This is a genomic window from Vannielia litorea (assembly GCF_900142295.1).
Classification (GTDB): Bacteria; Pseudomonadota; Alphaproteobacteria; order Rhodobacterales; family Rhodobacteraceae; genus Vannielia; species Vannielia litorea.
The window spans coordinates 3155836-3211054 of record NZ_FSRL01000001.1; the positions used below are offsets into that span (position 1 = coordinate 3155836).

Annotated in this window: 56 protein-coding genes (2 of these 56 running past the window's edge); 20 read left to right on the plus strand and 36 right to left on the minus strand. The window is 66.5% G+C overall.

Annotation, left to right across the window (positions count from 1 at the left end; translation table 11 throughout):
- Positions 1–774 carry the 5' portion of a Rossmann-fold NAD(P)-binding domain-containing protein gene (locus BUR94_RS15395; protein ID WP_074257062.1) on the minus strand. Its footprint begins 147 nt before the window's first position, so the window shows 774 of its 921 coding nt (coding positions 1–774); the start codon lies at positions 772–774; its stop codon lies off the left edge, out of view.
- Between the two features lie 95 nt (positions 775–869).
- On the opposite strand from BUR94_RS15395, the gene BUR94_RS15400 reads away from it, so the two are divergent.
- On the plus strand, positions 870–1784 hold the full coding sequence (locus BUR94_RS15400; protein ID WP_074257063.1) for a LysR family transcriptional regulator: 915 nt from the start codon (positions 870–872) through the stop codon (positions 1782–1784).
- Positions 1785–1829: 45 nt separating this feature from the next.
- Entirely contained in the window at positions 1830–2936 is a 1107-nt protein-coding gene (leuB, locus tag BUR94_RS15405) for a 3-isopropylmalate dehydrogenase (RefSeq protein ID WP_074257064.1), read from the plus strand.
- Between the two features lie 128 nt (positions 2937–3064).
- On the opposite strand, the gene dapD is transcribed toward leuB, so the two are convergent.
- On the minus strand, positions 3065–3892 hold the full coding sequence (gene dapD / locus BUR94_RS15410; RefSeq protein WP_074257065.1) for a 2,3,4,5-tetrahydropyridine-2,6-dicarboxylate N-succinyltransferase: 828 nt from the start codon (positions 3890–3892) through the stop codon (positions 3065–3067).
- Between the two features lie 133 nt (positions 3893–4025).
- Between dapD and BUR94_RS15415 the strand changes: the two genes are divergently transcribed.
- Complete coding sequence (locus tag BUR94_RS15415) at positions 4026–4865, plus strand: LOG family protein (RefSeq protein ID WP_074257066.1); 840 nt, start codon at positions 4026–4028, stop codon at positions 4863–4865.
- Between the two features lie 354 nt (positions 4866–5219).
- Here the strand turns inward: BUR94_RS15415 and BUR94_RS20515 are convergent, their stop codons facing one another.
- The 4 genes from BUR94_RS20515 to BUR94_RS15425 all read right to left on the minus strand — a co-directional run bounded on the left by BUR94_RS20515 (position 5220) and on the right by BUR94_RS15425 (position 8046).
- Entirely contained in the window at positions 5220–6170 is a 951-nt protein-coding gene (locus BUR94_RS20515; protein WP_139301297.1) for a hypothetical protein, read from the minus strand.
- Between the two features lie 101 nt (positions 6171–6271).
- Positions 6272–6958, minus strand: a complete 687-nt coding sequence (locus BUR94_RS15420; protein WP_074257067.1) for a dimethylsulfonioproprionate lyase family protein — start codon at positions 6956–6958, stop codon at positions 6272–6274.
- A 217-nt stretch (positions 6959–7175) separates the two neighbouring features.
- Positions 7176–7337, minus strand: a complete 162-nt coding sequence (locus BUR94_RS20770; protein ID WP_175570481.1) for a hypothetical protein — start codon at positions 7335–7337, stop codon at positions 7176–7178.
- 127 nt (positions 7338–7464) lie between these two features.
- Positions 7465–8046 (minus strand): hypothetical protein, encoded by a 582-nt coding sequence (locus BUR94_RS15425; protein WP_074257068.1) that lies wholly within the window; start codon positions 8044–8046, stop codon positions 7465–7467.
- A 147-nt stretch (positions 8047–8193) separates the two neighbouring features.
- Here BUR94_RS15425 and BUR94_RS15430 point away from each other — a divergent pair, with 147 nt between their 5' ends.
- Entirely contained in the window at positions 8194–9132 is a 939-nt protein-coding gene (locus BUR94_RS15430; protein WP_074257069.1) for a diacylglycerol/lipid kinase family protein, read from the plus strand.
- Entirely contained in the window at positions 9129–9956 is an 828-nt protein-coding gene (locus tag BUR94_RS15435) for a metallophosphoesterase family protein (protein WP_074257070.1), read from the plus strand. The genes BUR94_RS15430 and BUR94_RS15435 overlap by 4 nt, the downstream gene beginning before the upstream one ends.
- 6 nt (positions 9957–9962) lie before the next feature.
- On the opposite strand, the gene BUR94_RS15440 is transcribed toward BUR94_RS15435, so the two are convergent.
- Positions 9963–11009, minus strand: a complete 1047-nt coding sequence (locus tag BUR94_RS15440; protein WP_074257071.1) for an OmpA family protein — start codon at positions 11007–11009, stop codon at positions 9963–9965.
- Positions 11010–11146: 137 nt separating this feature from the next.
- On the opposite strand from BUR94_RS15440, the gene BUR94_RS15445 reads away from it, so the two are divergent.
- Positions 11147–11593 carry a hypothetical protein gene (locus BUR94_RS15445; RefSeq protein WP_139301298.1) on the plus strand — a complete coding sequence of 149 codons (447 nt, stop codon included), beginning with the start codon at positions 11147–11149 and terminating at the stop codon, positions 11591–11593.
- Here the strand turns inward: BUR94_RS15445 and BUR94_RS15450 are convergent.
- The 4 genes from BUR94_RS15450 to BUR94_RS15465 form a co-directional block, all read right to left on the minus strand.
- Positions 11550–12065, minus strand: a complete 516-nt coding sequence (locus tag BUR94_RS15450; protein WP_074257073.1) for a hypothetical protein — start codon at positions 12063–12065, stop codon at positions 11550–11552. The genes BUR94_RS15445 and BUR94_RS15450 overlap by 44 nt on opposite strands.
- 35 nt (positions 12066–12100) lie before the next feature.
- A complete protein-coding gene (rlmN, locus tag BUR94_RS15455) occupies positions 12101–13288 on the minus strand; it encodes a dual-specificity RNA methyltransferase RlmN (RefSeq protein ID WP_074257074.1) in 1188 nt (395 codons plus the stop codon).
- Between the two features lie 69 nt (positions 13289–13357).
- A complete protein-coding gene (locus BUR94_RS15460; protein WP_074257075.1) occupies positions 13358–13885 on the minus strand; it encodes a hypothetical protein in 528 nt (175 codons plus the stop codon).
- Between the two features lie 59 nt (positions 13886–13944).
- Positions 13945–14469 carry an invasion associated locus B family protein gene (locus tag BUR94_RS15465; protein WP_074257076.1) on the minus strand — a complete coding sequence of 175 codons (525 nt, stop codon included), beginning with the start codon at positions 14467–14469 and terminating at the stop codon, positions 13945–13947.
- A 157-nt stretch (positions 14470–14626) separates the two neighbouring features.
- Between BUR94_RS15465 and BUR94_RS15470 the strand changes: the two genes are divergently transcribed.
- Complete coding sequence (locus tag BUR94_RS15470) at positions 14627–15595, plus strand: asparaginase (RefSeq protein WP_074257077.1); 969 nt, start codon at positions 14627–14629, stop codon at positions 15593–15595.
- Positions 15596–15653: 58 nt separating this feature from the next.
- Here the strand turns inward: BUR94_RS15470 and BUR94_RS15475 are convergent, their stop codons facing one another.
- The 4 genes from BUR94_RS15475 to serB form a co-directional block, all read right to left on the minus strand.
- A complete protein-coding gene (locus BUR94_RS15475) occupies positions 15654–15971 on the minus strand; it encodes a YciI family protein (protein ID WP_074257078.1) in 318 nt (105 codons plus the stop codon).
- Between the two features lie 24 nt (positions 15972–15995).
- Positions 15996–16445, minus strand: coding sequence for an SRPBCC family protein (locus BUR94_RS15480; RefSeq protein ID WP_074257079.1), 450 nt, complete (start codon positions 16443–16445; stop codon positions 15996–15998).
- A 12-nt stretch (positions 16446–16457) separates the two neighbouring features.
- Positions 16458–16787, minus strand: coding sequence for an ArsR/SmtB family transcription factor (locus BUR94_RS15485; RefSeq protein WP_074257080.1), 330 nt, complete (start codon positions 16785–16787; stop codon positions 16458–16460).
- An 89-nt stretch (positions 16788–16876) separates the two neighbouring features.
- Positions 16877–17755 carry a phosphoserine phosphatase SerB gene (serB, locus tag BUR94_RS15490; protein ID WP_074257081.1) on the minus strand — a complete coding sequence of 293 codons (879 nt, stop codon included), beginning with the start codon at positions 17753–17755 and terminating at the stop codon, positions 16877–16879.
- 207 nt (positions 17756–17962) lie between these two features.
- Between serB and BUR94_RS15495 the strand changes: the two genes are divergently transcribed.
- The 3 genes from BUR94_RS15495 (at position 17963) to BUR94_RS15505 (ending at position 21706) form a co-directional block, all read left to right on the plus strand.
- Complete coding sequence (locus tag BUR94_RS15495; protein ID WP_074257082.1) at positions 17963–19117, plus strand: phosphoserine transaminase; 1155 nt, start codon at positions 17963–17965, stop codon at positions 19115–19117.
- Positions 19118–19190: 73 nt separating this feature from the next.
- Positions 19191–20786, plus strand: a complete 1596-nt coding sequence (gene serA / locus BUR94_RS15500; protein ID WP_074257083.1) for a phosphoglycerate dehydrogenase — start codon at positions 19191–19193, stop codon at positions 20784–20786.
- 164 nt (positions 20787–20950) lie between these two features.
- Complete coding sequence (locus tag BUR94_RS15505; protein WP_074257084.1) at positions 20951–21706, plus strand: metallophosphoesterase; 756 nt, start codon at positions 20951–20953, stop codon at positions 21704–21706.
- A 138-nt stretch (positions 21707–21844) separates the two neighbouring features.
- On the opposite strand, the gene BUR94_RS15510 is transcribed toward BUR94_RS15505, so the two are convergent.
- Positions 21845–23209 (minus strand): ammonium transporter, encoded by a 1365-nt coding sequence (locus tag BUR94_RS15510; protein WP_074257085.1) that lies wholly within the window; start codon positions 23207–23209, stop codon positions 21845–21847.
- A gap of 28 nt (positions 23210–23237) precedes the next feature.
- Positions 23238–23576 carry a P-II family nitrogen regulator gene (locus BUR94_RS15515; protein WP_074257086.1) on the minus strand — a complete coding sequence of 113 codons (339 nt, stop codon included), beginning with the start codon at positions 23574–23576 and terminating at the stop codon, positions 23238–23240.
- Positions 23577–23834: 258 nt separating this feature from the next.
- Here BUR94_RS15515 and BUR94_RS15520 point away from each other — a divergent pair, with 258 nt between their 5' ends.
- Positions 23835–26093, plus strand: coding sequence for a transglycosylase domain-containing protein (locus BUR94_RS15520; protein WP_074257087.1), 2259 nt, complete (start codon positions 23835–23837; stop codon positions 26091–26093).
- A 4-nt stretch (positions 26094–26097) separates the two neighbouring features.
- On the opposite strand, the gene BUR94_RS15525 is transcribed toward BUR94_RS15520, so the two are convergent.
- The 3 genes from BUR94_RS15525 to BUR94_RS15535 are packed head-to-tail and all read right to left on the minus strand — an operon-like array spanning position 26098 to position 27900.
- Positions 26098–26529 carry a hypothetical protein gene (locus tag BUR94_RS15525; protein ID WP_139301299.1) on the minus strand — a complete coding sequence of 144 codons (432 nt, stop codon included), beginning with the start codon at positions 26527–26529 and terminating at the stop codon, positions 26098–26100.
- Positions 26526–27155: an MlaC/ttg2D family ABC transporter substrate-binding protein gene (locus BUR94_RS15530; protein WP_074257089.1), complete on the minus strand. Its 630-nt coding sequence runs from the start codon at positions 27153–27155 to the stop codon at positions 26526–26528. The genes BUR94_RS15525 and BUR94_RS15530 overlap by 4 nt, the downstream gene beginning before the upstream one ends.
- Complete coding sequence (locus tag BUR94_RS15535; RefSeq protein ID WP_245794487.1) at positions 27130–27900, minus strand: MlaA family lipoprotein; 771 nt, start codon at positions 27898–27900, stop codon at positions 27130–27132. The genes BUR94_RS15530 and BUR94_RS15535 overlap by 26 nt, the downstream gene beginning before the upstream one ends.
- 161 nt (positions 27901–28061) lie before the next feature.
- Between BUR94_RS15535 and BUR94_RS15540 the strand changes: the two genes are divergently transcribed.
- Both BUR94_RS15540 and BUR94_RS15545 read left to right on the plus strand, forming a co-directional pair.
- Positions 28062–29798: a type I secretion system permease/ATPase gene (locus BUR94_RS15540; RefSeq protein WP_074257090.1), complete on the plus strand. Its 1737-nt coding sequence runs from the start codon at positions 28062–28064 to the stop codon at positions 29796–29798.
- Positions 29795–31084, plus strand: a complete 1290-nt coding sequence (locus BUR94_RS15545) for an HlyD family type I secretion periplasmic adaptor subunit (RefSeq protein ID WP_074257091.1) — start codon at positions 29795–29797, stop codon at positions 31082–31084. The genes BUR94_RS15540 and BUR94_RS15545 overlap by 4 nt, the downstream gene beginning before the upstream one ends.
- A gap of 20 nt (positions 31085–31104) precedes the next feature.
- On the opposite strand, the gene murJ is transcribed toward BUR94_RS15545, so the two are convergent.
- From murJ to BUR94_RS15565, 4 genes are all read right to left on the minus strand, one after another.
- Positions 31105–32652, minus strand: a complete 1548-nt coding sequence (gene murJ / locus BUR94_RS15550) for a murein biosynthesis integral membrane protein MurJ (RefSeq protein WP_074257092.1) — start codon at positions 32650–32652, stop codon at positions 31105–31107.
- Positions 32653–32716: 64 nt separating this feature from the next.
- Positions 32717–33472 (minus strand): sulfite exporter TauE/SafE family protein, encoded by a 756-nt coding sequence (locus BUR94_RS15555; protein ID WP_074257093.1) that lies wholly within the window; start codon positions 33470–33472, stop codon positions 32717–32719.
- Between the two features lie 57 nt (positions 33473–33529).
- On the minus strand, positions 33530–36295 hold the full coding sequence (locus tag BUR94_RS15560; RefSeq protein WP_074257756.1) for a [protein-PII] uridylyltransferase: 2766 nt from the start codon (positions 36293–36295) through the stop codon (positions 33530–33532).
- Between the two features lie 13 nt (positions 36296–36308).
- Positions 36309–37496 (minus strand): penicillin-binding protein activator, encoded by a 1188-nt coding sequence (locus BUR94_RS15565; RefSeq protein ID WP_074257094.1) that lies wholly within the window; start codon positions 37494–37496, stop codon positions 36309–36311.
- 80 nt (positions 37497–37576) lie between these two features.
- Between BUR94_RS15565 and rsmI the strand changes: the two genes are divergently transcribed.
- The 3 genes from rsmI to gshB are packed head-to-tail and all read left to right on the plus strand — an operon-like array spanning position 37577 to position 39869.
- Entirely contained in the window at positions 37577–38464 is an 888-nt protein-coding gene (gene rsmI, locus BUR94_RS15570) for a 16S rRNA (cytidine(1402)-2'-O)-methyltransferase (RefSeq protein WP_074257095.1), read from the plus strand.
- Positions 38465–38476: 12 nt separating this feature from the next.
- Positions 38477–38866: a YraN family protein gene (locus BUR94_RS15575; RefSeq protein ID WP_074257096.1), complete on the plus strand. Its 390-nt coding sequence runs from the start codon at positions 38477–38479 to the stop codon at positions 38864–38866.
- 58 nt (positions 38867–38924) lie between these two features.
- Positions 38925–39869: a glutathione synthase gene (gene gshB / locus BUR94_RS15580; protein ID WP_074257097.1), complete on the plus strand. Its 945-nt coding sequence runs from the start codon at positions 38925–38927 to the stop codon at positions 39867–39869.
- A gap of 21 nt (positions 39870–39890) precedes the next feature.
- Here gshB and BUR94_RS15585 read toward each other — a convergent pair whose 3' ends face one another.
- The 3 genes from BUR94_RS15585 to clpS are packed head-to-tail and all read right to left on the minus strand — an operon-like array spanning position 39891 to position 42074.
- Positions 39891–40700, minus strand: a complete 810-nt coding sequence (locus BUR94_RS15585; RefSeq protein WP_074257098.1) for an SDR family NAD(P)-dependent oxidoreductase — start codon at positions 40698–40700, stop codon at positions 39891–39893.
- A 42-nt stretch (positions 40701–40742) separates the two neighbouring features.
- Positions 40743–41711 carry a class I SAM-dependent methyltransferase gene (locus BUR94_RS15590; protein WP_074257099.1) on the minus strand — a complete coding sequence of 323 codons (969 nt, stop codon included), beginning with the start codon at positions 41709–41711 and terminating at the stop codon, positions 40743–40745.
- An 18-nt stretch (positions 41712–41729) separates the two neighbouring features.
- Positions 41730–42074, minus strand: coding sequence for an ATP-dependent Clp protease adapter ClpS (clpS, locus tag BUR94_RS15595; RefSeq protein WP_074257100.1), 345 nt, complete (start codon positions 42072–42074; stop codon positions 41730–41732).
- A gap of 105 nt (positions 42075–42179) precedes the next feature.
- On the opposite strand from clpS, the gene BUR94_RS15600 reads away from it, so the two are divergent.
- Both BUR94_RS15600 and BUR94_RS15605 read left to right on the plus strand, forming a co-directional pair.
- Complete coding sequence (locus BUR94_RS15600; RefSeq protein ID WP_074257101.1) at positions 42180–42887, plus strand: HAD family hydrolase; 708 nt, start codon at positions 42180–42182, stop codon at positions 42885–42887.
- Between the two features lie 290 nt (positions 42888–43177).
- Entirely contained in the window at positions 43178–44884 is a 1707-nt protein-coding gene (locus tag BUR94_RS15605) for a D-alanyl-D-alanine carboxypeptidase family protein (RefSeq protein ID WP_074257757.1), read from the plus strand.
- A 75-nt stretch (positions 44885–44959) separates the two neighbouring features.
- Here the strand turns inward: BUR94_RS15605 and ccoS are convergent, their stop codons facing one another.
- The 5 genes from ccoS to BUR94_RS15630 form a co-directional block, all read right to left on the minus strand.
- Positions 44960–45118, minus strand: a complete 159-nt coding sequence (gene ccoS / locus BUR94_RS15610; RefSeq protein ID WP_074257102.1) for a cbb3-type cytochrome oxidase assembly protein CcoS — start codon at positions 45116–45118, stop codon at positions 44960–44962.
- A complete protein-coding gene (locus BUR94_RS15615) occupies positions 45118–47301 on the minus strand; it encodes a heavy metal translocating P-type ATPase (protein ID WP_074257103.1) in 2184 nt (727 codons plus the stop codon). Before BUR94_RS15615 ends, ccoS begins: the two co-directional genes overlap by 1 nt.
- Before the next feature lies 1 nt (position 47302).
- A complete protein-coding gene (locus BUR94_RS15620) occupies positions 47303–47755 on the minus strand; it encodes a FixH family protein (protein ID WP_074257104.1) in 453 nt (150 codons plus the stop codon).
- Between the two features lie 2 nt (positions 47756–47757).
- Entirely contained in the window at positions 47758–49185 is a 1428-nt protein-coding gene (gene ccoG, locus BUR94_RS15625; protein WP_074257105.1) for a cytochrome c oxidase accessory protein CcoG, read from the minus strand.
- Positions 49186–49474: 289 nt separating this feature from the next.
- Entirely contained in the window at positions 49475–50356 is an 882-nt protein-coding gene (locus BUR94_RS15630; RefSeq protein WP_074257106.1) for a LysR family transcriptional regulator, read from the minus strand.
- Positions 50357–50736: 380 nt separating this feature from the next.
- Between BUR94_RS15630 and BUR94_RS15635 the strand changes: the two genes are divergently transcribed.
- Positions 50737–51369 (plus strand): ZinT family metal-binding protein, encoded by a 633-nt coding sequence (locus BUR94_RS15635; RefSeq protein WP_074257107.1) that lies wholly within the window; start codon positions 50737–50739, stop codon positions 51367–51369.
- Positions 51370–51439: 70 nt separating this feature from the next.
- On the opposite strand, the gene ccoP is transcribed toward BUR94_RS15635, so the two are convergent.
- From ccoP to ccoN, 4 genes are read right to left on the minus strand one after another with little or no spacing between them, the layout of a single operon-like run.
- The gene (gene ccoP, locus BUR94_RS15640) at positions 51440–52327 is read right to left on the minus strand and encodes a cytochrome-c oxidase, cbb3-type subunit III (protein ID WP_074257108.1); all 888 of its coding nucleotides are present in this window, start codon (positions 52325–52327) and stop codon (positions 51440–51442) included.
- Positions 52324–52518, minus strand: a complete 195-nt coding sequence (locus BUR94_RS15645) for a CcoQ/FixQ family Cbb3-type cytochrome c oxidase assembly chaperone (RefSeq protein ID WP_074257109.1) — start codon at positions 52516–52518, stop codon at positions 52324–52326. The genes ccoP and BUR94_RS15645 overlap by 4 nt, the downstream gene beginning before the upstream one ends.
- A 15-nt stretch (positions 52519–52533) precedes the next feature.
- Complete coding sequence (ccoO, locus tag BUR94_RS15650; RefSeq protein ID WP_074257110.1) at positions 52534–53262, minus strand: cytochrome-c oxidase, cbb3-type subunit II; 729 nt, start codon at positions 53260–53262, stop codon at positions 52534–52536.
- A gap of 15 nt (positions 53263–53277) precedes the next feature.
- Positions 53278–54888 (minus strand): cytochrome-c oxidase, cbb3-type subunit I, encoded by a 1611-nt coding sequence (ccoN, locus tag BUR94_RS15655; protein ID WP_074257111.1) that lies wholly within the window; start codon positions 54886–54888, stop codon positions 53278–53280.
- A 199-nt stretch (positions 54889–55087) separates the two neighbouring features.
- Here ccoN and BUR94_RS15660 point away from each other — a divergent pair, with 199 nt between their 5' ends.
- Positions 55088–55219, plus strand: partial view of a universal stress protein gene (locus BUR94_RS15660; RefSeq protein ID WP_074257758.1) — the beginning only. 720 nt of this gene lie beyond the right edge of the window; only the first 132 of its 852 coding nucleotides appear in the window; the start codon lies at positions 55088–55090; its stop codon lies off the right edge, out of view.

Here is a 55219-nt window from a genome sequence, read left to right on the forward strand (position 1 = left end):
CAGCCCGTGCGGCATCCGCCAGAGATAGGACATCTCCACCAGGTGCCGCGCCAACGGCCAGGCCGGGGCCATCATCCGCAGCGGCCACCACGACATCTGCTTCAGAGCCAGCCGCCCGCCCCAGGCCTGCTCCAGCGCGGCGTGCAGCTCGCCCCCCGTGAGGGTGTAGCCCGCGAAGGGAAGATCGGAGAAGCGCGGCAGCTCGGCGCGGCGCTCGGCAAGCGCCACGGCGGCACGCGCCACATCAGGCAGGAAGGCCCAGGCATGGGGCCGATCCACCGGGCCGGGGTAAGTGAAGACCGCGCGCTTCAGCCGGGGCACCATCACCTTGTCGAACCAGTTGCCCGACGCCTCGGTGTCGATGTAATCGCCCGCCCGCAGCAGGATCACCCGCGCCTCGGAGGCGGCATAGGCGGCCTCCATCTCGGCCCGGAGCCGGCCCAGCGGATTGGTGGCGGCGTGGAGCGTGGCCGGCGTCAGGCACTCGGGCGCGCCAGCCCCGTAGGGATAGACGTTGGCGGGGACAATCACGGTGGCCCCGGTCGCCTCGGCCACCTCGATGATCTGCTTGGTCTGGCCGGGCAGGTCGCGGGCCCAGTCGGGGTAGGCCGGGTTCCAGCCATTGACGATCACATCCGCGCCCCATGCGGCATCCCAGAGGTCGTCTCGCGTGCGGTCGAAAAGGCGAACCCGCCACCCCGCGGCGCAGAAGGCCATGTGGGCATTGCGGCCGAAGCGGCCGGAGGGTCCGAGGATAAGGGCAGTTCCGGGCATTGGTCTGTCTCCGGTCCGAGGTCGATGGCGGGAAGGTATCTATTCACCTGCAAATGTGAATTGCCTAAACATGAAGGTCATGTATTCATTTCTGAATGGCAAACCCCCTCTCCGCCCTCGACTGGTCGCGCGTTCAGGCCTTTCTTGCGGTTGTCGACACCGGCTCGCTCTCGGGCGCGGCGCGGCAGCTCGGCACCAGCCAGCCCACGCTCGGACGGCAGGTGAAGGCGCTGGAAGAGGCGCTCTCCACCCGGCTCTTCAAACGGGCGGCCAAGGGGCTGGAGCTGACCGAGGCGGGCGCCGCGCTGGTGGAGCCCGCCCGCGCCATGCAGGAGGCGGCGATGCGGATGCAGCTCACCGCCGCAGGCCGCGAGGAGGAACTGGCGGGCACCGTGCGCATCACCGCGCCCGTGGCGGTCAGCCGCTGGCTGCTGCCCCCCGTCGTGGCCCGCCTGCGCCGCGCGGCCCCCGAGATCCAGCTGGAGCTGGTGCCCAACGACGCCAGCGACAATCTGCTGTTCCGCGAGGCCGACATCGCGGTGCGCATGTATCAACCCACCCAGCTCGACCTCGTGGCGCGGCGGCTGGGCGACCTGCGGATGGGGCTCTACGCCGCCGAGAGCTACCTCGCAGGGCGCGAGCTGCCCTCGGATCTCGCGGAGCTTATGCAGATGGACCTGGTCGGCAACGACCGCGAGGAGCGCATCATCCGCGGCCTGCGCGACTTCGGCATCGCCTCCGACCGGCACAGCTTCGGCACGCGGGTCGATGACCAGTCGGTCTACTGGGCGCTGGTCTGCGCGGGCTGCGGCCTGGGCTTTGGCCCCTGCATCGTGGGCGACGTGGAGCCAGGCGTCGTGGCGGTGCTGCGCGGCCCGCCGGTCCCCTCGCTGCCGATGTGGCTGGCCGCCCATGAGGAGGTGCGGCGCGTGCCCCGCGTGGCCCGCGTCTGGGACGCGCTGACCGAGGCGCTGCCACCGCTGCTTGACCCTGCTGCACCAAGGGCGTAGGCCCTCGCGCGACCCTGTTTTGCAAAGACCTGCGAGGAGACCGCGATGAGCAACCCTTCCCTTCTGATCCTGCCCGGCGACGGCATCGGCCCCGAGGTGATGGCCGAGGTCCGCAAGGTGATCGACTGGTATGGCGCCAAGCGCGACCTCACGTTCGACGTGTCCGAGGACCTGGTGGGCGGTTGCGCCTATGACAAGCACGGCACGCCGCTGACCGACGAGACCATGGCCAAGGCGCAGGAGGTGGACGCGGTTCTGCTCGGCGCCGTCGGCGGGCCGAAGTACGACAACCTCGATTTCAGCGTGAAGCCCGAGCGCGGCCTGCTGCGCCTGCGCAAGGAAATGGACCTGTTCTCCAACCTGCGCCCGGCACAGTGCTTCGACGCGCTGGCCGACTTTTCCTCGCTCAAAAAGGACGTGGTGGCCGGCCTCGACATCATGATCATCCGCGAGCTGACCTCCGGCGTCTACTTCGGCGAGCCGCGCGGGATCATCAAGGAAGGCAACGAGCGCGTGGGCATCAACACCCAGCGCTACACCGAGAGCGAGATCGCCCGCGTCGCCCGCTCGGCCTTCGAGCTGGCCCGCAAGCGCGGCAACAAGGTCTGCTCGATGGAGAAGGCCAACGTGATGGAGAGCGGCATCCTCTGGCGCGAGGTGGTGCAAGAGATCCACGACGCCGAGTACCCGGATGTCGAGCTGAGCCACATGTATGCCGACGCCGGCGCCATGCAGCTCACCCGCTGGCCCAAGCAGTTCGACGTGATCGTGACCGACAACCTCTTCGGCGACCTGCTGAGCGACCTCGCCGCCATGCTGACCGGCTCGCTCGGGATGCTGCCCTCCGCGAGCCTCGGCCTGCCGATGGCCAACGGCCGCCCGAAGGCGCTCTACGAGCCGGTGCACGGCTCCGCGCCCGACATCGCGGGCCAGGGCAAGGCCAACCCGATCGCCTGCATCCTCAGCTTCGCCATGGCGCTGCGCTACTCCTTCGACCAGGGGGCCGAGGCCGACCGGCTGGAGCAGGCGGTGAACGCGGTGCTGGCCCAGGGCCTGCGCACCGCCGACCTGCTGGGCGAGGAGGGCAAGCAGCCCGTCAGCACCGCCGAGATGGGCGACGCCATCGTGGCCGCCCTCGACGCCTCGCTCTGAGGTTTCACTGACGCTTTCGCGGGGGGCCGCTCATCGGCCCTCCGCCTTCGGGCAACGGCACTGCGGTCAGTCCGAAGGCCCAATCAGACCGGGGAGAGGGTGGCGCGGCCACCCACGCCGCCGCCCGATCAATCCCGCAGCAGCTCGTTGATGCCGGTCTTCGAACGGGTCTTCTCGTCCACCCGCTTCACGATGACGGCGCAGTAGAGGTTGATCCCGTTCTTGCTGGGCATCGACCCCGAGACCACCACGGAGTAGGGCGGCACCTCGCCATACATCACCTCGCCGGTCTCCCGGTCGACGATCTTGGTGCTCTGGCCGATATACACGCCCATCCCCAGCACCGAGCCCTCGCGGACGATGCAGCCCTCGACCACCTCGGAGCGCGCGCCGATGAAGCAGTTGTCCTCGATGATCGTCGGGCCGGCCTGCATCGGCTCCAGCACGCCGCCGATCCCCACGCCGCCGCTGAGGTGCACGCCCTTGCCGATCTGGGCGCAGGAGCCCACCGTGGCCCAGGTATCAACCATGGTGCCCTCGTCGACATAGGCGCCGAGGTTCACGAAGGAGGGCATCAGCACCACGCCCGGCGCGATATAGGCGCTCTTGCGCACCACCGCGTTGGGCACCGCGCGGAAACCCGCGGCCTTCCACTGGTCTTTCCCCCAGCCCTTGAACTTGCTGTCGACCTTGTCCCACCAGCCCGAGCCCTGCGGCCCGCCCGACTGCTCTTCCATGTCCTTGATGCGGAAGCCGAGCAGCACCGCCTTCTTGGCCCACTGGTTCACCTTCCAGGCGCCGTCCGCCTGTTTCTCGGCCACCCTAAGGCTCCCCGAGTCGAGCGCGTTCAGCGTGTCCTCGATCGCCTCGCGGGTCTCGCCGGTGGTGGCGGGGGTGATCGTGTCGCGCGCCTCCCAGGCGGCTTCGATGGCGGCTTCAAGCTGGGCGTTCGACATGGGTAGCATCCTCCGAGAACTGACCGCCCCGTCATAACGCCCCGCCGCACGGGCGCAACCCGTCACGCGCCCGCCTTTCCTCTCTGCCCTGCCCGCGATACCGTCGCCCCGATGCATACGGGAAGGACGACCAATGAACGACGCCAGCCGCTTTCGCGACGCCGGAGAAGACAAGCGCACCGCCCACGAGGTGCCCGACACGCCCCAGACTCGCGCCCCGGCCTACACGCTGGCCTTCGCCGACGAAGACTTCCTGTGCCGCGACGAGCTGCGCCCCGTGCGCCTGCAACTGGAGCTGCTCAAGCCCGAACTGCTGATGGAGGAGCACGGCATCCGCTCCACCGTGGTGCTCTTCGGCGGCGCCCGCATTCCCGAACCGGCAAAGAAGGACACCGCCCGCACGCAAACGCTGGCCGAGCTCTCGGCCTTCTACGACGAGGCCCGCAGCTTTGCCCGGCTGATGACCGAGCGCTCCCTCGCCTCGGGCGGCACCGAAGATGTCATCGTTACCGGCGGCGGCCCCGGCGTGATGGAGGCCGGCAACCGCGGCGCGGCCGATGCCGGCGGCCACTCCATCGGCCTCAACATCGTGCTGCCCCACGAGCAGGCGCCCAACGAATACGTCACCCCCGACCTCTGCTTCAACTTCCACTACTTCGCCATCCGCAAGATGCACTTCCTGATGCGCGCCCGGGCGATTGCGGTGTTCCCCGGCGGCTTCGGCACGCTCGACGAGCTCTTCGAGAGCCTGACCCTGATCCAGACCGGCCGGATGCAGAAGGTGCCCTTCCTGCTGTTCGGAAAGAGCTTCTGGGAGACGATCATCAACTGGGAGGCCCTGAAGGAGGCCGGCACCATCAGCCCCGAGGACATCGACCTGTTCAAGTTCGTGGACTCGGCGGAAGAGGCGATTGCGGCGATTGATGGCTGGGAAGGGGCGGGTGAGAAGCGGGGGGAAATCCCGGGGCGATAGGCCGGGACTTGTCCCGCCAAACCGCGATCACACCGGGCCAGTAGGTCGGACTTGTCCCGACACACCAAACGCCCCCCGCACCCCCGCAAGCCGGTCGCGCGCCTGCCCGTGGGATGGCGCCGCGACGGCTTAGCGGGCACGCATCGGGCGGGGTGAGGAGCGGAATGCTATCCGCGACTCGTGAGTATCTTTGTATCCTTAGATCGCAGTGTGTGCTGTGAGCCCAGAACTACGCAGTTTCTGCAATACGGCGCACGACGACTCTCAAGCCTTGCACCTATTTAGAAATCGCACAACAACCGCGCAATCCAAACTACCAGAGACGGGACTCTAGGATCGCTCGTCAAGAGAAGCTCAAGATTTCTCTCGAAAATCTTGGAGAGCCGATTCAATGGCGCTAAATTTCTTTTTATCGTTACTGCGAACATAATCTATGACTCGCTGTTGCTGCGCAAGATCTTTGGCTGATGATATTCTAGCGAGGATTGCAATTTTCGTGTCCCTAAAGAGACTGATAATTCCCGCAAATACAAGAATACAAATCAAACCTATCCCGAAAAAGCTTAGGATTGCCACCACAAGGGTGTGATCCTTAATTAGCCGATCAGGAAAAATATCATATGAGCTGTAGTCTGCGAGTGAGACTGGAGAAATTGGCTTTTCCCCTACTGCGAAAAAGGCATGCTGCTCATCAATCCGCACGTCTGGAAAGCTATACAAGACAGTATTATTTGAAATTAGTATGAAGTACATCGACTCGTTGGGTAGAAGCCTGATCTCGGTATCGATATCGTTTTGAAAATACTGCTCGCTGGTATCTCCACCCAATGCCGCAAACTCGAAATCTCGGCTTAATATCTTGAACGTAATTGGCTCATCGCCGGACTCGTTCTTAATATAGTATGTGTCTATCGAGCCACCAAACCGCAATCCAGAAACTTCCATTAGTGAAGTTGCAAGTTCCTCTATCCGCTGGGGTGAAAGAGGTTCACCATCTCTGTCGGAACTTTCATCTAGGTGTTTGACTGAGCCACTAATAGCCGCTCGCACAAGGTCATCTGGAAGGGCCGTCTTTTGGTGTAAAATTAGAAGCTCCGGAGCGCTTTCGACATTTCTTTCAGCAAAAATCATAATGAGTCCAACCATAACTCCGCCTACGACGAGAGCGATGATCTGTTTAAAGAGGTCTTGCATATTCGCTTTGCTCCAAACTGGTTGGGCAAAACTACCCTGCCCATCACCCACTTCCAACCCTTGCTCAGCCTTAACAGTGCATAGTGCTTGCCACTGTTCTTGACGGCGCACGGTAGGAAAGTAGGGTTTGCTATTGGTTCTTGCCACTGACGCGATCGCAGCGAACGCTCACTTCGTGCGAAAATCGGCCGTTTGTCGGGGAACTCTCCTCCTCAAATCCCCCGCTCAACCCTCTTCCCCCGCGTCCCGGTCAGCTTCATCCCGGGCGCGTTCAGCTTCTCCTCCGGCCCGATCCACGCATAAGCCAGCAAGCACGGCTCCGTTTCGTCCGTCGTGATCCGGTGTTCATGCCCTGACCCGTTCAGAATGAGCGAGCCGGGCGCATGCACCGCCGCGTCGTTCTCCGACCAGGCGCCCGAGACCGACACGTAGCTCTCCTCGATGTCGGCGTGGGAGTGCTGGGGATAGGTGGTTTTCGGCGCGAAGAGCACGAAGCCCAGGATCAGGCGCTCGCTCACCACCGGGCCGCGCGGGCCGAGCACCTCGCAGTAGGCGTATTTGCGGGCCAGCGTGGGGGGCACCTTTTCGTAGCCGTATTCCCAGGTGAGCCCCGCCGCCACCCGGCCCAGAGCGCGAGCCAGCCCGGCCACGGCGCCGCGCTCGCCTCGGTCCAGCGCGCGGCCGAGGTGGGCCACCACGGGCTTTGTCTCGGGCGGGCGCATCCGCAGCTCGGGGGCGGAGTCGACGACCTTGGAGAGCATGTCGCGCACCCGCTTGCGGTGGGCGCGGATCAGCTTGCTGCCGCCGGAGGACCCGTGGCGGTAGAGCACGTCGAACTCCTGGAGAAGGTAGAGCCAGTCGGGCTGGTCGGTGAGGCGGGCGGCGGTTTGGGTGTCCATCGGAGTCTCGCGGTCTGTTCAGGCCTCACGCTACGGTGCTGCCCGGCCCGATCAACCCCCCAAAACACCAGCGGGCGATGGGGTTACCACCGCCCGTCTTGCAGAAATGCCGTATGCACGGGTTGTGCATGGGTTGTGCATCAATTGTGTATGTGACTTTTTTGCGGTTAATGCCTTGCCGCACCGCGGCGCAACGGCATTTGCGCAAAGCCCGTTTTCAGAGCGTCAGCAAGGCCTCGCCGCCGCGCATGGAGCTGACGACAAAGCCGCTCGCCGTTTCCTCCAGCTTGTAGCCGTAGCCCACCAGCCGGTGCTTCCACTCACGGTTCGAAACCGATTGCTGCTTTTCCCGCATCACGATGCTGCGAATTTCGTCCATCTTTGTATTCCCCTGATTTCTCTAGAAAAACCGGGCAGATACCTGCCCCCACAGCCTGCATCAGACAGGCCGGGTTTGTCAGGAGTTCAGCGACAAACGGGCGATTTCAGGGCAATTGTTCGGAGGCTCAGTCGACCCGGCTGATCCGCTTGGTGCGGCCGGTTTCCTGCTTCCATTTCAAGATGGCAAGCCGCGGCTCCCAGGGGTAGCGCTTGTCGTCGCGGGTGGCGATCCAGGTCAGGATCCCGCCCTCCCGCCAAGGGTCCACCACAATGCCGTCATACATCGAATCCCCCTTCCGCGAGATGATCGAGGTGGAATGTTCCAGCAGCAGCGGATTGCGCGCGTGGGCGATCGCGCGGTGGATATCAAGGGTTTGGAATTGCTCGGCTTTCAGGGCCTTTTCCATGTCTTCCGCCCAGTGGCGGCAAAGCCCGCGCGGCTTGGTTCCGGCGTTCACCTTCATGTTGTGAATCAGCGGGCCGTCCTCGATCTCGTACTCGCGGGCCAGCCTTGCGGTGGCCGAGTAGCTCACCCGCGCTGCCCGCGCCGCCTCTTCCGGGTCGATCCCCGGACCGAGCGCAAGAATGGCCTGCTCGAGCCGGGCCACGTCATCGGGGGAGGAGGTGGGCGGAGCGCCGCAGCCCGCAAGCAGAAGCCCCAGCAGCATGGCGCCGACAAGCCACAGCTTTCGTTGAATAAAACCCATGTTTCCCCTGCCTCGTGGCTGCCTGCCTCGCCCCCGGTGCTAGCCCGCAGGCCCGGCCTTGTCGAGACCATGAGGCGCGCAACCAAACGCCGCTCAGCGAGTTGTGATCCCGAAGCCGCGCCGCAACCTGACCGATCGGAGCCGACCATGGCAGCCCTCCCTGAGCTCGCCGAGCCCCCCACACGCGCGCCCTCGCCGGGCGAGATCTGCGTGATCGCCAACGCGAGGTCGGGCACCAACGCCCGCGACGCGGAGGCAATCGAGCGCGCCTTTCGGGTGTTCGGCGATGCGGCTGTCCTGCGCGAATGGACCCCGGGCGAAGATCTGCGCGAGACGGTCCAAGAGGCGATCGACGCCGGGGCGCGCACCGTTGTGGCCGCTGGCGGCGACGGCACCGCGATGGCTGCGGCGCAGGCACTGCTGGGCACGGATGTGGCCTTGGCGGTGCTGCCGCTCGGCACCTTCAACTACTTCGCTCGCGGCCTCGGCCTGCCGGAAGATCCGGAAGAGGCGGCGCGGGCCATACTGGCGGGACGCCGGCATCAGATCTCGGTGGGGATGGTGGGCGAGCAGGTGTTTCTGAACAACGCCTCGCTGGGCGTTTACCCGGCGATCCTGAAGGAGCGCGAAACGGTCTACAAACGCTGGGGCCGCCGCCGGCTTATGGCGCATTGGTCGGTGCTGAAGACCTTTCTGAGGTTCCAGCGTCCGATGAAGATGCGCATCACCGCGGATGGCGTGTCGCGCAACGTGCGCGCGCCGCTGCTCTTTGTCGCCCGCTCCTCCTACCAGCTCGACCGTTTCGGGCTGGCCGGCACGGAGGCGATCAAGGATGACAGGTTCGCGGTGCTCATCGGGCGGGCCACCAGCCGGGGCAAGCTCTTCAAGATCACGTGGCGGCTGGTGACCGGCACCATGCAGGAAGGCCGCGACTATGACATGATCGCGGCGCGACACCTGACGGTGGAAACGGCCAAGCCCCGCACGCTGGTGGCCTTCGACGGCGAGAAATCGCGGGAAAGGAGCCCTTTCACTGTCCGCATTGCCGACCGGCCGCTGACCATCATCCGACCCGACCGATCATGAGACGCATCCTTCACCTTTCCGATCTGCACTACGGTCGCGCCGACGCGACGCTCGAAGACCCGCTGCTCGAAAAGATCGCCGAGTTGCACCCTGACCTGGTGGTGATCTCGGGCGATTTCACCCAGCGGGCACGACGCAGGCAGTTTGCCGCGGCGGCGAGGTTCGTGGCGCGGATCGAGGCGCCGGTGCTCTCGGTGCCGGGCAATCACGACACGCCGGTCGACAACCTTTATCGGCGCTTCGTCACGCCGTTTCATCGCTACCAGAAGTACATCGACCCGGAGCTGGAGCCTGCCGTGGAAGACGAGGAGATGTCTGTCGTGGGGGTGAACACGGTAAACCGGTTCTCCTGGCAGCGCGGGCATTTCTCGGGCCGGACGGTGCGGCGGGTGTGCACTGCCTTTGCCGACCAGGGCGGCAAGCTGAAGGTGGTGGTGGTGCATCACCCGCTCGAGCACGGGCCAACGGTGGAGAAGCGGCTGATGCGGGGCGCGAGCGCGGCGCTCTCGGCGCTGTCGGGCTGCGGGGCGGACGTGGTGCTCTCGGGACATCTGCACACGGCCTCTGCCGCACCCTTTACCGCCGCGCCGGGGCTGCTCTTCGTGCAGGCGGGAACCGGGCTTTCGACTCGCCTGCGCGGGGAAAAAAACAACTTCAACCTGCTGGACGTGGACGGGCCGCGGGTGTCGATCACCACATGGGCGGCTGAGGGCCGTGTCTTCGGCCCCGGCGAAAGCGCCACCTATGCGCGGGGCTCAAACGGGTGGGAGCGGGTTGCGGGCGAGGCGGCCTTCACCGCCCGCCCGCGCCTGGCCGCCAGATAGCCGGCCCTAGTTGGTGCGCGGCAGAAACTCGATCCGACGGTTCTTGCCCTTGCCTTCGGCGGTGTCATTGGAGGCCACCGGCTTGTCCTCGCCGTAGCCCTTTGCAGACAAGCGCTCGGGCGCGATGCCATTGCGGATCAGATAATCGGCCACGGACCTGGCCCGGCGCTCGGAGAGTTGCTGGTTGTAGCTCGCCTTGCCGACGCTGTCGGTGTGACCCGCGACCTCGACCTCGATCCCCGGGCAGCGGCTGGTGATATCGAGCAGCTCCTTGAGCAGCGGCTCGGAGGCATCGTCAAGCCGCGACGAGCCGGAGGCGAAGTAGATGTTGCCTGTGCGCGAGAGAATCTCGAAGCGGCCTTCGCAGGCCTCCTTGTCGAAGACCTCGGCCTCGCCCACGGCGGCATTGGTGGCGTCCACCTCGCTGCGCCCGCCGGTGAGCGGCGCGCCATTGGTGCCGCGCCGGTCGAAGAGGAAGTCGAAGGTCACCGTGGCGGAAGGCACGATATCGACCTTGGCGGCATCCTCGAGCTTGCCAAGGTTCTCCATCAGGCCGAACTCATCGACCGAGATCGCCACCGGCCGGGCGGTGGCCACCGAGATGCGGTCGTCGTTCAGGAGCGTGGCCACGACCTCGGCCACGAGGGTTTTCTTGACGCCGTGCAGATCGAGCGAGAAGGGCATGGAAAAGTTCGCGCGGCGCTTGTTTTCGAGCTCCTTGACCATGTCTGCCGTCACATCGGCCAGCACGATGGCCTCGGGGAACTTGAAAGTCTCGAAGAAAAGGAACCGCATGCGGACGTTGCGCAGGTCGATCTTGGTGTCGACGCTCTCGAGGGCAACCCGGAGCTCGGCCTTGCCGTTCGGGAAGATCTCGCCGGTGAAGGTGGCGAAGTCGCTGGACTCGGAGACCACCTCCTTCTTGATCGACTGGAACCGGAGGTTGGAGGCGGAGGGATCGAGCAGCCAGCCCGGATCGAGGTTGCCCTGAGCGGCAGCCGGGGCTGCGGCGACGAATGCGAGAGCCAGAATGATGGCGAAACGGCGGAACATGGAAACCTCCCTGGGTTGAGGCTGGAAAATGGGTCTGTTGCAAATGCCGCCCATGGGGCGGTTGTCTTGGGAACGAGAATTGCCCGGAGGCGCAACTGTTGCTAGCGTCCTGATACTACGCGCAACGGGCAGGAAGTATGAAAGAAATTCGTGCAGGTCTCGTGATTGGGCTGTTTGCCGCCCTGCTCGGGGCCGTGGCCTCGGGCGCGCAGGACGCCGGAGACCCGGCCGTGATCATCCTCGACGTCGAGGAGGACGGCGAGGTGGAGGGGCCTGAAGAGCCGGTTGGCCCGGTGCGCTGGGACGAGCCGCTGACGGGCAGCGCCGAAGAGATCCGCGGCAAGACGATCGAGCAGGTCTTTACCGAGAATTCACCGCTATTTCCGCCGCTTGAGGGGCTTCCGGAAGAGATCTGGAAGGCGCAGACCTGCACCACATGCCACGAGTGGACCCGTGAGCGGATCTGCGAGCAGGCGACGAACTACCTGAACCCGGAGTTCTCCGAGAACCTGACGAAGCCGCATCCGCTGGGCGGAACCTTCAAGGCAAACCTGAAGCTCTGGGCGGAGGATGGGTGCCTGTAGGGGCGAGGGGCTCGAGAACCTCGTCATGGTCCGCCCCGGCTGACACGTCACCGAGCACGCGCTCCACCAGGTGGCGTTGGCTGTGGCCGGGGAACGGGGACTGAAACCGCCGGATCAGCGTGGAGTAGGCCTGCCCGAGCTCGGACGCCTTGCAGATGCGCCGCCCGTCGGAGATGTGATGCACGGCCAGCCCGCCGCCCGCGGGCCGCAACTCGTGCCCCCGGAGCCGCAACAGGCTTGCCAGCTGCGACCAGCTCTCGGCCTCGGCGAAAGCCGGGGCGAGGAGCGTGGCGAGCCCTGCGACGAGCCGCTCATCTGCCCTTTGAGGCGTCTTCGCGGTGGCGTGGCGCCTGTGCAGCTCGCGCCTCACCGCATCGCGAAGCAACTGCCCGACGGAAATGTCGTCTCTCTGTGCCGCATCCATGAGGGCGGCAAGGGTGGGATGGCTGACCTGAAAGGAAATCCGCTGCATCCTCGCAGCGTGACGCGATTCTGGTTAACGAGGTCTTAAAGCCCGGCCTCCGCCGCGATCTCCTTGCGGCTCTTGCGGGCCCGCTCGGTCTCGGACTTGAGCTGCCCGCAGGCGGCCATGATATCCTCGCCGCGCGGGGTACGGATGGGCGAGGCATAGCCGGCCTTGTAGACGATATCGGCGAAGGCCTCGATCCGCTCCCAGCTCGACCGCTTGTAGGGTGCGCCGGGCCACTCGTTGAACGGGATCAGGTTGATCTTGGCCGGGATGCCCGCGATCAGCTTCACCAGCCGCTTCGCGTCGGCGTCGCTGTCGTTCACCCCGTCGAGCATGACGTATTCGAAGGTGATCCGCTCGGAGTTGCTCAGCCGCGGATACTCGCGCAGCGCGTTCAGCAGGGTCTCGATGTTCCACCGCTTGTTGATCGGCACCAGCCTGTCGCGCACCTCGTCGGTGGTGGCGTGAAAGCTGACCGCGAGAAGGCAGCCGATCTCTTCCGCCGCGCGGGCGATCTCGGGCACCACGCCGGAGGTGGAGAGGGTGATGCGGCGGCGGGACAGAGAGATGCCCTCGCCGTCCATCGCGATCTTCATCGCATCACGCACGGCCTCGAAGTTGTAGAGCGGCTCGCCCATGCCCATCAGCACGATGTTCGACAGCAGGCGCGGGCCGTTCTCATCGGAGCCCTTGCCCTGCTCGGGCCATTCGCCGAGGTCGTCGCGCGCGAGCATGACCTGACCGATGATCTCGCCCGCGGTCAGGTTGCGCACGAGCTTCTGGGTGCCGGTGTGGCAGAAAGAGCAGGTGAGCGTGCAGCCGACCTGGGAGGAGATGCAAAGCGTGCCGCGGTCTTCCTCGGGGATGTAGACCGTCTCGACCTCATGGCCGCCGGCGATGCGCACGAGATACTTGCGGGTGCCATCGGCGCTCACCTCGCGCTTCACCACCTCGGGCACGGCGATCTCGAAGTGCTCGGCAAGGTCGGCGCGGAAGGCCTTGGAGAGGTTGGTCATCGCGTCGAAGTCGCGGACGCCCCACTGGTAGACCCACTGCCAGATCTGGCCCGTCCGCATCCGCACCTGCTTGTCGGCCACGCCGATGGAGCGCAGCGCCTCGGCGAGGCCCTCGCGGGTCAGACCGACGATGTTGCGCTTGCCGCCTTCGGGCAGCTTGCGGGGGATCGTCGCCACGTCTTGCGTGATCGGGGCGCTGGCCTCGGTCATCTCTTCTCTCCGGGTGTCGGGTTCAAGCTGCCCACATAGGGCGGCATGACCCTTATTGCAAAGGTTTTCTCACACGCCGAAGCGGCGGGAGATCTCTGCGAGCGCCTCCTGCTGACGCGGTCCGAGGCTGCCGCCCTCGGCACCGGCGGCGGTGTCGAGCACGGTGAGCAACGGTTGCAGGGCGCCCTGGCCGCCGAGGGAGTGCAGCTTCTTGACGATCCGGCTGATGGCGGCGTCGGGTGCGCCGCACTGGCCAACCAGCCAGCGGCCCAGCACCGCGGCCTCCTCGGCGCCGTTGAGATCGACCCGGTAGGCCTTTTGCAGCCCCTGCAGGATGCCGGTGCGCTGGCCGCGGGTGGGCAGATCATCGAGCGAGATGAAGGCCTCGGCGATCCCGGCGGCAGCGACCACGGGCTCCTCCACGCCATCCACCGGATGCTCCTTGCGCCGCAGCTTGTAGCCGAAGCGGCGCGCGGCGGCGCGCACGTCGCCCGCTGCCTCCATGAGCTCGCCCGCCATGTCGGCGGCACCGCGCATGCGGCTATACCAGAAATAGGCCGCGCCAAGCAGCGCGAGGGCTCCGAGAATGAAAGGCAAGACAATGACTCCGAACAGGAAATTCCTGATCGGAGCCTAAGCCGAAGCGGGCCGCGCGATCAACCGCCGCAGCGCTTCTCGGCTTCTTCCATCGCCGCCGTCAGGCCGAGCAGCGAGAAGGTATCCTCGGTGCGCGTGCCGCGGCTGGAGCGGGCCGAGAGCTTGGCCTCGGCGCCCCGCTTCATGGCGGTGATGATCTTGGCGTCATCGGCCGGGCTCGCCGACCACGCCCACTCGCCCTCGCTGAACAGCTCGAACTGGGTGCCGCCGATATCCAGTGTCACGGTGGAGCCGCCGGCAAAGGGATAGCCGCCGGTGAAGCTCACCTCGCCCGCCGAACTGCCGGGGCGGAAGGTGACGAAGAGCAGGATGTCGCTGCGCCGCACGGCCACGACCCGGCCGTCACGGGTGTTGACGGTCTCCTTGGGGGCCGAAACGCTCCAGCACTCCTTGGGATCGTCCTCGACGAAGACCGACCAATCGGTCTTGGCCGCGACGCGATTGTCGCTTTCCTGCGCCACAGCCGCCGATGCCAACAGTGCGATGCCGCCAGCCACGAGGCCAGCCATAACCCGGTTGTTCATGTGTTCACAGCCTCCAGCTGCCTCTGCCTCAAGCCTTCGCCTTTCCTCGCAGGTGGCGAATGTCTTTTCAACTTGCTCTGGCTCAATGTAACGTGAAATGCCGTAACTGCGAAAGCCCTCTTGGCAGAATTTCGCTGACAATCCGGAGAGGTGAGGCGTGCAAGCAGAGCTCCTGGTCGAGGTGACGCGCGGCGGCGCGGTGGAATCGGTGCACTACGGGCATGTCGCCGTGGTGAACGCCGCGGGCGAGTTGGTGGACGGGCGGGGTGCGCCGGGCCTGCCGGCCTACCCGCGCTCGGCGGCCAAGATGATCCAGGCGCTGCCCCTGGTGCGCTCGGGCGCCGCGGCGGCGCGGCACCTGGGCTCCGAGCAGCTGGCGCTGTCCTGCGCCTCGCACAATGGCGCGGCCATCCACACCCGGCCAGTGACGCGCTGGCTCGCGGCTCTGGACCTGGCCGAGCAAGACCTGCGCTGCGGCCCGCAGATGCCCGATGACCGACCGGCGCGGGAGGGGCTGATCAGGGCCGACGAGTCACCCTGCCAGTTTCACAACAACTGCTCGGGCAAGCATGCGGGCTTTCTGACGCTCAACAAGCATCTGGGCGGCGGGCCGGAGTATCACGAAGTGGATCATCCGGTGCAGCGGGCCGCCCTGGCCGCCTGGGAGGAGATCTGCGACGAGGCGACGGCGGGCTACGGGATCGACGGCTGTTCGGCGCCGAATTTTCGCAGCTCGGTCACTGCGGTTGCACGGGCGATGGCAAAATTCGCCGCGGCGCCCGACGGATCGGCGGAGGCGCAGCTGCGCGACGCGATGATGGCGCATCCGGAGCTTGTGGCCGGAGAGGGCCGGGCCTGCACGGAGTTGATGCGGGCGGCGAAGGGCAAGGCGGCGGTCAAGACCGGGGCCGAGGGCTACTTCACCGCGATCCTGCCGGAGCAGGGCCTGGGGATCGCGCTCAAGGTCGCCGACGGCACGACCCGCGCCGCGGAATGCGCGATGGCGGCGCTGCTGGTGAAATACGGCGTGCTCGACAGGGATGATCCGGCGGTGCGCAAGCGGGCCTGGACAACAGAGCTGAACCGCCGGAAGATCGAGGTGGGCGAGATCCGCCCGGCGTTCTGAGCCGCAAGAAGAACGCCCGCGCAAAGGGCGGGCGTCCTGCGTGCAGGCCAGATGGCCCTCACATCTCGATCGGCATGATCTCCGCCACTTCCACGCTGCCGCCATCGGTGAGCATCGGGTTCTCGGCGGCGATCCTGCAGGCGGTGGCGATGTCGGGCGCCTCGACGATGGTGTAACCGGAGGTCGGGTTGGCCCCGCCGTTGTCGGCCACGCCCGAGGAGCTGACGGTCTTCGACATGCCGACCGGGTTGCCCGGGTCGGTGATCGCCTGGTCGTGGTCACTCATCCACTTGCCCCAGGCGGCCATGGCCTTTGCGCCTTCTTCCGGCGTCGAGGGCGGCTTGCCGCCATGGTAGACATACAGAAACTTGGGCATTTGCGGTCTCCTTGCAGGTTCAGGTCAGGGATTGGCCAGCAGCCGTTCGAGCCGCTGGAGCGTGCCGAGCCAGCCCTTCGAGTGGCGCTGGGCCATCTCGGTGGTGGGCAACTCCCGGTGGGTGAGCGTCAGCCTTGCACCCTCGGGTGTGGCCTCGACGGTATAGGTGACATGGCTCTCCGATCCGGCCATCTCCCTGGGCGAGACCCAGGCCCAGGTCAGCGCGACCTGCCCCCAGCCGTCCTTCGGCGGGCTGACAGAGGTCACCTGCCCGCCCATCTCGAAGATCGCACCGCTGTCGAGCCCGCGCATCCGCATGAACCATGGGCCGGTCTGGTGAAACTCCAGCGTGCTGTCGAGCGTCTCCATGCCGTCATGGCCCATCCAGAGCAGCAGCTGATCGGCCCGCGTGACGGCGGCCCAGAGCCTGTCGAGGCTCACGGAGTAGTCGCGGATGAATTCGAGGTCGCGCATCGGGGTCTCCCGTCAAGGTCTGTCGTCGTCGGGGTCGAGCGCCAGCAGCGCGTCGAGCCGGTCGAGGTTGCCGGCCCAGAAGGCCCGGTGGTCGAATGTCCATTTCGCAATCGCCCGCATCGCTTCGGGGCGGGCGGTGTAGATTCGGTGGGTGCCGTCCACCTGCACCTCCACCAGCCCCGCCTCGCGCAGCACCTTGAGATGGCGCGAGACTGTGGGGCCGGAGAGCCCCGTGCCCTCCACCAGCCCGCCCGCGCTGCTCGCGCCGTGGGTCAGCAACCGGCTGACGATCCCGAAGCGGGTCTCATCGGCGAGCGCGGCGAATGTCTGTGGCAAATCCATGGGCGGTATATTTGCATGTTTTGCTATTTAGCACAACGGCGAAATATATAGACGAGCGACGGCGCCATCCAAGCAACTGCAATCATTCGCTATTCAGGACCGCCGAGGAACTCGCTCTTCGCGTAGCCTTGCAGGTAGAGCAGCGCCGTGAGGTCTCCGTGGTTGATCCGAAGGTCACATTCGGCGGCCACCACCGGCTTGGCATGCAGCGCCACGCCCGCGCCGGCCCGCCCGAGCATCCCGAGGTCATTCGCGCCGTCGCCCACGGCCAGCACATCGGCCTCGGATATGCCAAGCCGCGCGGTGATCTCTTCCAGCGCCTGCACCTTGGCGGCCTTGCCGAGGATCGGGTCGGCGACCTTGCCCGAGAGCTTGCCGCCCTCGATCAGCAGGGTGTTGGCGCGGTTCTCGTCGAAACCCAGGGCCTCTCCCACGCGGGCGGTGAAGGCGGTGAAGCCGCCGGAGACCAGGGCGCAGTAGGCGCCATGCGCCTTCATCGTCGCCAGAAGTGCGCGCCCGCCGGGCATGAGCTCGATCCGCTCGTCCAGCACCTTGCCGATGATGCTCTCGGGCAGACCGGCCAGCAGGCCGACCCGCTCGCGCAGGGCGCCTTCGAAATCCAGCTCGCCGTTCATCGCCCGGGCGGTGATCTCCTTCACCCGCGCGCCGACGCCCGCCTCCTCGGCCAGCTCGTCGATGCACTCCTGGCGGATCATCGTGCTGTCCATGTCGGCGAGCAGCATCGTCTTGCGGCGGCCTTCGGCGGGCTGCACCGCCATGTCGATGCCCAACGCCTGCATCTCGGCCCAGACATCCCAGTGGTTGCCCGGCACGGCCTCCACGGCGAACTCCGCCGCCTCGTCGGGCGCGAGCCATTGCAGGCTGCCGCCGCCCCAGGCGTTGCGCAGGGCCTCAGCGGCGGCGGGGTCGAGCCCGCCCGGCTTGGCGATCAGGGTGACGATCTGCATGGCATCCCTCCGGACATCGCGGGCGTTTAAGCACGCCCCCCGCCTCGCGCCAAGCTGTTTCCGATCGGAACGGGGGCCGCCGCTTTTGTTGCCCCATCGGTCGCAAGCGGCCCATTTTCCCGCTTGCGGGTCGCCGCGCGGGGCTCTATCTGCGGCGGCGGGACACCCCTCCCCAACGAGGGGCATATATCTGGAAGGATACCAGCAATGGCTACCCCCGCTCCGGCCGCGCGTCCGGCGAATCCGCGCTTCTCATCCGGCCCCTGCGCCAAAATCCCCACATTCTCGCTCGACAAGCTCTCCGATGCCGCCCTCGGCCGCTCGCACCGCGCCGCCGTGGGCAAGACAAAGCTGAAAGCCGCCATCGAGACGACCCGCGAGATCCTCGGCATCCCCGCCGATTACCGCATCGGCATCGTGCCGGCCTCCGACACCGGCGCCGTGGAAATGGCCATGTGGAGCCTGCTCGGCGCCCGCAAGGCGACGATGGTGGCCTGGGAGAGCTTTGGTGCCGGCTGGGTGACCGACGTGGTCAAGCAGCTGAAGATCGACGCCGAGGTGAAGACGGCCGAGTATGGCGAGATCGTCGACTTTGCTGACGTGGATTTCGACACAGACGTGGTGTTCACCTGGAACGGCACCACCTCGGGCGTGCGCCTGCCCAACGGCGAGGCGATCCCGGCGGACCGCGAAGGCCTGACCATCTGCGACGCGACCTCGGCCGCCTTCGCGATGGACCTGCCCTGGGACAAGCTCGACGTGACCACCTTCTCCTGGCAGAAGGTGCTGGGCGGCGAGGCGGCCCACGGGATGCTGGTGCTGAGCCCCCGCGCCGTGGAGCGGCTCGAGAGCTACACCCCGGCCTGGCCGCTGCCCAAGATCTTCCGCCTCACCAAGGGCGGCAAACTGATCGAGGGTGTCTTCGTCGGCGAAACCATCAACACGCCCTCCATGCTGGCCGTCGAGGATTACCTCTTGGCGCTCGACTGGGCAAAATCCGTGGGCGGGCTGAAGGGCCTCATCGCCCGTGCGGACGCCAACGCCAAGGCGATCTTCGACTTCTGCGAGAGCCGCGACTGGATCGCCAACCTCGCCGCGGACCCGGCGACGCGTTCCAACACCAGCGTGTGCCTGAAGTTCACTGATGCGCGCATCACCGACGGCGCCGCCTTTGCCAAGGCCGTGGCCAAGCGGCTCGAGGCGGAGGGCGTGGCGCTTGACGTGGGCGCCTATCGCGACGCGCCTCCGGGCCTGCGCATCTGGTGCGGCGGGACGGTCGAGACCTCCGATATCGAGGCGATGCTGCCCTGGCTCGAATGGGCCTTTGCCGCCGAGATCGACGCGCTCACCGAAGCCGTCTGAACACGATCATCCTTCGAAAATCCGGGGCCCGCGCCGGCCCCGACCCCTTTCTCCGTATTCAAGGACCACTATCATGGCCCCCAAGGTTCTCATTTCCGACAAACTGTCGGACGCCGCAATCCAGATCTTCAAGGACCGTGGCATCGAGGTGGATTTCCGCCCCGAACTCGGCAAGGACAAGGAAGCGCTGGCCGCCGTCATCGGCGACTATGACGGGCTTGCCATCCGCTCCGCCACCAAGGTGACCGCCGCGTTGCTGGAGAAGGCCACCAACCTCAAGGTGGTCGGCCGTGCCGGGATCGGCACCGACAACGTGGACAAGGACGCCGCCTCCAAGAAGGGCGTGATCGTGATGAACACGCCCTTCGGCAACATGATCACCACCGCCGAGCACGCCATCGCCCTGATGTTCGCCGTTGCCCGCCAGATCCCGGAGGCCTCCGCTTCAACCCATGCGGGCAAATGGGAAAAGAGCAAGTTCATGGGCGTCGAGCTGACCGGCAAGGCGCTGGGCGTGATCGGCGCGGGCAACATCGGCGGTATCGTCTGCGACCGCGCGCGCGGGTTGCACATGAAGGTTCTGGCCTACGACCCGTTCCTGTCGGAAGACAAGGCCGACGCGATGGGAGTTCACAAGGTCGAGCTCGAGGAGCTGCTGGCCAAGGCCGACTTCATCACGCTGCACGTGCCGCTGACCGACCAGACCCGCAACATCCTCTCCGCCGAGAACCTCGCCAAGACCAAGAAGGGCGTGCGGATCATCAACTGCGCGCGCGGCGGGCTGGTGGACGAGGCCGCGCTGGCCGAGCTGCTGAAGTCCGGGCACGTGGCTGGCGCCGCCTTCGACGTGTTTGCCGAGGAGCCGGCCACGGAGAACGTGCTGTTCAACCTGCCCAACGTGGTCTGCACCCCGCACCTTGGCGCCTCCACCTCGGAAGCGCAGGAAAACGTGGCGTTGCAGGTGGCCGAGCAGATGTCGAACTATCTGCTCGACGGGGCGGTGGAGAACGCGTTGAACATGCCCTCGATGACCGCCGAAGAGGCCAAGGTGATGGGCCCCTGGGTGAAGCTCGCCAGCCATCTCGGCGCCTTCATCGGCCAGATGACCGACGAGCCGATCAAGGCGATCAACATCCTTTACGATGGTGTGGTTTCCACCATGAACCTGCCGGCGCTGAACTGCTCGGTGGTGGCGGGCATCATGAAGCGCGCCAACCCCGACGTTAACCTGGTGAGCGCCCCTGTGATCGCCAAGGAGCGCGGCGTGAAGATCTCCACCACCAGCCAGGACAAGGCCGGCGCCTTTGACGGCTACATCAAGGTGACGGTGGTGACCGACATCCGCGAGCGGTCTATCGCAGGCACGGTCTTTTCGGACGGCAAGCCGCGGTTCATCCAGATCAAGGGCATCAACATCGATGCCGAGATCGGCGCGCACATGCTCTACACCACCAACAAGGATGTGCCGGGCATCATCGGCACCCTGGGCCAGACGCTGGGCACCAACGGCGTGAACATCGCCAACTTCACCCTGGGCCGGTCCTCGGTGGGCAAGGATGCGATCGCGCTGCTCTATGTCGACGACAGGGTGCCGGACACGGTTCTCAAGAAGCTGGCCGATACCGAGCTTTTCCAGTCGATCAAGCCGCTTCAGTTCGACGTGGCCTGACCGGCGACGACCTGCGCCCGAACAGCGGCGGCTCCGGGAAACCGGGGCCGCCGTTTGCTTTGGCCTGCGGCCCGGCGAAATGCTGCCCGCGTGGTTGACCCGGCCCGATTGCGTGGTATCTCCGGCTCACGTGCGCTCCGATTTCTGTGGAAGGTCAAGGTGGTATGCGGGTTTACGCGATTGGCGACATTCACGGCCATCTCGACAAGCTGAAGGCGGTTCACGCCTTCATCGAGCAGGATCGTCGGCGCATGAAGGATGCCGATGCCCCCGTGGTGCATGTGGGCGATCTGGTGGATCGCGGGCCGGATTCGGCCGGGGTGCTGGGGTATCTGGCCGAGGGCGTTGCAGCCGGGAAGCCCTGGGTGATCCTCAAGGGCAACCACGACAGGATGATGCGCCGTTTTCTCGAGCCCGAGCGGCTGCGCGACCCGCTGCGCCCCGACCTGCACTGGTTGCAAGACAACATCGGCGGGCGGAGCACGCTGGCGAGCTACGGGGTGGATACCGATCCGGCGCGGGGCAAGGAGGCGATCCACGAAGATTCGCGCGCAGCGGTGCCCGAGACGCATGTGGCGCTGCTCGACGGGATGAAGACCCACCACCGGATGCCGGGCCTGTACTTCGTGCATGCCGGGGTGCGGCCGGGTGTGGGTTTTGATGCGCAGGTCGAGGATGATCTCGTGTGGATTCGCGAGCCCTTCCTTTCGGATACGCGGGACCACGGGGCTTTGGTGGTGCATGGCCACAGCCCGGTGGCCTTGGCCACACATTACGGCAACCGGCTGAACATCGACAGCGCCGCGGCCTACGGCGGCCCGCTCTCTGCCGTGGTGATCGAGGGCAAGGGGCTGGCGGTTTCGCTGCTGACGGAGACCGGGCGCAGGCCGCTGGTTCCTGTCAGGGCGATGGTGGGCTGACTTTCCGAACGGCTTGCGCTGGCGCTTTCGTCATCCGTCGCGCTGGCGAGGGGTGCGCCGTCGCGCCGACCTTTTGAAAACGAAAAAACCCCGGGCGCTTGCGCGCCCGGGGCTGTCGGACTGTCCCGGAAGGGTGGGTCAGCCCTTGGCGAATTCCGGGTAGGCTTCCATGCCCAGCTCGGAGGTGTCGAGACCTGCGATCTCGTCTTCCTCGCTGCACCGGATGCCCATGGCGGCCTTCAGGATGAACCAGACCACGCCGCTCACCACGAAGACGAAGATACCGACCACGACGATGCCCTTGATCTGGGTGGCCAGCGAGGCGTCACCGTTGGTGATGCATACGGCCAGGGTGCCCCAGATGCCGGCGAAGAGGTGCACCGGGATGGCGCCGACCACATCGTCGATCTTGAGCTTGTCGAGGAACGGCACCGCGAAGACCACGATCACGCCGCCGACGGCACCGATGATGGTGGCCATGCCGAGGCCCGGGGTCAGCGGCTCTGCGGTGATCGAGACGAGGCCCGCGAGAGCGCCGTTGAGCACCATGGTGAGATCGACCTTCTTGTAGAGGATCTGGGTCAGGATCATCGCCGCGAGCGCACCGCCGGCAGCCGCCGTGTTGGTGTTGGCCATGATGCGGGAGATGTCAGCCACGTTGCCGGCCGTGTCCATGTAGAGCTGCGAACCGCCGTTGAAGCCGAACCAGCCGAGCCACAGGATGAAGGTACCCAGGGTGGCCAGCGTCAGGTTGGAGCCGGGCATCGGGAACACGCGGCCATCCTTGTACTTGCCAAGACGCGGGCCGAGGATGAGCGCACCGGCGAGGGCGGCCCAGCCACCCGTGGAGTGCACCACGGTCGAACCGGCGAAGTCGAGGAAGTCGGTCACGCCTTCGGCGCCGGGGGCCAGGAAGCCGCCGCCCCATTTCCACGAAGCCTGGATCGGGTAGATCAGGCCGGTCAGGATGATCGTGAAGATCAGGAAGGGCCACAGCTTGATGCGCTCGGCCAGGGTGCCCGAGACGATCGACGCGGTGGTGGCGCAGAACATCAGCTGGAAGAAGAAGTCCGAGCCGACGGAGGCATAGGTGAGGTCGGTTTCAACCGGGGTCTCGCCATCCATCAGGCCAACCGCTTCCAGGACCGCGGGGCCGAAGGCACCGAGATAGCCCTCGGAGGTCCAACCGTCACCGGGGTACATCAGGTTGTAGCCGATGAGGTAGTACATGATCCCGGCGATCGAGAAGAGCGCCACGTTCTTGGTGAGCTGCATGGTCACGTTCTTCTGGCGGACGAGACCGGCCTCGAGCATCGAGAAGCCCGCGGCCATCCACATCACCAGGAAGCCGGTGACGAGGAACATGAAGGTGGTGAAGATGTAGCCGATTTCGCCGGTCGGCGGCGTCATGTCGGCTTCGGCCTCCTGCGCAAAGCCCATGGCGGGCAGCGCGATCGCGGCCGTCAGGGCCGCAGCGGCCGGGATGAATTTGCGGAATTGCATCTGTTCAGGGTCCCTTATCTCGTCGCGCTCAAAGCGCTTCTTCGTTGGTTTCGCCCGTGCGCACCCGCACGGCCTGGTTCACGTCCAGGACGAAGATCTTGCCGTCGCCGATCTTGTCGGTCTTGGCGGTGGTCTGGATGGTCTCGACCACCTGGTCGGCCATGGCCGCCGACACGACGATCTCCAGCTTGACCTTGGGCACGAAGTTCACGGCGTATTCGGCGCCGCGGTAGATTTCGGTGTGGCCCGACTGCGAGCCGAAGCCCTTGATCTCGGTCACCATCATGCCGCGGACGCCGATGGCGGTCAGAGCTTCGCGGACCTCCTCCAGCTTGAACGGCTTGATTGCTGCAATTATGAGTTTCACTGTTGTCCCCTTCCATTGTGCCGGGCGCAGCCCCAGCGGGTTCACCGCGTCAGTCACATCCCCTTAACCCCCTGTCTTCAAGCGAGCGCCGCTCTCACCGGATGCGGATTCAGGGGGTGTTTGCACATCTTTTGCACAATTTTGTCGATCTGCTTATTTTTTGTGCTGAATGAAAAATCGGACCTCCCACGCGGTCTTGTCTCCCCTTTTCCGGCCCTCACCTTTATGGTGCGCCGAAAAATGCGAGTAGAGGCACGCATGAGCGGTTCAGGACGGAAGAAGACGCCCCTCGTGGCGGAGAAGCGCTTTTCCGGCGCCTCTGCCAGTGCGGCGGCGCCAAAAAAGCCCAAGGCTCCCAGGAAAACGCGCAAGACGCGCGCCAAACGGCCTGCTCCGAAGGGCGTCCTTGGATGGGTGGCCCGGATCGTGCGGTTCTTCATGCGGGTGATCTGGGGCGTGACCTGGCGAATGGGCGCGGTGGTGGCCTTGATCGTGGCGGGGGCCGTCGGCTATTTCTACACCACGCTGCCCGAAAACGTATCGGCGCTGCTCGATGCCCGGACCCGCGGTTCGGTCACCATGCTGGACCGGGATGGAAAGGTTTATGCCTGGCGGGGCGAGACCTATGGCGGCAAGATCACCGTCGACAACATCTCCCCGCATCTCCAGAACGCCATCATCGCCACCGAAGACAAGCGCTTCTACAAGCACTTCGGGGTCAGCCCGCGTGGCATTGCCTCGGCCATTGCGATCAACCTGCGCGAAGGGCGCGGGCCGCTCTCGGGCCACGGCGGCTCGACCCTGACCCAGCAGACCGCCAAGCTGCTCTGTCTCGGGATCCCCTATGACGAGCAGGCCTGGGAGAGCGAGGCCGCCTACGAAGCCGACTGCCGTGAGACGACGCTGTGGCGGAAGGTGAAGGAGATGATCTACTCCATGGCGCTCGAGGTGCGCTACACCAAGGACGAGGTGCTGGCGATCTACCTCAACCGTGCCTATCTCGGCGCCTCCTCGCGCGGCTTTGCCGCCGCATCGCAAAGGTATTTCGGTATTCCGGCCAGCGAGTTGAACCCGGCGCAGTCGGCAATGCTGGCCGGGCTGCTCGTGGCGCCCACCCGCTACGCCCCCACCTCCGACCTGGAGCGCAGCCAGGCGCGGGCGGCCACCGTGCTGAAGCTGATGCAGGAGCAGGGCTATATCAGTGCGGCCGAGCGCGAGCAGTACACGGCCAACCCGGCCACGCTTTCGCAGGCCGCCCAGGCCCGGGCCGGCGGCTACTTTGCCGACTGGGTGATGGACACCGGCCCCGACTTTCTGACCAAGGACACCACCGAGGACGTGGTGCTGAAGACCACGCTCGACCAGCGCATCCAGAAGGCCGCCGAAGAGGCGATGAAGGTGATCTTCGAGACCAAGGTGAAGGCGGGCTCCACCGCCCAGGCCGCCGTGGTGGTGATGAGCGCCGACGGGGCGGTACGCGCCATGGTCGGCGGTCGGCAGACCCAGGTGACCGGGGCCTTCAACCGCGCCACAATGGCAAAGCGGCAGACCGGCTCGAGCTTCAAGCCCTTCGTCTATGCCGCCGCCCTCGACCTCGGCTACACGCCCAACGCCACGGTGGTGGATGAGCCGATCACGATCAACGTGCCCGGCTCGGGGCCCTACTCACCCAAGAACTACGACCGCAAGTTCCATGGCCGGGTCACGCTGACCGAGGCGCTGGCGAACAGCTACAACATCCCCGCCGTGAAGGTCTCGGAAGCGGTGGGCCGCGAGAACGTGCGCAACATCGCCGAGGACTTCGGGATAGAGAGCGACCTGGCCGCGGGCCCTGCGCTGGCGCTCGGGGCATCCGAATCGTCCCTGCTGGAGATGACCGGGGCCTATGCGGGCATTCTGAACGGCGGCACCTCCGTCACGCCCTATGGCATCCTCGAGCTGCGCATCAAGGGCGACGACGAGGTGCTGATGGGCCAGGGCGGCGGGCTTGGCGAGCGGGTCATCACCGAAGAGGCGGCCAAGTACCTCGTTTACATGATGAGCCAGACAATCGAAGCGGGCACCGGTCGCCGCGCCGACATCGGCCGCCCCGCCGCGGGCAAGACCGGCACCACGAACTCGGCACGCGATGCCTGGTTTCTCGGCTTCACCGCCGATTATGTGGTGGGCGTGTGGATGGGATACGACGACAACACCCCGCTGACCGGCGTCACCGGCGGCGGCCTGCCCGCCGATATCTGGCGCGAGGTGATGGTGCGCGTGAACGAGGGGCTGCCGGTGCGCGAGTTGCCGATGCTGGTGCCCCAGCGCGCGCAGCCGCAGGTCAGCCAGAGCCAGCCGCCCGAACAGACCGCCCGGGAACAGACCGAGGCCGAGCGCCGCGCCGCGGAGCGCGCCCGCCGCCAGGCAGAACGCGAGGTCGAACGGCAGCAGCGCCAGCAGCGCCGCCGTCAAAGCGGCGACGTGGCGGAGCGGATCCTGGAGGATGTGCTGTGCGGGCTTCTGGGTTGCCGCTGATGCCTCAGTCGGCGGCGGGCTGGGCCTCGCCGCCGGGCGCAACTTCGGCGGCCACCGGCTCCGCCTCTGCCGTCTCCGAGGGCTCGGGGCAGCGTTCGTAACGGAAGGCGTATCCGTTCCACGCGAGGATCAGCCCGCCCTCGGCCCCTTCCATGAAGAGGGCGCGCTCGGTCCACTGGAAGTTGGGGTTGGCGCCCTCGCACTCCATGTCGAAGAGCTGGGCGTTCATGTCGCGCACGTTGACGGGGTTGAGCATCTTGCAAGTGCCGCTGAGGCCGTGAAACACCCCGTCCTCTATGCGCAAAAAGCCTTCGGCTCCGTCACCGGCCTCGCAATCCGCCTCGGGGCTGGCGCGATAGCGGCCCTCCACCTCCAGCGCCAGGGCCGGGGCAGTGCCGGCCAGGACGGCCAGCACCGGAAGGAGCCTTGTCCTCAAGCGCGCTTCAGATCCTGGATCAGCGCGTCGATCTTGCCGCCGCGCCGATCGAGCATGGCGCCGATCTCGGTGCGCTCGGTGAGCAGCATGTTCACATCCGCGATGAACAGGTTGAAGAACTTGTGGCTGCCGCTCTTGTCGCTGACGAAAAACGTCACATCGAAGGGCGCGCTGCCGCGCAGGATCGCCATCGTATCCACCTCGATCCAGCTCTTCACGCTGCGGGCGCCCTTGACCTCGATCTTGCCACCGATGAACTCCCGGAACCGCCGCCCGTACTTGCGCGACACGTAGGCGGAGAAGGCCTGCGTATAGGCCTGCATCTGCGCCTTGGACGCCCCGCGCGCGGCCGCGCCGAGGGAATAAAAGGAAATGTAGTTGAGATCCGCGTAGCGCACGAAGATGCGCTGGAAATCCGACAGCATCGCGCTTTCGGATTTGCCCGAGGCGATGACCTTGTTGATGTCGTTCACCGCCGCCGTCACGAGTTGCTGCGAGGCGCCGGTGGACAGGGCGAAGGCTGCGCGTGGCAAGGCGAGCCCGGAGGCCGCGAGGGCGGCGCCACCGGCGATCAGGCTGCGCCGGGTCAGGAGACCGGTGTCACTGGCCGCTGTAGAAATCTTCATAGCTGTCGTAAACCTCATCTGCCTCTGCCTCCGCCGCTGCGGTGTCGCCGGTCTGCCCCCTGCGGTTCTGCAGGTAGATGATCCGCGACTGGGCGTAGCTGTCTGCACTGTCATATAGAACAGAATCGACGGTTTCCGAATACTTTGCGCGATCACCGGCGCGTGAGAACACGCGGATGACGGTGATTTTCCTCTGATCTTCGGCCTTGATCACGCCCTGAAGCGGGTTCAGCAACACGTCGAAAACCTTGCCGGCCACGTCGCGCTCGGTGGAGGGGCCGAGGATGGGCAACTCGACGTAGGCGCCCTCCTGGATGCCCAGCTTGGCCAGCGTGACGCCGAAATCGGTGGCATCGTCGTGCAGGCCGATCCGGGTGGCCGGGTCGAAGAGGCCGCCGATGCCCACGGTAGTGTTGACGAGCGCGCGCCAGAAGTTGCGCATCGCCCCTTCCATGTTGCCCTGCAACAGGTGGTTCATCATGTAGCTGGGCTGGCTGAAGTTGGTCGAGAGGTTCGACAGACCCAGGGTGACCGGCTCGGGAATCGCCTGTCCGACACCGCCGCCCTTGCCGCCCCCCATCGCGCGGTCGACCCGCTTGTTGAAGGCATGAACCTTGCGGTTTTGCGCCTCGTAGGGGTCGAAGACGGTCTCGCCGGTCGTGTTTGCCGTGCATCCGGCCAGAAAGACCGAAGCGACAAGCAGAAGCGGGGCGAGATGGCGACCTGTCGGGACTGAGTACTGCAAAGGAAATCTAAACCAATTCTGCGTAGGGTTGCGGCGATGAAATGACGGCTGCGAAGAGCCCGAGCACATCGGCGAGGATAGCCGCGGCAGCGGCCAGCCACAACCGGTTGGCTCGGGGCTGGCCCGAAACGGCTGCGCAGCTTTTCTGGAGGGCGCCCACAATGCGGAGTGCCGCCTCGGCCTCGGGCCTCGATGAATTGCGCGCCGCGCGGTCTGCCGTGCGCGGCCTGCTGCTGTCCGTCTTTGTCTTTTCGCTGGTGCTCAACCTGCTGGCGTTCACCGGCCCGATCTTCATGCTGCAGGTCTACGACCGGGTACTCGGCTCCGGATCGGAAGAGACGCTGGCCGCGCTCCTTGCGCTGGTGGCCTTCCTTTTCCTGATGATGGGCGTGCTGGATCACGCCCGTGGCCGGATCATGGCAAGAGTTGCGGAGCAGGTGCAGGACAGGCTCGAAACGCGGGTGCTGGGGGCAATGCTGCGTGCCGGGGCGGTGAGTGGGGAGCGCGGCTGGGCCGACGGCGCGCTGCACAGCCTCGACAGTCTTCGCAGGGTTCTGACGCTGCCGGTGTTCCTCGCGGTCTTCGATGTGGTCTGGACGCCTGCCCTGCTTGCCGCGATGTTCGTCTTTCACCCGTGGATGGGCGCGCTCGCGCTGTCGGGCGGGCTGGCGCTGGTGGCGGTGAGCCTGCTCAACCATGTCCGCACCCGGAAGACCGCGCAGAGCGCCGGGGCTCTTGCAGAGGCAGGCAGACGAGACGCCGAGCACCTCTACGACGCGGCGGAGACGGTTGCGGCATTGGGCATGTCCGGCAGTGCGCTTGCACGCTGGAGAGCGCGGAGCACGGCGGCGATGCCGGCCCTGCGGGCAATGTCGGACCGGGCGGGCCTGCACGGCGCGGTGACCCGGGCCCTGCGGATGTTCCTGCAATCGGCCATGCTCGGCCTCGGTGCCCTGCTGGTGTTGCGCGGCGAACTGACGGCGGGTGCCATGGTCGCGAGCGCCATCCTGATGGGGCGGGCGCTGGCTCCCATAGAGCTGATGATCGGCCAGTGGGAGCCGGTCATGCAGGCCCGGAGGAGCTGGAGCGCACTCGGCGCTCTGCTGGCAGCCCATCCGCCGCAGCCCCCCCGAATCGCCCTGCCGAGACCGGACGCGGTGCTCGATGTTCACCACCTGACGCTGGTGCCCCCCGGCGAGACCCACGCCACGCTGCGGCTGGTGTCGTTCAAACTGCAGCCGGGTCAGGCGATGGGCGTGATCGGCCCGTCGGGGGCAGGCAAGACGACCCTGGCCCGCGCCCTCACCGGGGTGTGGCCGATCGCGGGCGGGCATATCCGGCTCGATGGCGCAGCGCTGGACCAATACGACCCCGACGCCTTGGGGCGGGCGATGGGCTACCTCCCGCAGAGGGTTGCGCTGTTTGACGGCACCATCGCCGAGAACATTGCCCGGCTGGACGCGACGCCCGATGCCGCCGCTGTCGTGGCGGCAGCAAGGAAGGCCGCCGCGCATGACATGATCCTGAAGCTGCCGCAGGGCTACGACACAAGGCTGTCCGCCGCTGGCGGGTGCCTGTCGGGCGGCCAGATGCAACGCGTCGGCCTTGCCCGGGCACTCTACGGCGACCCGGTTCTGCTGATCCTCGACGAGCCCAACGCGAACCTCGACAACGACGGCTCGGAGGCGCTGAACGCGGCGATCCGCGAGATGAAGGCCGCCGGAAAGGCGGTGATCGTCCTGGCCCATCGTCCCGGTGCGATCATGGAGTGCGACCTCCTGATGGTGCTGGACGGCGGCGTGCGCACGGCGCTCGGGCCACGTGACAGCGTGCTGGAGCACATGGTCACCAACCACACCCAGCTGGCAACGGCGACCCGCCAGGGGGGGCTGGTGTGACCGCATCCGCCACACGCCCGCTCGCCCTGGGATACGGCGCGTGCTTGCTGCTCGTTGTCGGGCTCGGTGCCTGGGGATCAATGGCCCGGATTTCCGGCGCGGTCGTCGCCGCCGGAAAGGTCGAGGTGGAGCAGAACCGGAGGGTCGTGCAGCACCCCGACGGCGGCGTGGTGGCGGAGGTGCGTGTGCTGGAGGGAACGAGGGTCGCGGCGGGGGAGGTGCTGGTCAGGCTGGACCCGTCGGAGATTACCTCGGAGCTGGCCATCGTTGAAAACAGGCTGTTCGAGTTCAGCGCGAGAGCCGCACGCCTGCGGGCCGAGCGTGACGGGGCGCCCCACCCCGTGTTTGACGCTGCGCTCACCGAGAAAGCCCGGGTCCGGCCCGAGGTTGCGGACCTGATGCAGGGACAGGTCAGGCTCTTCGAGGCGCGAAGCGAGACGCTGGCGCAGGAGGCGGGGCAGTTGGCGCGGCAGAAGACCCAGATCGCCAGCCAGATCCGGGGGCTCGAGGCGCAGACCCGATCCTTCGCCCGGCAACTGGCGCTTGTCGAGCGGGGGCTGGAGCAGCAGCGCGACCTGCTCGCGCGCGGGTTGGTCAACTCCGACAAGGTTCTGGCGCTGGAGCTCGACGAGGCGCAGCTCTCGGGCGAGATCGGCAGGCTGAGTGCCCTGAGGGCCGAGGCCGAAGAGCGGATGACCGCGCTCGACATCGACGTGCTTCGGCTTTCGGTGACCCGGCGCGAGCAGGCCATTGCCCAGCTGCGCGACATCACGGCGCAGGAGGCAGAACTGCTCGAGCGCAGGCTGGCATTGAACCGCAGGCTCGCACGGCTCGACATTCGCGCGCCGGTCTCCGGAGCCGTGTACGGGCTCACCGTGAACACGCCTCGCTCGGTTCTGCGGCCCGCCGATGCCGTGCTCTACCTCGTGCCGCAGGACAAGCCCCCGGTCATCGCGGCGCGCATCCTTCCGATCCACATCGACCAGGTGCATGTCGGCCAGCCCGTTGTGCTGCGGTTTCCCGGCTTCGACAGCCGGTCCACGCCGGGGCTCGAGGGCCGTGTGGCACGCCTTTCGGCGGATGCCTTCACCGACGAGCGGACGCAGGCGAGCTACTATCGCGCCGAGATCCACCTCGCTCCGGGCGAGGCCCACAAGCTCGGCGGAAAGGCGATTGTTCCGGGCATGCCGGTCGAGTGCTTCATCCGCACGGAGGACCGCACGCCGCTGGCCTATCTCACCCAGCCGCTTGCCGATTACTTTCGAAGGGCCTTTCGGGAAAGTTGAGGCCGGTCCGGCGGCGGCTCTCAGCCGCGCTTGCGGCGCATTGCGGATTTAAGTTCGGCAAAGCCGAGGGCTCCGGTCAGCTGGGCGGCGGTGAAGTAGCTGACGATCCCCGCAATCACCAGCGTCAGCAGCGCCCAGTACCGGACGCCATCGGTGTAGAGCGCCGCGCCGAGGAGCCAATCCACCCCGAGGAGGACCGCCCCCATGAAGACCGCCGAGAGCGCGATGCGGGGCAGACGGGAGAGCAAGCGCGCGTCGATCTGCGCCGCGGCGCCCATGCCGCGCGAGCCGCGCCAGAGCAGCAGCACCATGGCCCAGCCGGCCACGGTGGTTCCGAGCGCGGCGCCGATGAATCCGAGCCACAGGGCAAGCCCGATCGAGGCCACGGCGTTCACCACCATGGCGATCAGCGCGTAGTTCATCGGGCGGCGGGTATCGTGCCGGGCGTAGTAGAGCGGTTGCAGCACCTTCTGGAGCACGAAGGCGGGCAGGCCAAGGCCGTAGGCGGCCGTCGCCAGCGCCGTCGCGGCGGCAGCGTCGGCGGAGAAGGCGCCGCGCTGGTAGAGCACCGAGACGAGCGGCCCGGCGATGAGAACCAGGGCAACGGCGGCGGGCACGGTGAGCACCAGCGCGAACTCGGTCGCCCGGTTGAAGCCGTCGCGCCCAGCCTTTTCGTCGCCCGCCGCAAGACGCCGCGACAGCTCGGGCAGGAGCACCACGCCGATGGCGATGGCGACCACACCGAGCGGCAGCTGGTAGAGCCGGTCTGCAAGGTTGAGATACTGGATCGCCCCGTCGAAGAAGCTCGCCACCTGGCGGCTGACCAGCAGGTTCACCTGAAGCACACCGCCCGCGAGCGCGGCGGGCGCGGCGATGATGGCGAGGCGCTTCAGCTCGGGGGTCATCCGGGGCATCCGCGGTTTCATGCTGAACCCCGCTCGTGCCGCCGCTACCCAGACCAGCGCGAGCTGCACGATCCCCGCGAGCGGCACCGACCAGCTGAGGGCAACGCCGAAGTCCCATTCCAGCTCGACGGCCAAGAGCATGGTGCTCACCAGAACGATGTTCAGCAGGACCGGGGCGGCAGCTGCGGCGGCAAAGCGGCCGGTGGCATTGAGCACGCCCGAGAGCAGGGCCGCCAGGGAGATGAACAGGATGTAGGGAAAGCAGATGCGGCCATAGAAGGTGGCCAGTTCGAAGCGCTCGTCTGCAGCGAAGCCGGACGCCATGGCGAGCACGAGCCAGGGCATCACAAGCTGGGCCAGCAGCGTGAAGACGATCAGCACGCTGGCGAGCCCGGCAAAAGCGTCGCGGGCAAAGCCCTTGGCGTCATCGTCCGCCTCGAGTTTCTTGGAAAAGATCGGGATGAAGGCGAGGTTGAAGGCCCCTTCGGCGAAGAAGCGGCGGAACATGTTGGGCAGGGTGAAGGCCACGACGAAGGCCTCGGCCACCGGCCCGTCGCCAAGCCGTGCCGCGATCATGATATCGCGGGCAAAGCCGAAGACCCGGCTGAGCAGGGTCCACAGGCCGACGGTCAGAAAGCCCTTGATCAGGCGGATGGGTTGCATGGCGCTGCTCGGTTTCGTTTTACGCGACTATACGCCTTCGGGCAGGCCGGGGGAATTGCCCGTGTCAGGCGAGGAAGAAGGCCACCGTCATGGCGAGGCCCACGAGAGTGACGAAGGCGCGGATCAGCCCGGTGCGCTTGATCTTGCGGCTCTGCTGGGCACCGATCACCCCGCCGATGGTGATGGCGACCGCAATGACCAGGGCCGGCATCCAGGCGATGAGCCCGCTCAGGGCGAAGGCGACGGCGGAGAGGATCGAGATCACCGCCGAAAGCAGACATTTGAGCCCGTTCATGCCGTGGATATCGGTGTAGCCCAGCAGGCCGAAGGCCGCGAGAAGGATGATCCCGAGGCCTCCATTGAAGTAGCCGCCATAGGCCGAGACGATCAGCAGGACCAAGGCCGAGACCAGTGGCCCCGCATCGGCGCGCCCGCTCCGGCGCAGCAGCCGCAGTAGCGCGGGGCCGGTTGCAAAGAGCAGGGTGGCGACCAGCAGGAGCCAGGGCACGGCGCCGGAAAACACGTTTCCGGGGGTCACGATCAGGAGACCTGCGCCGATCAGGCTGCCCAGCGCCGCACAGAGAAGGATGGGGCGCAGGCCCAGCGCGCCCTCGGCCCGCAGGTCATGGCGGAAAGCCCAGGCGCTGCCGATGTAGCCCGGCATCGCTGCGAGGGTGGAGGTGGCATTGGCCGCCACCGGGGGCAGGCCGAACCAGACCAGGGCCGGAAAGGTGAGAAAGGTGCCGCCACCCGCAACGGCGTTGAGCACACCGGCCGAGAGCCCGGCGGAGGCGAGGACGAAAAACTGGAACAGGGTCATGGCCGGCACCTTCAGGCTGCCGGGCGTTTGTGGCAGCCGGCGTCAGGCTTGGCCAGCCTAACCGTTTGCCCTGTCGGTGCCGGCCTGCACCGCTTCCTTGAGCCGCGCCTCCAGCGCCTTCTGCTTGCTCTCGGAGTGGATCTTCAGCCCGAACATGTCCTTCACGTAGAAGGTATCGACGGCCTGGGCCCCGTAGGTGACGATCACGGCGGAAGAGATCTGCAGATTGCGCTCCGAGAGGGTGCGGGCGAGGTCGTAGAGCAGCCCCGGGCGGTCGCGGGTGTCGACCTCGATGATCGTGTAGATCTCGGAGCCCTCGTTGTCGAAGCTGACCGTCGTGGGGAAGCGGAAGTTCATCTCGCGCTTCTTGAACTTGTCCTTCTTGGTCAGCTCGGCGCGGGCCAGCACCTCGCCCTTGAGGGTTTTCGAGATCATCGCGCGGAGACGGTCGAGCTTTCCGGCGGAGTAGGGGTTGCCATCGGCGTCCTGGACCCAGAACACCGGCGTCGCGTAGCCATCCTTGCTGGTATAGGTCCGCGCATCCACCACGTTGGCGCCGACCAGCGCCAATGCGCCGGCGAGCCGGGCAAAGATGCCGGGGTGGTCTGCCAGGGCAAAGCAGACGCGGGTGGCGTCGCGGTCGTCGTCCGGGGTCAGGTCGATGCGGATGTCGTCGGTTCCGATCCCTTGCAGCAGCTCGGCCAGGATGACCTGGGTCGCGGTGGAGAGCCCCTGCCAGTAAGGGTCGTAGTGCCGGGCCAGCTCGGCGCGCAGCTCGGCCTTGTCCCAATGCGCCAGGGCCTCGCGCAGCTGGCGGCGCGCCTCGGCGCTCTGCTTGTCGCGGTTGAGGTCCTCGAGCCCGTTCTCCAGCCCGTCGGCGGTTTGCCGATAGAGATTGCGCAGGAGCTGGGCCTTCCAGTTGTTCCAGGTCCCCGGCCCGACGCCGCGAATGTCGCAGACGGTGAGCACGGTCAGCAGGTCGAGCCGCTTCTTGGTCTTCACGGCGCGGGCAAAGGAGCGGATGGTGCGCGGGTCGGAGAGGTCGCGCTTTTGCGCCATGTCCGACATCAGCAGGTGATAGCGCACCAGCCACTCCACATCCTCCGCCTCGCGGGGCTTGAGGTGGAAACGCGGCAGCACAGCGCGGGCGATCTTGGCGCCCAGCACCGAGTGATCCTCCTCCCGGCCCTTGCCGATGTCGTGAAACAGCAGCGCGAGGTAGAGCACCTTGCGGTTGACTCCCGTCTTGAGGATGCGGGAGGCGACCGGCAGGTCCTCCAGCAGTTCCTCGCGCTCGATCTGGGCCAGCTGCGAGATGCATTGGATGGTGTGCTCGTCGACCGTGTAGTGGTGATAGATGTTGAACTGCATCATCGCCACGATCGGCGCGAATTCGGGGATGAAGGCCGAGAGCACGCCCAACTCGTTCATCCGGCGCAGCGCCCGCTCCGGATTGCCGTGCTTCACCAGCAGGTCGAGGAAGATCCGGGCGGCCTCCGGGTCGGAGCGCATGCCGTCGTCGATCAGGTCGAGGTTGGCGGTGATCAGCCGCATGGCGTCCGGGTGGATCAGCAGGCCGGTGCGCAGCGCCTCTTCGAAGATGTGCAGCAGGTTCAGCTTGTCGGAGAGGAACTTCTTTTCGTCCTTCACATCGAGCCGGTTCTGACGGACTTCGTAGCCCGGCTTCACCTTGCGCCGGCGCAGCAGCCCGACGAGGCGGGGCAGGCGCTTGGCGTGATCCGCCTCGAGCGCGGTCAGAAAGATGCGGGTCAGCTCGCCCACCATCGTGGCGTGGCGGAAGTAGTCCTGCATGAAATGCTCCACCGCCCGGCGGCCCGGACTGTCGGCATAGCCCATGCGGTCGGCCACCTCGATTTGCGTGTCGAACGTCAGCTGGTCGGCCGGGCGGCCGGCGAGCAGGTGAAGATGGGCGCGGACAGCCCAGAGAAAGTTCTCGGCCTGCTCGAAGGCCCAATACTCCTCGGGGGTGAACACGCCCAGCGGCACGAGCTCTTCGATCTTGTCGACGTGGTGGATGTACTTGGCGATCCAGAAGAGCGACTGCAGGTCGCGCAGCCCGCCTTTGCCTTCCTTCACGTTGGGCTCGAGCATGTAGCGCTGGCCGCCCTGCTTTCTGTGCCGTTCCGAGCGCTCTTCGAGCTTGGCCTCGATGAAATCCTTGCCGGTTCCGGCGAAGAGTTCGGCGTGCAGCCGGTCGTGCAGCTGGAGCGACAGCTCCTTGTCACCGGCGAGGTAACGCAATTCGATGAGAGCGGTGCGGATGGTGTAGTCCTGCTTGCCGAGGCGCAGGCAATCCTTCACCGTCCGGCTGGCGTGGCCGACCTTCATGTGGAGGTCCCACAGGATATAGAGCGTGCTTTCGATCACGCTCTCCGCCCAGGGCGTGATCTTGTAGGGCGTGAGGAACAGCAGGTCGACATCGGACTGCGGGCTCATCTCGGCCCGGCCGTAGCCGCCCACGGCGCAGAGCGTCAGGCGCTCGGAGGTGGTCGGGTTGTGCAGCGGATGCAGGAACCGGCAGGCGACCCAGAAGGCCGTGTTGACCAGCCCGTCGGTAAGGTAGGCGTAGGCATGCACCATCTCGCGCGCACGCAGGGGCTGCTCCTCGAAGGCGGCGCCGATCACCGCGCGCCCGGCCTTTGCCGCCGCGTTCAGCCGCTTCGTCGCGGCGCTGCGCAGGGCCATGGCGTCTGCCGACACGGCAGCGCAATCGGCCTCGAGGTCCCGGACCAGCGCGGCAATGTCTATGATGTCTTCAGGCGGGCAGAGCAGCGCGCCCGAAGCGACGACGGGTTGTGGCAGCAAGGCGGCCCGGTCAGAAACCGGCGCCGCCAAAGCTTCTGGGAGCTGGGTCAATGACGACCACCTGGTTGTTGCGGATCTGGGCGATGGCGAGGCCACGCTGGTTGGTGCCGTCGCCCCGCAGGCGGAAGATGCCGCCGGTGCCGACGAATCCGGAGCCCTGGGTCAGTGCGCCGCGGGTGAGCGCGTCGGACCCGCGCCGCTCTACGAGGGCGCCGATGGCGGCGATGCCATCGTAGGCCAGGCCGGCGATCGGGTGCGGGCTGCCGCCGTAGCGGGCGGCGTAACGGTTCTGGAAGCTGTTGTAGAGGTTGCTGTCGGGCAAGGCGAACCAGGCACCCTGGAGGCCCGGCTGGGTGAGCGCCTCCGCCGGGATGTCGAGGCGACCGAGCCCGATGTACTGCGTGGCCGACGGCGACAGGCCGGCCTCGGGCAGGAGCTGCGCGAGGAAGGGCATGGCTCCGTCGTTGGTGGAGGTGAAGAAGACCGAGGTCGCGCCGGAGGCCTTGGCCTGGGCGACAATGGTCGGGACGGCGCCGACGAGGCCCTGCTGCGACAGCTCGAAGGAGGCGGAGCCGGCATTGGTGGCCCCGTTCTCGCGAATCGCGGATGCGATGGCATCGCGGCCGATGTCCTCGGCCACGGAGCGGGCGTGGACGGTGAAGATGTTGCCCTTGCCCTGACGCCGGGCATAGGAGACCAGTCGGTTTGCGGTGTTCTCGAAGGTCGGCCCGAGGACAAAGACGTTGCCGCCCGCGATCTCGGGGTTGTTGGAGAAGGCCAGGACGTTCACGCCATCGTCGGCCACGGCGACGCCGGCCGCGTTGGCGGCCTCGGAGTAGACCGGCCCGAGGATGACCTTGGCGCCGGCATCCACGGCCGCCTGGGCCTGCCGAGCGGCAGTGGCCGCGTTTCCGGCGGTGTTGTAGACGCGCAGGTCGATCCTGACGTCTCCAAGATCGGCAATGGCCAGGCGGGCGGCGTTTTCGAGTGCCTTGGCGAGCACGTCGTCGCCCGACCGGCCGGAACCGCCGGGCACAAGCAGCGCAACCGGAACGGCCTGGGTCGCGTCGATCTTGGGGCCCGCGTTGCCGCCGACACCGCCGAGGGCTGCCGGATCGCAGGCTGCAAGGAGGGCGACTGCACCTGCAGCAAGAACCTTGGCCGCCAAGCGGCGGGGTGTCGTCAAGACGGCGAACATGGGATACTCCTTCAGAGCCTCGGGGCTTCGGTGTCAACAGCCGGGTTCGAACAATTCTAACATCTGCGGGAGCCAAGTAAATGTCTGAGCCCACGGGAGGCGCGCCTTGGCGCAAGACCCCGCTGCCCGGCGGCCTTTACTTCGTCGCCACACCGATCGGGTCGGCACGCGACATCACGCTGCGGGCGCTCGACATCCTGGCCTCTGCCGAGGTTATCGCCGCCGAGGACACGCGCACGGCACGAAAATTGCTGGAGCTGCACGGCGTGCCCCTGGCCGGGCGGAAGGTCATCGCCTACCACGATCACTCCTCCGCCGCCGCCCGCGAGGGTTTGCTGAAGCTGGCCGAAGAGGGGGCTTCGGTTGCCTATGTGAGCGAGGCGGGCTCGCCGCTGGTGGCGGACCCGGGCTATGACCTCGGACGGGATGCAGCGGCGCGCGGCATCCTCGTGACCACGGCGCCCGGCCCCTCGGCCGCCATCGCCGCGCTGACCCTCTCGGGCCTTCCCTCGGACCGGTTCACCTTTGCCGGATTTCCGCCGTCCTCGGGCGGCGCCCGCAAGACCTTCATCGCGGAGGCCGCGCGGATGGATGCCACCGTGATCCTGTTCGAATCGCCGAAGCGGATTAGGGGATTGTTAGATTTGTTGTGCGAGTCTGCCGGGGAGTCGCGGAGTGCGGCGCTCGCACGGGAGCTGACCAAGAAGTTCGAGGAAGTTCGTCGCGGTTCGTTGGCGGAGCTGCGCGACGGGGTCGAGAGCGACCCTCCCCGCGGCGAGATCGTGCTGGTGATGGCCCGCGCCGAGGAGGTGGCGGCCGACCCGGCAGATGTGGACGCGGCCTTGAGGGAGGCAATGGAGCGGCTCCGGATCAAGGACGCCGCGGCAGAGGTGGCCAATGTCTTTGGACGCCCCCGCAGGGAGTTGTACCAACGGGCGCTCGAACTCGCCCGCACCGAAGATGACTGACGGAGACGACTGATGCCGCTCGATTTTTCTGCCACGTCTTCGCGTCGCCACCGCGGGCGCCGGAACTACGATGCCGGGAGGATGGCGGAAGAATCGGTCGCCAATGCCTATGAGGCCCGCGGCGCCAGGGTGGCCGAGCGCCGCTGGCGCGGCGAAGGCGGTGAGGTCGATATCGTGGCGGAACTGCCGGACACACTCGTCTTCATCGAGGTCAAGCAAAGCAGCACCTTCGACCGCGCAGCCGAAGCGATCACGCCAAGGCAAGTGACGCGGATCAGGAATGCGGCGGCAGAGTATGTCGGGCGCTACCCGACGGCTCTCTCGACCCCGGTGCGCTTTGACCTCGCGCTGGTCAACGGTCGCGGCGAGGTGCAGATCCTCGAGAACGCCTTCATCGACTGACCGTTGCAACTCCGTCCCTGCTCCTACATGAGAGGAACAGCAAAGAGGGAGATGCGCGATGAAGGTCGCCTTTCAGATGGACCCGATCGGCGGCGTGAACATCAATGCCGACAGCACGTTCAGGCTGGCCGAGGAGGCCCAGAAGCGGGGTTGGGAGCTGTTCTATTACACGCCCGACAAGCTGGCGTGGAAAGCCGGACGGGTTGTGGCCACGGGGTCTGCACTGGAGGTGCGGCGGGTTCAGGGCGACCATTTCACCTTGGGCGACGCGCAGGAGCTCGACCTCGCGGAGATGGACGTGGTCTGGCTGCGGCAGGATCCGCCTTTCGACATGGGCTACATTACCACCACCCATATCCTCGAGCAGATCAGCGGCAAGTGCCTGGTGGTGAATGATCCGTTCTGGGTGCGCAACAGCCCGGAAAAGCTGCTGGTGCTGAACTTCCCCGACCTCACGCCGCCGACCCTCATCGCCCGTGATCTCGATGCGCTGCGCGCCTTCAAGGCCGAACATGGCGACATCATCGTGAAGCCGCTCTACGGCAACGGCGGGGCCGGCGTGTTCCGGCTCGGGCCCGATGACCGCAACCTTGCCTCGCTGCACGAGCTCTTCACCAGCATCAACCGCGAGCCGCTGATCGCGCAGAAGTTCCTGCCGGCGGTCTCGGAGGGAGACAAGCGGGTGATCCTGGTGGATGGCGAGCCGGTGGGAGCGATCAATCGGGTGCCCCAGGCGGGCGAGACGCGCTCCAACATGCATGTCGGCGGCAAGCCGGTGAAAGTGGCCCTGACGGAGCGCGACCGCGAGATCTGCGCCGCCATCGGGCCGCTCCTGCGCGAGCGCGGGCAGGTCTTTGTGGGGATCGACGTGATCGGCGAGTGGCTGACCGAGATCAACGTGACCTCGCCGACCGGAATCCAGGAGCTGGAGCGGTTCGACGGGATCAACGTGGCCGGTCAGATCTGGGATGCCATCGACCGGCGGATCGCCGAAAGAGGCTGAGCCAAATCGCTATCGGCGCGCTCAATGCGCGGGGGCGCCGACCGGGTCGAGAAGCGTGCGGCCGCCGTCCATGGTGACGATCTGGCCGGTGATGAAACCTGCGCTCTCGGACGCAAGAAACTGCACCACCTCGGCCACCTCGTTGGGCTGGGCGATCCGGCCCATCGGCGTGTGGCCGATGATGTCTTCGCGGTAGCCCTCGTTCTCGTTCACCGCACGGTTGAGCGAGGTGGTGAGCACCGAGCCGAAGCTCACGGCGTTGACCCGGATACGCTCGGGCGCCAGCGCGACGGCCATGGAACGGGTCATCTGGTCGAGCGCCGCGGTGGACACCGAGTAGGCGAGCATCCGCGGGTGGGTCCGGCGCGCGGCGATGGAGCTCATGTTGATGACGCAGCCCACGTCGCCCTCGCCCTCGTCATCCTCGGCCTGCTTGGCAAAGCGCTTGGCCACCAGTTGCGTCATCCGCAGGGCCGTCAGGAGGTTGTGCTGGAGCAACTCCTCCACCGCGTCCTCGTCGGGCTCGCCCGGAACGGAGGGCAGCACCATCCGGTAGGCGTTGACGAGCACATCCACCCGCTCGAAAGCGTCGATGGTTGCCGAGAGCAGATTGGCCTGGGCCAGCCGCTCACGCAGATTGCCGGCGAAGTAGCGCAGGCGGCTGTCTTCCGCCTCGGCATCGGCGGCGAAAGCCTCTGCCAGCTTCTTGTCATCTGTATCGGCCGCCATGACGTTGGCGCCGCGCGCCGCGAAATGGCGGGCGATCGCCAGGCCCAACCCGTGGCTGGCGCCTGTCACGATGCAGGTCTTGCCCTTGATCGAAAAGCTCATGTCCGGTCCTCGTCGCGGTCGCTCGGAGCCGCAGATTAGTGTTTATCGCTTCGCTTTGCGACCCGGCTTGGCCGCCGCGAAGACCTTGAAGCGGGTGTCGCCGCCGATCTCCGCGACATCCCCGAAATGCGCCGCGAGGGCGCTCTCATAGGGCAAATGCCGGTTGGCGACCATCCAGAGATGGCCGGACGGTTTGAGCGACGCCGCGGCGGCGGCGATGAAGGACGCCCCGAGTGCCGGGTCGGCGGTGCGGGCGGGATGAAAGGGCGGGTTCATCACGACGTGGTCGACCGTTTCGGACAGGGGCCGGGTGGCGTCGCCCCAGCTGAAGGTAGCGCGGGGGTCGCTGATGTTTTCCTGCGCCGCCCGCAGCGCCGCCCATTCGGCCTCGACCAGTTCGACGGCCTCGACACCCTCGCGCTTCAGCACCTGGCCGGCCAGGTAGCCCCAGCCTGCGCCGAGATCCGCGACGCGGCCCTTGATCTGCGCGGGCAGGAGATTGCCCAGGAGGACCGACCCCGGGTCTGGCCCCTCGGCGGAGAACACCCCGGGCGCAGTGGCCCAGCCCTCGGCCGCCTGCGAGGTATCCGGCAGGCGCCAGTCGGAGAAATCGCCCGCCGTGACCGTGAACACCTTGCCATGCGCCTTGGAAAAGGCCTCGGACACCTCGCCCTGCTTGCGGGCGGCCTTGTAGAGGCTTTCGACGCCGTCGGTCTTGGCGCCATCGACGACCACCGGGCCGCCAAGAGCCAGTGCACGGGCCAGCAGATCCCGCGCCAGTGCCTTGGCCCGGGGGACAAAGACGATGGCACCGGCAAGCTCACCCTCGGGCTCGCGCGCGACCGGGAAGCCTCGCGCCGACCACGCGGCGTGATCGGGGTAGAAGCCGGTCACCACCTGGCAACCATCGGGCAGCCAAGCCTCGTTAGCGCTCGGTCGAAACGCCGCAACGCGGCCCTCGGGGAGCATCACCGCGCCCGCATCGAGCGCCATCTTGAGTCGGGAAGTCATCGGAGCGAGGGCTGCGCCCTATTCCTTTTCCATCGTGCATTGCAGCGGGTGCTGGTGCCGCCGTGCGAAATCCATGACCTGCGCCACCTTGGTCTCGGCCACCTCATGCGAAAACACGCCAACCACGGCAAGGCCCTTCTTGTGCACGGCCAGCATGATCTCGAAGGCCTGTGCGTGCGTCATGTTGAAGAACCGCTCCAACACGTGCACTACGAACTCCATTGGCGTGTAGTCGTCATTGAGCAGAAGCACCTTGTACATCGGGGGCTTCTTGGTTTTCGGGCGGGTCTTGAGCGCAATCGCCGGATCGCCGCCGACGGCGTCGTCGCCTTTGTCCGACATGGTGATGGGCTCAAGGCGCATGGCGCTCCGGTATCTCTGGCTCTGTCTGGTGCAAGGGGTGTCGGGGCCGTTATATATGGCAGGTGCCCGGCCTGAAAAGGGTACGAACGGCGAGAAACACGCAAAATGCCCGCGAATCGCACCCCATCCCTTCGGATCATCGGCTTCGATGCGGACGATACGCTGTGGCACAACGAGCGCTTCTTCCAGATGACGCAGGAGAGATTCGCCGCGCTGCTCGCCGATTTCGCGGAGCCCGAGCACCTGGATGCGCGCCTGCTGGAAGCCGAGACGCGGAACATCGGGCATTATGGCTTTGGCATCAAGGGTTTCATGCTCTCCATGGTGGAGACCGCGATCGAAGTGACCGACGGCAAGGTGCCCGGCCATGTGATTGGCCAGATCCTCGCTGCCGGACAGGAGATGCTGTCTCATCCGATAGAGTTGCTCCCGCACGCGCGCGAGTCGGTTGAGGCGCTGGCCGGGCGTTACCAGATTGCGCTGATCACGAAGGGTGACCTGCTGGACCAGGAGCGCAAGCTGGCGCAATCGGGCCTTGGCGAGCTTTTCGATACGGTCGAGATCGTGAGCCGCAAGGAGCCCGCCACCTACGCCCGCATCTTCGACGGGCACGCCCCCGGCGAGGCGATGATGGTGGGAAACTCCATGAAGTCCGATGTCATCCCCGCGCTGGAGGTTGGCGCGTGGGGCATATTCGTGCCGCACGACCTTGCTTGGGCGCTCGAGCACGCCGACCCGCCCGAAGTGCAAACCCGCTTCCGCGAAATTGCAGACTTGGGCGAACTTCCGGCATTGGTTGCGGAGATCGGTTAGACATGTAGCGGAAGCTGGCGCCGGTCCACGCTAGATGTTGCGCATGTGGCTTGGCTGCAACCTTAAAAAACCACGAAAATGCCCTGTTTTCGCACGAAAATTCCTGTGCTAGCGTGGTATCAAATCAATACAAAAATAGCTGACCGGAAAAATCCGGCAGCCTGAGGCAGTAAAAGGCAAGTGACGTGAGCACGCTCTCCCAAAGAGGCCGTCTTGGCCTTCTCATCGGACTTATTCTCATCACGTTGTTCGGCATCTCGCTGCGCGCCAATGCGGCGCCCTATGCGGCCATGGTGATCGACGCGCGAACTGGCGAGGTGCTGCATGCGCGGAACGCCGACACCCGGCTGCACCCCGCCTCGCTCACCAAGATGATGACCCTCTACGTGGCCTTCCAGGCGGTCGAGCACGGCGAATTGACCCTCGACACGCCGATCCTGATCTCGCAGAAGGCCGCCGCCGAACCGCCCTCGAAGATCGGGCTGAAGGCGGGCCAGAAGGTGGCCCTGCGCTACCTGATCCGCGCCGCCGCCGTGAAGTCGGCCAACGACGCCGCCACGGCCATTGGCGAAGGTGTATCGGGGTCGGAAGCGGCCTTTGCCCGTCGGATGACCCGGACCGCGCAGGCCCTCGGGATGTCGCGCACCACGTTCAAGAACGCTCATGGCCTGACCGAAGAGGGCCATCTGTCGACCGCGGCCGACATGACCACGCTCGGGCGTCACCTGTTTTACGACTACCCGGAGTACTACAACCTGTTCTCCCGTCTCTCGACCGAGACCATGGGCAAGACGATTGCCAACACCAACCGCCGCCTGTTGTCGGCCTACAAGGGCGCGGACGGGATCAAGACGGGCTACACCCGCGCTGCCGGGTTCAACCTTGTGGCCTCCGCAGAGCGGGACGGTGAGCGCATCATCGCCACGGTCTTCGGCGGTCGCAGCTCCGCGTCGCGGAACGAGAAGGTCGCCGAACTGCTCGACCTGGGGTTCCGCCGTGCGCCAAGCCGGGTGGCCGTGCGAAAGCCGGGCAAGCCGGCCTACACGCGCGATGACACCGGCCCGGTCGCCCCGGCACAGCCCGACCTTGTGGCAGTGCTGGAAGCACCCACACCCGCACCCCAGGGGGGTGATGGCGTGTACAAGGGCAAGACGATCCGAGTCAGCGGCACGGTGATGAAGTCGATCCGTCCGCGCAATCGCCCCGGTGCCGAACCGGTCGCGCCGACGGTGGAAGTCTCGGAAGAACTGCTGCTTGCCGCCCTGTCTGAAGACATTGACGCCGCCGTTGCCGCCGTCACGGCCGAAGTGGCGGAGGCGCAGGACGCCGGGGAGGCCGCCAAGCTGGCCAGTGCCGCCCCTGCGACCGAACTCGAGAACGAGGAGCAGGTGGCAGAGGCACTGGCAGAGCTGAAGGGCGAACCCGAGAAGGCCGATGTGGCGCCCGAGCAGGTGGTGCTGGCCGCGATCAGCCCTGCCGCACGGCCCGAGCCCGAGCCGGGTGACGTGCCCGGCAGCGCGGGCGATCTGGAAATGGCCGTGACCGAGGAGCCAGGCGCCTTCACGGCCGCGGGTGGCCCGGCGCTGGCAACCGCGCTTCTGCCCAAGCCGCGCCCCGAGCGCGCGCTTCCGGCGGCGGAAGGCGTTCAGCTGGCCTCTGCCGAGGCCGCGCCGGCGATCCTTCCGGCAGCCGTTGCGCCGGCTCGCACCCAGCCCGAGGAGCCGGTGGTCATCACCCGGGCCTCCACGTCGGGCGGCAAGCTCTGGGCGATCTCGCTTGGCAAGTACCCCTCGCGCTTTGCCGCCGAGAAGGAACTGCTGAAGACCGCGCTGAAGGAGATGGAAACGCTCGACGGCTCCCTGCGCAAGGTGAACAACCGCAAGGGCGGGTTCGAAGCGATCTTCGTCGGCCTCTCCGCCGAGCAGGCCAGGCTCGCCTGCGCCCGGCTCGAGGCACGGGGCACCGCCTGCACCGCGCTGGAGCCCGGCCAGGGCTGAGCCACACAGATATAACGAGGGACGCGCCCGGTGGAGAGATCCGCCGGGCGCAACAATTTCTGGCGACCGGACCCGTCAGGGGCGGGGCTTGTCATCCCATTCGTCGGAGAGGATGCGCTGGCTGTCGCCCTCCGGATCCTCGAACTGCCGGCTCTTCACCGCCCACCAGAACGCGCCGAGGCCGAGGCCGCCGAGGGCCAGAGAGATCGGGATGAGGTAGACGAGAATGTCCATCAGCGAAGCCTGAGTGCGTTGAGTGACACGGTAATGGAGCTGGTCGACATGGCAAGGGCCGCAACGAGGGGCGTGGCCATGCCGGCTACGGCGAGCGGCACGGCGATGATGTTGTAGGCGGTGGCGATCCTGAAGTTCTCGCGGATGCGACGCACCGCCTTGCGGGACAGGGTCACCGCCTCGGCCACGGGCGCCATGCTCTCGCCCAGCAGGACGATGTCGGAAGCCACGCGGGCCGCGTCGAGCGCGGTGGCCGGGCTGATGGAGGCATGGGCCGCGGCAAGGGCCGCGGTATCATTGAGCCCGTCTCCGACCATCAGCACCCGCGCGCCCTGTGCCTGCAGGTCCTGGATGTGGGCAACCTTCTCGGCTGGCAACACGGCTGCGCGGAAGGTCTCGATCTCCAGAGCCGCGGCAAAGCGGGCCACGGCGGCAGGGGCATCGCCCGAGAGCAGTTGGACGGTGCAGCCGGCGGCCTTGAGTGCCGCGACGGCCTCCGCCGCACCGGGGCGCAGCCTGTCGGCGAAGGTGAAGGCGACGGGGGCCGCCCCCTCCAGCGCGAGCCATGTGGCGGTGTCTTCGGCCGGTTCGGCCCCCACCCATTCCGCCCGTCCGAGACGAACCCGAACGCCACCCGCCATTGCCTCGGTGCCGTAGCCCGGCACCTCTCTCACCTCGGTGACAGGCATCGGCAGAACGCCCTCGGCCCGCAAGGCACGGGACAGCACGACCGCGAGCGGGTGCGAGGAGCCCATGGCGAGGGAGAGCGCGGCCTGCTTGGTTTCGGTCGGGATCGCGCCGAGGTTCAGCGGCTCGGGCATGCCCATGGTGAGCGTGCCGGTCTTGTCGAACACCACATGGGTGACCTCCGCCAGACGCTCCAGCGCGGTGCCGTCCTTGATGAGCAGCCCCTTGCGAAACAACTTGCCGGAGGCGGCTGTCACCACGGCGGGCACGGCGAGGCCGAGCGCGCAGGGGCAGGTGATGATGAGCACGGCGGCGGCGATGTTGAGGGCGACGCGAGCATCCATCGTGCCGAGATACCAGCCGATGCCGGCAAGGGCCGAGAGGATGTGCACGCCGGGTGCATAAAGCCCCGCGGCCCGGTCGGCGAGCGAGGTGTAGCGGTTCCTGGCGCTCTCGGCGACGGCGACGAGATCGGCCATGCGATGCAGCGAGCTGTCCTTGCCTGCGGCCGTCACCCGAACGGTCAGAGGGCCGGTGAGGTTGACCTCACCTGCGCTGACCGCCTGCCCCACGGCCGCCGGGACCGGGCGGGTTTCGCCGGTCAGCAGGGCGCGATCGAGTTCGGAAGCACCCTCGACGATCACGCCATCCACCGGCATGCGCCCTCCCGGGCGGACCAGGACGAGGTCGCCTGCAACGAGGCTGCCGACATTCACGGTTTCCTCGACGCCGTCGATGAGACGCACCGCACGGGGCACCTCCAGTGCTGCGAGCTCTTCGGCGGCGGAGCGGGCCATGGCGCGGGTGCGGTAATCGAGGTAGCGACCCGCGAGAAGGAAGAAGGTGAGCGAGAGCGCCGCGTCGAAATAGGCATGGGCGCCGGAGTGGATGGTCTCATAAAGCGATGTGCCCAACGCGAGAAGGATCGCCAGGGTGATCGGCACATCCATGTTGAGCCGGCCTGCCTTGAGCGCCACGGCTGCCGAAGCAAAGAACGGGCGGGCCGAAAAGGCGACCGTGGGGAAGGCGATGGCCGCGCTGATCCAGTGGAACAGGTCACGTGTCGGACCCTCTGCCCCCGACCAGACGGCGACCGAGAGCAGCATCACGTTCATCATGGCGAAGCCCGCCACGGCGAGGCGCATGAGCAGGTCGCGCCCTGCCCTGTCTGCCTCGGTGCTCGAGAGCAGGCCCACGTCCAGCTCCTGCGCCTTGAAGCCCGCTGCCGTCAGCGCGGCCACCAGTGCGCCCGGCTCGATCTGCTCTTCCGCTTCGACGGTCGCGCGCTTCAGGGTGAGATTGACCCGCGCGGAGGCAACGCCGGGCTGCGCCGCCAGCACCCGCTCGACGCCCGTGATACAGGCGGCACAGTGGATCTCGGGCAGGGAAAGCAGCACCTCCTTCTCGGCCGCGCCGCCCGCGATCTCGCCGACGGCGGGGAGGGCCACGCAGGCCGGACAGGCCGCGAGGCCGCCGCGTTCCAGGGTGCCGTCCATGTCAGCCCTTCACGGTGAGAATCAGGCGCTGTTCGAAAGGGGTGCCGTCAGCGGCCTGCGCCCTGACCCGCAGCTCCCAGCGGCCCCGGGCCAGCTCGACCGGCGCCACGAACCGCCCGCCCTCGTAGGCGAACTCCGGCTGCATGTCGTGCCGCCGCTCGGTTGTGCGCCCGACCATGGCGGCAAAGCCATCGACCTGCAGCGGCTGGCCCTCGGGCCCGGTCACGGCAATCTCGAGCTGCCCCGCCGCGTAACGGGGCGTCACCTTCCAGCCGAGCGCTTCCTGCGCGGCGCGCCTGGTGTCGAACTGCTGGCTGGCGACATAGGAGTTTTTGACCTCGAGGCCCGGAAAGGTGCTCACGGCCTTGTAGGCCATGACCAGATTGACCCCGATGATGATGGCAAAGGCCCCTGCGGTGACCGCAAAGACCTGCCTTCCCGTGATCTCGCCCATCGTCAGTTTCCCTTTCCGTTGAAGGTGCTGTCCTTGTGTACACGATCTCCGCTGCTGAGGTCTTCCACCCAGAAGCGAAACTCCGTCAGGTCGCCTTCGGCAGCGGCGGATCCTGCGGGGGCCAGCACATGGACCCGTTGCAGCATGGTTTCGTCCGCCGGCACCATGACCGATCCGTAGGGGGTGCCCTCGATGCTCACCCGCAGGGTCGGATCGCCGGTCAGCGCGATGCCGAAGCGGCGGTCTTCGCCGTGCTTGTTGCGCAGGCGAAGCTCGTAGGTATTGCGGATAGTGCCGTCAGACATGGTCACGAAGACCGGGTTGCGCACCGGCGCGACGGTCACGCTGATGTCTTCTCGGATGAAGAGTGCCACGACGAGGCCGATGCCCACCAGAGACCAGAGCGCGGTGTAGAGCATGGTGCGCGGCCGGAAGATGTGGTGCCGCCACACGCTCCGGGGCTTGTTGCCGGTGGTCTCCCACTCCTGGTCGGAGATCGCCAGGTAGGCCACCAGCGCGCGATCGCGGCCGAGCTTGTCCATCACCTCGTCGCAGGCGTCGATGCAGAGGCCGCAGGTGATGCACTCCATCTGCTGGCCGTTGCGGATGTCGATCCCCATCGGGCAGACGTTGACGCAGGCCATGCAGTCGATGCAGTCGCCGGCGCTTGCGTCGCGCGCCTTGCCGCGCGGCTCGCCGCGCCAGTCGCGGTAACCGATGGTCAGCGTGTTCTCATCCATCATCGCGCCCTGGATGCGCGGCCAGGGGCACATGTAGATGCAGACCTGCTCGCGCATGAAGCCGCCGAAGACGAAGGTTGTGGCGGTCAGCACGGCAATGGTGGTGTAGGCCACCGGATGGGCGTTGAGGGTGACAAGGTCGCGCAGCAGCGTGGGCGCATCGGTGAAGTAGAACACCCAGGCCCCGCCGGTGGCCACGGCGATCAGGAGCCAGGCCGCCCATTTGGTCACGCGCAGGCGGGCCTTGGTGAAATCGAGCTTCTTCTGCCGGTGCAGGCGCAGGCGGGCGTTGCGGTCGCCCTCGATCCAGCGCTCGACGAGGATGTAGAGATCGGTCCAGACCGTCTGCGGGCAGGCGTAGCCGCACCAGACCCGGCCCAGCGCGGAGGTGAAGAGAAAGAGGCCGAGGCCGGCCATGATGAGCAGGCCCGCAATGAAGTAGAACTCGTGCGGCCAGATCTCGATCCAGAAGAAGAAGAAGCGGCGGTTCGCCAGGTCCACCAGCACCGCCTGGTCGGGCAGGTTGGGGCCCCGGTCCCAGCGGATCCACGGCGTGACGTAGTAGATGCCGAGGGTCACGATCATGATGACCCATTTCAGGTTGCGGAAATTGCCCTTTACCCGACGCGGGAAGATCGGCTCCCGCGCGGCGTAGAGGCTGTTTGGTTCCTGCGGCTCGACAGTGCTCACGACTCACGCCCTTTCACGCAATATATCTCGCATCGTGAATGTCACGCTGCCAAGTGGACAGCCTTGACCTGAATCAAAAGTTGACTCTTCGTTGCGAGTTTTCGCGCTGGGTTGTGGGGAGGGCAGATGCACTTCGGCCCCGACCCTTCCAAGGAAACGCGCGAACAGGAAGGAGGGCCGGGGCCTATCCGGTCGAGCCGGAAGTGCGGAACCTTGGCGGAAGGGAGGGTGCCTTGGCTCGCTATGTATCTCTTGTAGGCCCGCGACGACTCACCTGCCTTGATCTGGGTCAACCGGACCTTGATTTCTCGGCCCTGAGCCAGCGCACGAAAGCGGCGGCGGGCGGACGCAAGGGGCCGGGGCGCGTGACGATGTGGTAGCCCTCGGCGATGGTGCCCCGGTTGAACAGCACCACGAGCGAGCCGGAGGCGATATCCTCCTCGATCAGCACCCGGGTGGTGGCAGCAAGCCCCTCGCCGCGGCGGGCTGCCTCGAGCACGAAGTTGCCCGGCAGATGGCTGTGAAACCGCGCCCGCCCCTCCGTGACCCCCTGCCCTGCCAGCCACTCGTCCACCTCGTTGGTGCCGACTTCCTGCAGCCAAGGCAGCTCGAGCAGATCGTCGGGCCTGTCGATCCGCCGGCCTTTGACCAGCTCGGGCGCGGCGACGATGACATGCTCGGCCGGCAGCAGAAGTTCGACATCAAGGCCAGGCCAGTGGCCCTTGCCATGGCGGATCGCGATATCAACGCCGCCGGGCGTCAGCTCCACCACCTGGGGGCTGGGATTGAGCATGATCTCGACATCGGGAAACCGGCGGCGAAATCCGGCCAGGCGGGGCATCAACCAATGCGCCGCGAACATCGGCGTGGTGGTGATCTGCACTGGCCTGCCTGCGCCGCGCCCCGTGATGCGCGCGACAGCGTCGCCGATCAGGCCGAAGGCTCCTGTCACCGCCGTCGCCAGTTCGTCGCCGGCCTCCGTGAGAGCCACGCCGCGACCCCGACGTTCGAGCAGCGCGATGCCGAGATGGTCCTCCAGGGCGCGCAATTGCTGGCTGATCGCGGCATGGCTGACGCCCAGCGCCGCCCCCGCACCCGTTACGCTGCCTACTTCGGCGAAGGCTGCAAAGGCTCTGAGCGAGGCGGAGGGAGGAAGATCGCGCAGGTTCATTGGTAATCTCAAGTTACGAATAGTGGAGTATTATCCTCGCTTCGGAAGGGCCAAGAGGTCAATAAGGTATAGCTGGTGGCCACGAAAGGAAGGTGCGAGATGTTCGGAATACTTTCAGGTGCCCTGTTCACGGCGACGCGGACGGACAGGAGATCCAAGCCCTTTGTCCGCCCGCAAGCTCCCTGGCGGCGCGTGCTGCCGCGGCTCATCGCGTTCCCCGACGCCTGAAGCTTGAGCCGCACCGCAAGGCAGGAGAGCCGCACCGCCGGATCGGTGCGGCTCTCCTCGCGTTCGGGCCGGATGGTTGCGGCTTTGGGGGCTCCTGCGGTATGCGGTTAATGCTATGTTATAACATAGCGAATCAACATGTAGGGAACCCCATGAAATTCAACCTTCTTGGCGCAGTGCTCGCCGGCCTGCTTGCCGCCGCGCCCGCAATGGCCGAAACCAAGCACGATCACGCCCATGACGCGGACGCCGAGCAGATCTACAAGGGCTACTTTGAAGACAGCCAGATCGCCGATCGCCCGCTCTCCGACTGGGAAGGCGACTGGCAGTCGGTCTACCCGCTGCTCACCTCCGGCGCGCTCGACGAGGTGATGGAGCACAAGGCGCAGACCGGCGACAAGACCGCCGAAGACTACCGTGCCTACTACGAGATCGGCTACGCCACCGATGTGGACCGCATCGTGATCGAAGGCGATACCGTCACCTTCCACGGCGCCAATGGCCCGCTCCAGGCGCGTTACAGCTACGACGGTTACGAAATCCTGACCTACGAGAAGGGCAACCGCGGCGTTCGTTTTGTCTTTGCCAAGACCGAGGGCGACGCCGCTGCGCCGGGGTTCTTCCAGTTCTCCGATCACAAGATCGCGCCGGGCCAGGCCGATCACTATCACCTCTACTGGGGCGATGATCGCGCGGCGCTGCTGGAAGAGCTGACCAACTGGCCCACCTACTACCCCGCGTCGCTGACGCCCGGCGAGGTGGTGCACGAGATGACGGCACACTGACGCCCGACCCAGAAAAGGAAAGGGCCGCGCCGGTTGCCCGGAGCGGCCCTTTTTTCGCGCGCGGCGCGGGTTACTCGACAGGGGCCTCGCCGCCGCCGAGCCCGTGGACATAGGCGGCCACGGCGCGGATCTCGGCTTCGCTCAACCGGGTGTTCCAGTTGGGCATCACGCCGAAGCGGGCATTGCTGACCGATTCCATCACGTCATCGTAGCTGCTGCCATAAAGCCAGATCGCATCGGCCAGGTTGGGCGCGCCCTGCTCGCGGTCGCCCTGCGCATCGTCGCCATGGCAGGCGGCACAGTTGTCTTCGTAAACGACCTTGCCGGCCTCGACCCTGGAGGCATCCCGCGGGGTGCCGGAGAGCGACATCACGTAGTTCACCACCTCTTCGATCTGCGCCGGTTCGAGGATCTCGTCGGTGCCGAAGCGCGGCATCTCGGAGTAGCGGGCCTCGCCGTCGGGGTCATCCTCGTTGCGGATGCCGTGGGTGACGGTGAAGTGGATCGCCTCCATGTCGCCGCCCCAGAGCCAGTCGTCGTCGAGCAGGTTGGGGTAGCCCTTGGCCCCCGCCGCGCCCGACCCGTGGCACTGCGCACACCAGGTGCGGAACACCGCGCCGCCCGCGTTCTGGGCAAAGCTGGAGAGCTCCGGGTCGGTGGCGATCTGGTTGAGATCGGCCGCAACTAGCTGCGCGCGGATGCCCTCGTTCGCTGCGTCGAAGCTGGCGATTTCGGCGGCCACCTCGGCGCGGGTCGAGTAGCCCAGAAAGCCCTCGGTCGCGCCTTTCACCAGCGGCCAGGCCGGGTAGGCGATGGTGTAGCCGATGGCCCAGACGATGGTGGCGTAGAAGGTCCAGAGCCACCAGCGCGGCATCGGGTTGTCGTACTCCTGGATCCCGTCCCAGCTGTGGCCGGTGGTCGGGATGTCCTTTTCGAGCTTCGTCGGTTTCTTGCTCATTGCTTCGCCTCCTCGAGGCTCTTCTCGCCCGCGGGGGACTGTTCGTTGCGGAAGATCAGGTTGGCGCTCTCCTCGTGGTCTTTCCGGCTGCCGGGCCGGAAGGCCCAGAAGACGACGCCCGCGAAGAAGACGAACATGGCAAGCAGCACCCAGCTGTCGGCCAGTTCACGCATCCAGGAATAGGTGTCCATGTCGCGTGCCCTCCCTTACCGGCTCTCGTCGGGCTGGAAGGTGGAGAAATCCACCATCGTGCCCAGCACCTGGAGATAGGCCACCAGCGCGTCCATCTCGGTGAGCGCGGCCTGCCCGTCGAAGTTGCGGACCTGAGCGCTCTCGCCGTAGCGCTCGATCAGCCCGTCGTAGTCGCTGTCGGGGTCGGCCTGCGCGGCGAAATCGGCGGCAGCGGCCTCCAGCATTTCGTCGGTGTAGGGCACGCCCACCATGCGGTGCGTGGCCATCAGCTCGCCCACGTAGGTGGCCTCGATGGGCCGGTCGAGCAGGAAACCGTATTTAGGCATCACGCTCTCGGGCACCACGCTCTGCGGGTCGATCAGGTGGTCGACGTGCCATTCGTCGGAGTAGCGCCCGCCCACCCGGGCGAGGTCCGGCCCGGTGCGTTTGGAGCCCCACTGGAACGGGTGGTCATACTTGCTTTCGGCCGCCAGCGAGTAGTGGCCGTAGCGCTCCACCTCGTCGCGCATCGGGCGGATCATCTGGCTGTGGCAGACGTAGCAGCCCTCGCGGATGTAGATGTCGCGCCCGGTGAGCTCCAGCGGCGAGTAGGGCCGCACCCCCTCCACGTCCTCGATGGTATTGTCGAGGTAGAAGAGCGGGGCGATCTCCACGATGCCACCGACGGTGACGACGAGGAAGGAGAACACCAGCAGCAGGGTTGCGTTGGTTTCGAGGATCTTGTGCTTGTCGAGAAGTGCCATTTGCTCAGGCCCCCCTTATTCGGCCGGGACGGCGGCGGCGGCGGGCACGCGAACGTCCCCTTTCCGCACCGTCATCCACAGGTTCCAGGCCATGATCAGCGCACCGGCAAGGTAGAGCACCCCGCCCAGGGCCCGGACCACGTACATCGGGAATTTCGCGCTCACCGTGTCGGCGAAGGCGTTGACGAGGTAGCCGTTGGCATCGACCTCACGCCACATCAGCCCTTCCATGATGCCCGTCACCCACATTGCGGAGGCGTAGAGCACGATGCCGATGGTCGCGAGCCAGAAGTGCCAGTTGACCGCGGGCAGCGAGTAGAGCTGGGCCCGGTTCCACAGACGCGGCACCAGGAAGTAGAGCGCGCCGAAGGTGATCATGCCGTTCCAGCCGAGCGCACCGGAGTGCACGTGGCCGATCGTCCAGTCGGTGTAGTGGCTGAGCGAGTTGACGGCGCGGATCGACATCATCGGGCCCTCGAACGTGGACATGCCGTAGAAGCCGATGGAGACGATCATCATGCGGATGATCGGATCGGTGCGCAGCTTGTCCCAGGCGCCCGAGAGGGTCATCAGGCCGTTGATCATGCCGCCCCAGCTGGGCATCCAGAGCACGACCGAGAACACCATGCCGAGCGTCGAGGCCCAGTCGGGCAGCGCGGTGTAGTGCAGGTGATGCGGACCGGCCCAGATGTAGAGGAAGATCAGCGCCCAGAAGTGGATGATGCTGAGCTTGTAGGAGTAGACCGGCCGTTCGGCCTGCTTGGGCACGAAGTAGTACATCATCCCCAGGAAGCCGGCGGTGAGGAAGAAGCCCACCGCGTTGTGGCCGTACCACCACTGGGTCATCGCATCCTGCACCCCGGCGAAGACCTGCACCGACTTGGCGCCGAAGATCGAGACCGGGATCGAGAGGTTGTTGACCACGTGCAGCATGGCCACGGTGACGATGAAGCTCAGGAAGAACCAGTTGGCGACATAGATGTGCTTTTCCTTCCGGGTCAGGATCGTGCCGAGGAAGACCAGCAGGTAAGCAACCCAGACGACCGTGAGCCAGAGATCCACGTACCATTCCGGCTCGGCGTACTCCTTGGACTGGGTGGCACCCAGCAGGTAGCCGGTGGCGGCCAGGATGATGAACAGGTTGTAGCCCCAGAACACGAACCAGGCCAGATTGCCGCCCCAGAGCCGCGCGGCCGAGGTGCGCTGCACGACGTAGAAGCTGGTGGCGATCAGGGCGTTGCCGCCGAAGGCGAAGATCACGGCGCTGGTGTGCAGCGGGCGCAGCCGGCCGAAGTTGCCGATGCCGTCGCCGAGGAGCTGGAAGTTCAGCTGCGGAAACGCGAGCTGGAAGGCGATGAACGTGCCCACGAGAAAGCCCACCACGCCCCAGAAGGTGGTGGCGACCACGCCGTAGCGCACGACGCCATCCATATAGCCTTCGTCATTGACGGCGGGTGCCGGCTTTTCTTCCCAGGTCGTGCGTACCGACCAGATGAACATCCCCGCCGCGACAGCGCAGATGATCAAGGCATGCACCATATAGGCCAGGTCACGCGCATAGTTCGCGGCAATCGCCGCGAGCAGCGCGATCAGGCCAAAGAGCATGATCTTCACGTAATCCCACATGACAGTTTCCTTCTCGTGTCCCTGCAAAGCCCGCAGCCGGACTCATCCGGCAAACGGTCTTCGAATTGGGGGCAAATTCCTCGGAAGTGGAGGCTGCGTCCTTGATTCATGTCAATTTCACCGTAGCGGCTTTCCGGCAGTGTTCAATTCAAGCCCGCCGCATCTTTTGCAGGCGGCCTCTGGTGAGGAGAGACCCATGATGGACCCCAAGACGATACTCGTACCTTTGCTCGAACCGGTCGGCGCCGGAGCACTCAGTGCGCTTGCCCTGGCCCATGCGGAGGCACTTGCCGACAGCTTTGACGCGCATCTCGAGGTGGTCGCGATCGGC

Bases quoted from the DNA above. Each gene is read 5' to 3' on its own strand.
- BUR94_RS15440 (WP_074257071.1), bottom strand. From the start codon at position 11,009: ATGTTCCGCCGTTTCGCCATCATTCTGGCTCTCGCATTCGTCGCCGCA.
- BUR94_RS15510 (WP_074257085.1), bottom strand. From the start codon at position 23,209: ATGCAATTCCGCAAATTCATCCCGGCCGCTGCGGCCCTGACGGCCGCG.
- BUR94_RS20770 (WP_175570481.1), bottom strand. From the start codon at position 7,337: ATGGACGAAATTCGCAGCATCGTGATGCGGGAAAAGCAGCAATCGGTT.
- BUR94_RS15585 (WP_074257098.1), bottom strand. From the start codon at position 40,700: ATGAGCTTTTCGATCAAGGGCAAGACCTGCATCGTGACAGGCGCCAGC.
- BUR94_RS15540 (WP_074257090.1), top strand. From the start codon at position 28,062: ATGCGGAGTGCCGCCTCGGCCTCGGGCCTCGATGAATTGCGCGCCGCG.
- BUR94_RS15475 (WP_074257078.1), bottom strand. From the start codon at position 15,971: ATGCCCAAGTTTCTGTATGTCTACCATGGCGGCAAGCCGCCCTCGACG.
- ccoS (WP_074257102.1), bottom strand. From the start codon at position 45,118: ATGGACATTCTCGTCTACCTCATCCCGATCTCTCTGGCCCTCGGCGGC.
- BUR94_RS15615 (WP_074257103.1), bottom strand. From the start codon at position 47,301: ATGGACGGCACCCTGGAACGCGGCGGCCTCGCGGCCTGTCCGGCCTGC.
- BUR94_RS15420 (WP_074257067.1), bottom strand. From the start codon at position 6,958: ATGGACACCCAAACCGCCGCCCGCCTCACCGACCAGCCCGACTGGCTC.
- BUR94_RS15635 (WP_074257107.1), top strand. From the start codon at position 50,737: ATGAAATTCAACCTTCTTGGCGCAGTGCTCGCCGGCCTGCTTGCCGCC.
- clpS (WP_074257100.1), bottom strand. From the start codon at position 42,074: ATGCGCCTTGAGCCCATCACCATGTCGGACAAAGGCGACGACGCCGTC.
- serA (WP_074257083.1), top strand. From the start codon at position 19,191: ATGGCCCCCAAGGTTCTCATTTCCGACAAACTGTCGGACGCCGCAATC.
- BUR94_RS15485 (WP_074257080.1), bottom strand. From the start codon at position 16,787: ATGGATTTGCCACAGACATTCGCCGCGCTCGCCGATGAGACCCGCTTC.
- BUR94_RS15450 (WP_074257073.1), bottom strand. From the start codon at position 12,065: ATGCAGCGGATTTCCTTTCAGGTCAGCCATCCCACCCTTGCCGCCCTC.
- BUR94_RS15465 (WP_074257076.1), bottom strand. From the start codon at position 14,469: ATGAACAACCGGGTTATGGCTGGCCTCGTGGCTGGCGGCATCGCACTG.
- murJ (WP_074257092.1), bottom strand. From the start codon at position 32,652: ATGCAACCCATCCGCCTGATCAAGGGCTTTCTGACCGTCGGCCTGTGG.
- BUR94_RS15530 (WP_074257089.1), bottom strand. From the start codon at position 27,155: ATGAAGATTTCTACAGCGGCCAGTGACACCGGTCTCCTGACCCGGCGC.
- leuB (WP_074257064.1), top strand. From the start codon at position 1,830: ATGAGCAACCCTTCCCTTCTGATCCTGCCCGGCGACGGCATCGGCCCC.
- ccoP (WP_074257108.1), bottom strand. From the start codon at position 52,327: ATGAGCAAGAAACCGACGAAGCTCGAAAAGGACATCCCGACCACCGGC.
- BUR94_RS15415 (WP_074257066.1), top strand. From the start codon at position 4,026: ATGAACGACGCCAGCCGCTTTCGCGACGCCGGAGAAGACAAGCGCACC.
- gshB (WP_074257097.1), top strand. From the start codon at position 38,925: ATGAAGGTCGCCTTTCAGATGGACCCGATCGGCGGCGTGAACATCAAT.
- BUR94_RS15400 (WP_074257063.1), top strand. From the start codon at position 870: ATGGCAAACCCCCTCTCCGCCCTCGACTGGTCGCGCGTTCAGGCCTTT.
- BUR94_RS15495 (WP_074257082.1), top strand. From the start codon at position 17,963: ATGGCTACCCCCGCTCCGGCCGCGCGTCCGGCGAATCCGCGCTTCTCA.
- dapD (WP_074257065.1), bottom strand. From the start codon at position 3,892: ATGTCGAACGCCCAGCTTGAAGCCGCCATCGAAGCCGCCTGGGAGGCG.
- BUR94_RS15425 (WP_074257068.1), bottom strand. From the start codon at position 8,046: ATGGGTTTTATTCAACGAAAGCTGTGGCTTGTCGGCGCCATGCTGCTG.
- BUR94_RS15645 (WP_074257109.1), bottom strand. From the start codon at position 52,518: ATGGACACCTATTCCTGGATGCGTGAACTGGCCGACAGCTGGGTGCTG.
- ccoO (WP_074257110.1), bottom strand. From the start codon at position 53,262: ATGGCACTTCTCGACAAGCACAAGATCCTCGAAACCAACGCAACCCTG.
- rsmI (WP_074257095.1), top strand. From the start codon at position 37,577: ATGTCTGAGCCCACGGGAGGCGCGCCTTGGCGCAAGACCCCGCTGCCC.
- serB (WP_074257081.1), bottom strand. From the start codon at position 17,755: ATGCAGATCGTCACCCTGATCGCCAAGCCGGGCGGGCTCGACCCCGCC.
- BUR94_RS15575 (WP_074257096.1), top strand. From the start codon at position 38,477: ATGCCGCTCGATTTTTCTGCCACGTCTTCGCGTCGCCACCGCGGGCGC.
- BUR94_RS15605 (WP_074257757.1), top strand. From the start codon at position 43,178: ATGGTGATCGACGCGCGAACTGGCGAGGTGCTGCATGCGCGGAACGCC.
- BUR94_RS15600 (WP_074257101.1), top strand. From the start codon at position 42,180: ATGCCCGCGAATCGCACCCCATCCCTTCGGATCATCGGCTTCGATGCG.
- rlmN (WP_074257074.1), bottom strand. From the start codon at position 13,288: ATGACCGAGGCCAGCGCCCCGATCACGCAAGACGTGGCGACGATCCCC.
- BUR94_RS15480 (WP_074257079.1), bottom strand. From the start codon at position 16,445: ATGCGCGACCTCGAATTCATCCGCGACTACTCCGTGAGCCTCGACAGG.
- BUR94_RS15445 (WP_139301298.1), top strand. From the start codon at position 11,147: ATGAAAGAAATTCGTGCAGGTCTCGTGATTGGGCTGTTTGCCGCCCTG.
- BUR94_RS15565 (WP_074257094.1), bottom strand. From the start codon at position 37,496: ATGTTCGCCGTCTTGACGACACCCCGCCGCTTGGCGGCCAAGGTTCTT.
- BUR94_RS15555 (WP_074257093.1), bottom strand. From the start codon at position 33,472: ATGACCCTGTTCCAGTTTTTCGTCCTCGCCTCCGCCGGGCTCTCGGCC.
- BUR94_RS15520 (WP_074257087.1), top strand. From the start codon at position 23,835: ATGAGCGGTTCAGGACGGAAGAAGACGCCCCTCGTGGCGGAGAAGCGC.
- BUR94_RS15505 (WP_074257084.1), top strand. From the start codon at position 20,951: ATGCGGGTTTACGCGATTGGCGACATTCACGGCCATCTCGACAAGCTG.
- ccoN (WP_074257111.1), bottom strand. From the start codon at position 54,888: ATGTGGGATTACGTGAAGATCATGCTCTTTGGCCTGATCGCGCTGCTC.
- BUR94_RS15430 (WP_074257069.1), top strand. From the start codon at position 8,194: ATGGCAGCCCTCCCTGAGCTCGCCGAGCCCCCCACACGCGCGCCCTCG.
- BUR94_RS15630 (WP_074257106.1), bottom strand. From the start codon at position 50,356: ATGAACCTGCGCGATCTTCCTCCCTCCGCCTCGCTCAGAGCCTTTGCA.
- BUR94_RS15590 (WP_074257099.1), bottom strand. From the start codon at position 41,711: ATGACTTCCCGACTCAAGATGGCGCTCGATGCGGGCGCGGTGATGCTC.
- BUR94_RS15620 (WP_074257104.1), bottom strand. From the start codon at position 47,755: ATGGGCGAGATCACGGGAAGGCAGGTCTTTGCGGTCACCGCAGGGGCC.
- BUR94_RS15435 (WP_074257070.1), top strand. From the start codon at position 9,129: ATGAGACGCATCCTTCACCTTTCCGATCTGCACTACGGTCGCGCCGAC.